The sequence below is a fragment of the Azospirillum griseum genome (assembly GCF_003966125.1).
Lineage (GTDB): Bacteria > Pseudomonadota > Alphaproteobacteria > Azospirillales > Azospirillaceae > Azospirillum > Azospirillum griseum.
The window spans coordinates 1-57,671 of record NZ_RXMA01000014.1 but is presented as its reverse complement, the minus strand read 5'-3'; the positions used below and the strand labels follow the sequence as shown (position 1 = coordinate 57,671).

Genomic DNA, 57,671 nt, shown 5'->3' with positions numbered 1-57,671 from the left:
ACCAGCCTGTCGGGCCGGGGCGTGGGCATGGACGTGGTCAAACGCACCATCGACGCGCTGCGCGGGACCATCGACATCGCCAGCACACCCAACCGGGGCACCGAAATCACCCTTGGCCTGCCCCTGACGCTGGCGATCATCGATGGGTTGCTGGTTCGGGTCGGGCGGGGGCGTTACGTCATCCCGCTGTTCGCGGTGGAGGAGTGCGTCGAACTGCCGCCCATGGCCGACAGCCGCCAGACCGGTCGCAATTTCCTGAACATCCGGGGCGCGTTGGTGCCCTTCATCCGGTTGCGCGAGAGCTTTGCGGTCACGCACCCGCCTGACATTTACCAGAAGGTGGTCATCATCTCCACCGGGGAGCGCCGGGTCGGGTTGGTCGTCGATCAGGTGCTGGGCGATCACCAGACGGTCATCAAATCCATGTCGAAGCTGCACGCCGATGTCGCCAATTTTTCCGGTGCCACCATTCTGGGCGACGGGTCGGTCGCGCTGATCCTGGACATTGGGCAACTGGTCGCCGCCGGTCAGGCGGTTGGGCAAACGGTTGAACCACAACGCGCCGCGTCGTGACGGCAGGGAGACGTTGCATCATGACCGACAGCCTGTCCCAGTCCTTCGAAGCCCTCACCCTCAATCTGGGTGGTGAGCTGTTCGCCATCGACGCCAATTGCGTGCACGAGATCCTGGACCTCATCCCGCAAACCGACGTGCCGGGTGCCCATCCCTTCGTGGACCGGCTCATCAACGTGCGGGGCAAGGTGGTCCCGCTGGCCGATCTGCGGATCAAGTTCGACATGGAGCGCACCCCGCCCACCATCGACACCCGCATCGTCGTCGTTGAAATCACGCTGGACGACGAGCCGACCGTGGTCGGTCTGCTCGCCGACAAGGTGTATGAGGTGACGACCATCGGCGGCGCCTCCATCGAAAAAACGCCCGACATCGGCATGCGCTGGCGTCCCGACTTCATCCGGGGCATCGGCAAGCGCGGTGCCGACTTCATCGTCATCCCCGACATCGTCCGCATCCTTTCGGTCCATTGACCGGCCCACGCGGTTCGCGCAGCGAGGAACCACCATGCGCATCACCATCAAAACCAAGATCATCACCGCGTTCAGCGCCGTGATCCTGCTGTCGGCCATCACCGCCGGTCTGGCGATCCGGGGGCTGGGCGAGTTGGACGACAAGATCGAGGAGCTGGTTAGCCAGTCGGCCCAGCGGGTCAGCCTCGCCCACCAGATCCCCAAACAGGTGTTCCTGATTCAACGCGAGGAAAAGAATTTTCTGCTGGCCAGTGAGGATGCCGACATTGACCGTTTCGACAAGGCGATCCTGACCCGGCGCGATGAAACGAAAACGATCTTCGACCAGTTCCGCAAGGTTGCGGACGGCGAAGGCCAAAAGAAGCTGGCGCAGGTGGAAAGCCAGTTCGCCGACTTCTCGGCCTCGCAGGACAAGGTCCGGGTGATCGGCCGGGTGCGCTCCAACAGCAAGGGGGCGGAACTGGTCAACGGCGCGGCCAACGATGCCTTCATCGCCGCCGATGAGGCGTTGCGCCCGCTGTTGGACCGGGTGGAGCGGGGGAGCGACGTTTCTGCGGTGCAACTGCGCATCGCCCACGCCATCCGCAAGATGACGACCGACTGGGGGCAGGCGCGGGTGATCCTGCGCAACAGCCTGCTGTCGTCCGACGACGCCAGCACCGAAGCGGCCCTGAAGCCGCTCCCCGCCCTGGTGGACAGCATCCGCGCCCAGCAGGAAGCCATTCGTGGCCTGTTGACCAGCGACGACGACATCCGCGCCTACGCCCTGTTCCTGGACAAATACCGCGCCTTTGAGAAGATTCGCGACGAGGTCATCGTCCTGACCCGCAAGAACACCGAGGTCAAGGCGTTGGCGCTGTCCATCGGCGAGGTGCGCGCCGCCGCCACCAAGCTGGCCACCGCGTCGGACGAGATGGTGGCGCAGGCCGAAAAGGGTATGGCCGACGACAAGCTGAAGGCCGATCAGACCTACGCCAACCTGCGCGCCATTCTGATTGCTGCGGTTGTCATCTCGTTGCTGTTGGCGGTCGGATCGGGGGCCTACATCGCCATCTCGGTGGCGCGGGGGCTGGCCAAGGCGGTTGAACTGGCCAACGCGGTGGCGATTGGCGATCTCGACCAGCGGGTCGATGCGTCGAGCGACGACGAAATCCGCGACCTCATCGCCGCCTTGAACAGCATGACCGAAAACCTGCGCAACACCGCCGTCGTCGCCAATGAAATCGCCCGTGGCAACCTGACGGTGGAGGCGCAACGCCTGTCCGACCGTGACGCGCTGGGCATCGCGCTGGAAACGATGCTGGAAAAGCTGCGCACCGTCGTCACCGACGCGTCCAGCGCCGCCGACAACGTCGCGGCGGGCAGCCAGGAACTGTCCGCCAGCTCCGAAGAGCTGTCGCAGGGGGCGACCGAACAGGCGTCTGCCGCCGAAGAGGCGTCGGCGTCGATGGAGGAAATGGCCGCCAACATCAAGCAGAACGCCGAAAACGCGACCCAGACCGAAAAGATCGCCCGCCAATCGGCCAAGGACGCCCAGGCGTCGGGCGAGGCGGTGAGCCGCACCGTGCAGGCGATGCAGACCATCGCCGAAAAGATCAGCATCGTGCAGGAAATCGCCCGCCAAACCGATCTGCTGGCCCTGAACGCCGCCGTCGAGGCCGCCCGCGCCGGGGAGCATGGCAAGGGCTTCGCCGTCGTCGCGTCGGAGGTGCGCAAGCTGGCCGAACGCAGCCAGGGGGCGGCGGCGGAAATCAGCGCGCTGTCCACCGAATCGACCAAGATCGCGCAGGAAGCCGGGCAGATGCTGGCCCGCCTGGTCCCCGACATCCGCAAGACCGCTGAACTGGTCGAGGAGATCAGCGCGGCCTGTCGCGAGCAGGACATCGGGGCCGAACAGATCAACCAGGCCATCCAGCAGCTCGACAAGGTGACGCAGCAGAATTCCAGCGCCTCGGAAGAGATGGCCGCGACGTCGGAAGAGCTGTCCTCCATGGCGGGGCGTTTGCAGGAAACGATCTCCTACTTCTCCGTCGATCAGGTGGACCGTCCGTCGGTGATGGCGGAACCGGTGGCGGCGGCCCCGGTGCGCCGCGCCCAGCCCATGGCCCGCATGACCCCACCGCCGCCGGTCAAACGCCCGGTCGGCTTCGTGAAGGCCAAGGCCGCCCCGGCGGCGGTGCTGCCGACCCGGCCGGCCAAGCTGAACGGCAAGGGCCATGGGCCGAAAATCAACCTGGAAGGCGGCAAGGGGGCCGATGAACTGGACGGTCGTTACACCGAGTTCTGACCCCCTGTCCCCGGCGGTGGACCAGCCACCACCGCCGGGGACGTTCACCGCCGTCCCGTTGCCCTCGTTTCCGGGAATGCCCCATGACCCGCCCCGAATCGTTTCGACCTGAATCGCCCCAACGCGAACTGTCGCGGGAACCGACCCAATACGTCACCATCGGGATCGACCGCGAAATCTTCGCCATCGAGGTTGGGAACGTCCGCGAGATTCTGGATCTGCAACCGATCGCCCGGCTGCCGCACGCCCCGGCCTTTCTGGTCGGCATGATCGACGTGCGCGGTCAGGGCGTTCCCACCATCGACCTGCGGCTGAAGCTGGGGCTGCCACCGGCGACGGCGACGGAGCACACGCGCATCCTGGTGCTGGATGTGCCGATCGACGGCACGCCGCTGACCATCGGCGTCATCGCCGACCGCGTGATCGAGGTGACGGCCCTGTCCGATCAGGCGTTGGAAGCGCCGCCGCGTGTGGGCGGGCGCTGGCGGTCCGACTGCATCCAGGCGATTGGCCGGGCCAACGGCGGATTCGTGATTGTGTTCGACGTCGTGCGCCTGTTTTCCAGTGACGCGGCGGTTCTGCTGACCCACCCCGGAGAGGCCGCATGACCGAGCCGTCCGCGCACCGCGTCATCAACGACAGTCTCAGCGCGCAGGATTTCACTCGTCTGGGGGCGATCATCCAGCAGCATTGCGGCATCCGCATGCCGCCGACCAAGCGCACCATGGTGGAAGGCCGCCTGCGCCGCCGGGTGCGCGCGCTGAAGCTGGACAGCATGCATGAGTATTGCCGCTATGTGCTGGACGGCGGGGCGCTGGACAGCGAGCTGGTCAACCTGATCGACGCCGTCACCACCAACAAAACCGACTTCTTCCGGGAAATCGAGCATTTCCGCTTTCTGTCCGAAGGCGGTCTCGACCATTTGGTCGGTCTGCCGCACCATCCCGGTCGCGACCGCCCGCTGAAATGCTGGAGTGCCGCCTGCTCGACCGGGGCGGAACCCTACACCCTGTCGATGCTGCTGCACGAGCACGCCCGCCGCCAGCCGCCCTTCCGTTTCGACATCATCGCCACCGACATCTGCACCGAGGTGCTGGCCACCGCGAAGCTGGGCATCTACCCCGCCGACATGGCGGGCATGATTCCGCGCGACTACGCGATGCGCTACGTCCGCCGCTCGCACGACCGGGAAAACCCGACCATCCGCCTCATCCCGCAAATCCGCCAGTCGGTGCGCTTCGGTCATCTGAACCTGATGGATTCCGCCTATCCGGTCGCCACCGACATGGATGTGATCTTCTTCCGCAACATCCTGATTTATTTTGACAAGCCGACGCAGAAGGCGGTTCTGCACCGGCTCTGTCACCATCTGCGTCCGGGTGGCTACCTGTTCGTCGGTCACAGCGAGACCATCGCGAACATGGACCTGCCGCTGACACAGGTTGCCTCGGCCATCTTCGTGCGGAGCTGACACATGGACCGGACACAGGCATCGGGAAAAATCCGCGTTCTCATCATCGACGATTCGGCGACGGTGCGGCAAACCCTGTCGTCCATCCTGTCCTCCGACCCCGAGATCGAGGTGATGGGCAGCGCCGCCGACCCCTACGCCGCTGTGCGCCGCATCGCCGACGAGGCCCCGGACGTCATCACCCTGGACGTGGAAATGCCGCGCATGGACGGCATCACCTTCCTGCGCAAGCTGATGAGCCAGCACCCGATCCCGGTGGTGATGTGCTCCTCCCTGGTGGAGGCCGGATCGGACACGTTGATGCAGGCGTTGGAGGCCGGGGCGGTGGACATCATCGTCAAGCCGCGCATCGACACCCGCCAGGCCCTGTTGGAAGCCCAGACGCTGATCTGCGACACGGTGAAGGCCGCCGCCCGCGCACGCCCCAACCGCCGCGCCACCGCCACCGCACCGTCCCGCACCCTGAATCCCGAACCCAAGCTCAGCGCCGACGTGATGATGCCGGCCCCGCACGGGCAGGCGATGGCCAAAACCACGGAAAAGGTGATCTGCATCGGCGCGTCCACCGGCGGAACCGAGGCTTTGCGCGCGGTCCTCGAATCCCTGCCCGCCGATGGACCCGGCATCGTCATCGTCCAACACATGCCCGAAAGCTTCACGGCGGCGTTCGCCCGGCGGTTGGACAGCCTGTGCGAGGTGGCGGTGCGGGAGGCCAAGGATGGCGACAGCGTGCTGCGCGGCCAGGTGCTGATCGCGCCGGGCAACCGCCACACCCTGCTGCAACGCAGCGGCGCGCGCTATTTCGTGACCGTCAAGGACGGGCCGCTGGTCTCGCGTCACCGGCCATCGGTGGATGTCCTGTTCCGCTCCGCCGCCCACTGCGCCGGGGCCAACGCGGTCGGCATCATCATGACCGGCATGGGCGACGACGGCGCGAACGGTCTGCTGGAGATGCGCAACGCCGGGGCCTTCACCATCGCCCAGGACGAGGACAGTTGCGTCGTGTTCGGCATGCCCAAGGAAGCGATCCAGCGCGGGGCCGCCGAAAAGATCGTCAGCCTGTCCGCCATCGCGCGGGAAATCGTCTGGCGCGGCAGCCGCGCCCACACCGCGTAACCCGGCGGAGGATCAGGATTATGGACGGAACGCCATGGCCCACGGGCAGGGGGGTGGTCGCAATCCCATCCGACACCGTCGCGACCTTGCGCGCGCTGTCGGACACGCTGGCGCGCGTCGCCGCCCCGATTGAAGGGGCGTTCGCGGCGGTCGGCGGTGATCTGGGCGACGCGCTCGCGGTGGTTGATGGCGTCGGTGGGGATTTCCAAACCCTGTCCGCCGCGCTCGACAACCCCGATGGGGTCAGCGCGGTGATGACGCTGACGCAAGCGCGCCAGGACACCATGGCACTGGCCACCAGCGCGCACGCCATGCTCGATCTTCTGGCCGCCCTGGATCAAGGCAGCGCGGTGTTGGGGCAGCGGCTTGCCACCTTGTCGACCGTCATCGGCGAAGTCACCGCCCTGGCCATCAACGCCAAGGTTCAGGCCGCCCAGATCCGGGCAGCCAACGTCGATTTCAGCGTGTTCAGCACCGAGATTGACCGCTTGCATGGTTTGGCCAACAGCACGACCCAGCAGGCCAGCGAACGGTTGACCGCGCTGCGCGCCGCCATCACCACGGCGCACCAGACCGCCACCCGGTTCCAGGTGGACAATGCCCGGGCGCTGGACGCCATTGGCGCCGAGTTGAACGCCAGCCTGAAGGACCTGTCCACCCGGCGGACGGCGGCGCGCGACGCGACGCGCGCCTTCGCCGCCCGTGTCGCCGACATCCGGGCGCGCACCGCCCAGTGCATCGTCAGCCTGCAGACGGGTGACATGACCCGCCAACGCCTGGAGCACATTCGCCACGCGCTGGATCTGCTGGGCGCGATGCTGTCGCCTGGAGCCGGGGCAGGGCCGGGGCTGGACTGGTTGGCGGCGCTTGACGACGAGCGCAAGGCCACGCTCCTGTCCGCCGTCTGCGATCTTCAGGCCCGGCAATTCACCCGCACCCGTTTGGACTTCTCCAGCCAGATTCAGGGGTTGCAAGGCCATCTCCAGGCGCTGGCCCGCGAAACGGACGCCATCGCCAACGACGCCCGCCGCTTGTTTCACGCCGAGGGTGGCAGCGACCGATCCTTTGTTGGTGCGGTCGCCGCCGATGTCGACCGGGCCATCGCCCTGCTCGCCAACTATCGCCTGGCGGATGCGCGCATCCGTGAGCAGGTCGTTGTGGTGTCCGATGGCTTCGCCGCCATGGCGCGCAACGTGTCCGCCATCTCATCAATTGACGCCGACATGCGGATCATGGCGTTGAACACCACCTTCAAATGCGCCCGGCTGGGTGACGCGGGCAAGGCGTTGGGGGTGGTGGCGCAGGAGTTGCGCGCGTGCAGCCGCCGCACCGAAGAGGCTTCGCGCGCCATCGCCGACGCGATCGGTGAGGCGACGACGCGCGCCGCCACGCTCAACAGCCAGTCCGCGCGCGATCATCAGACCGCCGCCGCCCTGACCACCGGCATGACGGTGTCCATGGCCGCCCTGAAGGGGTTGGAGCAGGAGCAGGACCGGGCGCTGTCCGGTTTGACCGCCCGCTGCGTTCGCGCTGCGGCCTTGCTGCAAAGCGGTGTGAACCGCCTGACGCTCGACTCGCGGTTGGAGGCGTCGGCGGCGGAGATCACGGACGCCTTGGGACGGATCGTTGCCCTTGTTCCCGACCACGCCGCAACGGACCGTGTGCAGGACGATGTCTTGCGTTTGCTGGCTGGCAAATACACCATGGCCAGCGAACGCATTGTCCATGACCTCTTCGCCACCAGCGACTCTGTTGCGGGCGGCCCGTCTTTGGAGGATGCCGGTGGTGGAGAGGTGGATTTCTTCTGACCGCACCGCCGTGGCGGTTCAGGGGGCGCGTGGTCCGTGCCTAACAAAATGATCCAGAACGGCGCAGGATGTTTCTTACCGGTCCGTAACAGAGATCAGAGGCGGGTGACAAGCCGCATCGGGTTTCACAGAAGGATCGGGTTGGGACCATGGATGGACACGCGATCAATCGAACAAAACCCCTGCGTCATTTGGCCACCGATCAGAACATCATCGGGCAACCCGCCGTTTTAGGCCGTCCAAGCGCAGATTTTATTCGACCATCGTCCAAATTGGATACGCCGGTTGACCAAAGAACCGCGATGACACGCGCGCTGTCAAGCGTGGTGGAGGGCGGACGGGCGTTGCTCGACCGTGGGCGGGTGGAGGCGGCAGAGGCCAACAGCCGCGCGGCCATGACGCTGGCTCCGGCGGCGGTGGAATCCCTTGGTCTGCTCGCGGCGGTCCGCATGGGGCAGAACCGCGCGATGGAGGCGGTGCGCTGGTTCCAACGGGCGGCGCGCGTGGCCCCGCGTGACGCCGCACCGCAACTCGGGCTGGGGCGGGCGCTGGAATCCCTGCGGCATGCCGACGCCGCGCTGCGCTGTTACCGGATGGCGGTGCGGTTGCGTCCAGAGGATGCGGGCGGCTGGATCACGCTGGCCAACGCCCTGCGCCGCTGGAATCGCGTTGCGGACGCCGCCGCCGCCTATGGCGAGGCGCTGCGCCTGAACGACCGGAATCCAACGGTCTGGGCCAGCCTTGCCGCCGCTTTGCAGGCGTTGGGCCGGGGTGACGACGCACGGCTGGCCTTCGCCCACGCCGTTGTGTTGCGCCCGGATGATGTGGACACGCGCGCCAATCTTGGCGTTCTTCATCTCAGCCTGGGCGCGCACGCCGCCGCGCAATCGGCCTTTGCCGTGGCGCTGGCGCTCGATCCCACCCATGCACCATCGTTGGTCAACATGGGGCTGTCCGACATGGCGCAGAAGCGCTGTGGTCAGGCCGCGCGCCAGCAGCGGCGCGCGCTGCTCTGCGACCCGGAACGGACCGAAGCCTGGAACAATCTGGGCAACGCGCTGAACGCTCTGGGGCGTGGGACCGATGCCGATGCCGCGTGGCGCGCCGCGCTTGCGCTCAATCCCCGGATGGTCGATGCGCTGACCAACCGCAGCGCCGCCTTGTCCACACGGGATCGCTTTGACGAGGCGTTGCGCGGCCTTGACCGTGCCCTGCGGTTGACGCCGACCCATCCCGGACTGCACGCGGCGCAGGGCCACGCGTTGGCGTCGGCGCAACGCCCAGCGGCGGCGATCAGCGCCTGCCGTCGGGCGCTGGCGCTGGTCCCGGCCATGGCGGATCCGCTCTGCACGCTGGGATTGATGGAACACGCTTTGGGAAACCGGCACGCCGACCGCTGGTTCACCCGCGCGGCGACCGCCACCCCGGATCACGCGCTGGCGCGCTTCAACCGTGGCCTTCTGGCGCTGGAGCGGGGGGAGCTGACCAACGGCTGGGCCGATTACGCCTATCGCTTCAAGGCTGGGCGGGCGCGGCCCGACCGTCGCTTCACCATTCCCGAATGGAACGGGGAGCCGCTGGCGGGCAAGCGCCTGTTTGTCTGGCGGGAACAGGGGGTGGGGGACGAGTTTCTGTTCGCCTCCTGCTACCCGGACCTGATCCGGCTGGCCGGTCGTGTGGTGATCGAATGCGACCGGCGGCTGGTCCCTCTCTTCGCCCGTTCCTTCCCCCGCGCCACCGTGCGCGCCGAACAGCCGGTGGAGGATCGCGGCGATCTGGAAACGGTCGATTGCGACTACCATGTGCCCGCCGGGTCGGTGCCCCGGCTGCTGCGGCAGACGCTGGGTGATTTTCCGCCCCGCAGCCGCTGGCTGGAGGCTGACGTCGAACGCATGGCCGATTGGCAGGACCGTTTGGAGGGGACCACCAACACCCTGCGGGTGGGGGTGAGCTGGCGCAGCGCGGTGATGACCGCTGACCGGTGCGGGGCCTATCTGCCGCTGGAATCGCTGGGCGCGCTGTTTGCGGTTCCCGGTGTCACCCTGGTCAATCTGCAATACGACGAGTGCCGGGAAGAATTGCGCGCCGCCAGCGCCCGGTTCAACCGTCCGATCCTGGGCTGGAACGGCCTGGATCTGCGCAACGATTTCGAGGAAACGGCGGCCCTGCTGTCATCGTTGGATCTGGTGATCGCGCCGGCCAATTCGGTGGGCGAACTCGCGGGCGCGCTGGGGGTGCCGGTCTGGCGCTTCTGCCGATCAGACTGGACCCGCTTGGGAACCGCCGGGCGTCCTTGGTACCCGTCCATGCGCGTGTACCACCCGATGCCGGGGGCCGATCTGGCCGACGCGGTGGCGCGGATGGCGGCGGATCTGCGGCGGTTGGTCGAGCTTGCGGGTGTTGGCCACGGCTCTGCGGGGTGCAGACACGCCAAAACACCGGACGCAACGCACGCGGTCCGGCTGCAATAGCGGATCTGAACCGGCGGTGATCACATCAGGCGGTTGGCCGCCGGATCGCCGTCCTCGTCGAATCCCCGGTCGCTGGCGGGCAGGCGGAACGCCGCCGCAAAAATTCGGTCGGCCAACCCCGGCGGCGGGCGATCCTCCGGCAGGCCGGGCGTCAACGCCAGCTCCATCGCCACCATCTCGTCCAGCATCGCCTGCGCCGCAACGGACCGCCGCAACAGGGCGCGTGCGTCCCGTGCCGTCTCCGGCGGCCAGACAGCGAGGTCGCCGCCGAAGCGATCCAGATGGTCGCGGAACTCCTCATCCGTCATCGAAGGCTTCCCTTGCCGCCTGAGCGCTGGCGCGCAGCAACAGCCGAAGCTGCTGCCGGGCGCGTTTCAGCAACGACTCTACCGCACCCACGCTGATCTGCATAATGGTTGCGATGTCCGCGTTGCTGAGATTCTCGTAATAAAACAGTGTCACCGCCGCGCGCTGCTGCGGAGTCAGCTTTGTCTGCGCGTCGAGCAGGCGGGCGGCGACTCGCTGGCGGTGGATGGCGTGGACCGCATCCGGCCGGGCGTCCGCCGGTTCCTCGACGCTGTCGATGTCCTGGCTGACCGGGCGGCGCTTGTGGTCGATGCAGCGGTTGACCACGACGCGATAGAGCCAGGTGGTGAATTTCGCTCCGCCATCGTCGGCCCATTGCGACCGCCGTTGCCAGACCTGAAGGAACACATCCTGGACGACGTCCTCCGCCTCCGCCTCGTTTCCGGTCAGGCGGCGGGCCAGCGCGTAGGCGCGTTTGAGGTGCCGGTGGACCAGACGGCGGTAGGCCGTCTGGTTGCCAGCCCGGATCAGCGCCATCAGCGCCTCGTCCGGCTCCTCGTCCAGGGGAATGCTGACGCCCGAGGTTGCCGGGCCGCGATCGAGCGCGCGGCTCATGGCCCGGGGGCGCTCGTCAAGCCGTGAGTCCGCCATGAACATGATCCATCGTTCTCCCGACGACGGACGCAGGCGACCCTTTGGCCGATGCACCGACGGTGTTGGATGACCCGCCGCGTTCTGCGGCGATGGTCTGCCAGGTCTTCAGCATGAAGGACGTCTGGCGGATGAGTGAATCGCACGCAGCCACCGGATTTTTCCGGCTGGCCGCCGCACCGGCCTGAACGATCAGGCGCTGGTAATAGGCCCGCAACGTTCTGGCAACGTCCTGATTTTTATCGAAAACCAGAATGGAATCAAGCCCGGAAAAGATCAAAATCGCGCGCTGGATCGCCGCATGATGCTGGTCGAACCGGCGCTGGGCGGCGGCGTCGCGCGCGGTGTGCAGATGGGTCATCGCCCGTTCGTACAGGCGGACCACGGCGACCAGCGGCGGGACCGCGCTGTTGGCGACGGCGTAAGCGGAAACCGCTTTGGACAGGGAGGGGTTGCGCATGGCACCGTTTCCTTGTGATCCAGAGATGAGCAGAGGCTCCGACCGCGTCAGCTGTCGCTGTCGTCGTCGGAATAGGTGAGTTGTTTGAGGAGGAGGGCGGCTTGCTCCGCCGCCGCCTCCAGCCGGGCGTAATAGGCCGTCAGGGTGGTGCGGTAGGTTTCGGCGTTGGTGCGGATGGTGTCCGACCGGCTTTGCAGGGTGGTGTCCTGCGTTTCCAGATCGTCGATGGCGGTGGTCAGGTCGCTGTCATACTCGTCGGCGGCGTCGGAAATCGCGCCATAGAGCCGATCGGCCAGTCCTTGGGAAAAATCGATGTCCACGCTGCCGCTGGTCCCGGAATAGACCAGGACGATGCCCTCATAGGCCGTGCCCTCGTTGCCGACGATGCGGTTGCCCTTCACCGTGAACAGGCTGCTGTCCCCGTCCACCGAGGCGGAGTTGAGCGTTCCGTCGGATGCCACATCGATGTCCAGGGTGAAGGACAGCGAGGATTGCGACGCGTCATAGCGCAACAAAGACATCTGGCTGGAGGAGGAGGTCATGTTCAGACCCAGCAATTGCTGGACGCTGTCGATGTCGCTGGACAGCACGCTGTTCAGCGTGTCCTCGTCCAGTTCCAGATTGTTGGAGCTGTCGAAGGTGATGCCCAGGGTGGCCAGCGACAGCACGTCGCCGTCGTCGGTGGTGATGGTGGTGTTGATCATGCTGCTGACCGATTGGGTGATCTGGCGCAGCAGGCTGTCGGCGAACAGGGTGGCGTCGTCGCTTTTGGTGCCGCTGGAGGTCGTCGCCTGCTGTTGGGTGACGAACTCGCGGTAGGCGTTGTAGGCGTCGACGAAATCGGTGATCGCCGATTTGATCGAGGACAGATCGGTCGACACCTCCATCGACACGGCGGTGTCAGGGCTGGCGGTGTAGAGATTCAGCGTCACGCCTTCGATGGCGTCCTCGATGGTGTTGGAACTGCGGGTGATGGTGACGCCGTCGATGTCGACGATGGCGTTCTGCACCGCGACCAGCTCGTTTTTCACGGCACCGTCATCGTCGGTCAGGCCCAGCCCGCTCAACACCCCGTCACCCCCGTCGGTCAAGGTGATCGCGTTGCCCGTGTTGGTCGCGGTCAGGATGAGCTGATAGCTTGAATCGCCAACCTGGACGATGCTGGCGGTCACGCCGCTGGTCGATTTCTGTTCGTTGATGGCGTCGCGCAGGTCGGTCAGGCTGTCGTCGGAATCCATGGAGATCGTGACCGCCGTGCCGTCGGCCGCCTGCAGCGTGAAGCTGCCGCTTTGGCCCAGCGCGTCGGTCTTGCTCGACACGGCGTCGGCCCCGATCTTGTGCTTGGTGGCAAGCTGCTGGACGGTGACGGAGTAGGTCCCGGTGTCCGTGCCATCCTCCACCGTCGCGCTGAACACATCGTCGTCGCCGATGTAGGCGGCGCGCTGACCGAACAGGTTGGACGACGCGCCGGTCGAAGTGCTGCGGTTGCGCAGACCGTCGATGGAGCTGTTCACCGTCTGCAACAGCTCCTGAAGATCGCTGTAGGCCGTGACCTTGGCCTCGTTGGTGGTGATCTTGCTGTCGATGCGGTCGGCCTTGACCAAGCGGGCCTGCACCTTGGCCTCGATCAACGCGGAATAATCGATGCCGGTCCCCGAACTGGTCGAGGACAACGCCGAATAGCCGGTGGAGGCGGCGGTGGTGGAACTGGTGGAGGACACGGTGGTCATGGCGACGAGCCTCCCTGTCCGCCGGTGCGTGCGCGCGGGCGGCGGGTGATGGGGAAGGGCGGTGCGGAGCAAAAGGACCGTCGGCGGGCGGCCTGGCGGGGTGAGGAAGAGCCATGACGGCCCCCCGCCGACGGTGGGCGAACCCTGTTACCGGAGCAGCGAGAGAAGCTGTTCGGGCATCGAGTTCGCCTGTGACAGGACGGCGATGGCCGCCTGGGTCAGCACCTTGGTGGAGGCAAGCTGCGATTGCTCCTCCGCCACGTCCACATCCATGATCGCGGATTGCGCGGCTTCGGTGTTTTCGATGGTGGTGTCGATCATGTCGCTGCGGAATTCAAAGCGCGAAATCAGCGCGCCGACGTCCGCGCGGGCGTCCGACAGGGTGGTGACGGCGGTGTCAAGCGCGGTCAGGGCGGCGGCGGCGGTGGCCGAGGTGGTCACATCCAGCGTTCCAATGCCCAGACCGGTGGTGGTCACGGTGGCGATCGACACGGAGATTTTGTCGGTTGACGTTGTGCCAACGCGGAAATCCACGCCCGCCGCCCAGTTGCCGGTGCCATCCAACAGGGATTCGTCGTTGAAGCGCGTGCCCGAGGCGATGCCGTCGATTTCGTCGGAGAGCTGTTGGAATTCGGCGTCGAGATAGGCGCGTTCGGTGTCCGTCACCGACCCGGACAGCCCTTGCGTGGCCAGCGACCGCATGCGCTGGACGATGTCGGAGATGCTGGACATGCCACCGTCGGCGGTTTGCAGGATCGAGGACCCGTGCGAGGCGTTGGTCGCCGCCTGATTGAGAACGGTGATGTCCGATTGCAGAGAGGTGCCGACGGCCAGGCCCGCCGCGTCGTCCGACGCCTTGGTGATGCGCGAACCGCTGGCGATCTTCGACACCGAATTGGCCTGGCTTTCGGAATTGATGTTCAGATAGCGCAGGGCCGAGTTGGAAGCCGTGTTGGTCGTGATGACGGGCATGATTGGATCTCCTGATCTCACCGGGCCGTTTCAGCGACCCTCATTCGGTCTCACGCGGATCAACGGGAAAGCTGGCGCGGTATTTTGGGGGGAGGCTGAAAATTTTTTGGGCCGATGTTTTGGGCGCAGGGTCACAGATATTGCGACAGGCTGGTGTCCTCCAGGATCTTCATCAGGCTCATGGTTGCCTCCAACGACGCCTGAAGCTGCGACAGCCGCACCGTGCTTTCGGCCAGATCGACGCTGCGGATGTCGTCCACATGGGTTTGCAGCACCAGCTGCTCGTCCACATGGCGGTCGAGCGTGCGTTCCAGCGACGCGCTGGTCGCTCCCAGCTTGGCCTGCACGATCGACAAGCCATCGGTGGCGTCGGAGGCGAGTTGCGTGGCCTCGTCCAGCACATCGGTGTCGACCGGGCTGGTGGACATGTTGGCGATCAGGTTGAAGGCCCGCAGCGCCTGTTCAAAGGCGGGATCGTCGGCGGTGACGCCATAGGACAGGATCAGATCATCCGCCGCCTGGTAATGCGCGATGGTGGAATCGCCTTGGTAGTAACTGGTGTCGGCGCTGGACGGGACGGTGGTGATGGCGGCGTAGCTGGCGCTGTCGATGTCCACCGCCGGTTGATCGGTGCGCCCCCCGGCGAACAGGTAACGCCCCTCCTGCTGGGTGTTGAGCAGACCGGCGAACTCTTTCATCAACTCGCCCGCCTCGGCCACCACGCCCTCCACCCCGGCGGCGTTGTCGCCCTGCAAACCGGTGATGAGCGCGCTGAGGCGCGAGGTCAGATCGGCCATGCCGCCGACGCTGTCGTACATCGACTGGATGCGGCCGTTCACGACCTCCCCCTGGTCGATGTAGGATTCCAACCGCTTGTAGTGGCTTTCCAGATTGACCAACCGCCCGCTGCCGGACGCGATCCCCTTGTAATCGGTGGAGTTCAGGCCGGTGGACGACCGGATCTGTTCGGTGGCCACCTTCGATTCCGCCCGCATCATGTATTGGACGAGCGTGTTCTGTTGGCTGCTGGTCGCGACCCGTTCCATCGCGCTCTCTCCCCTCACTGGACCATGTTGAGCGCCGTGTCGAACATCTCCTGCAACGCCTTCATCACCGCCGCAGCGGCCTCATAGGCGGATTGCAGGGAGGAGATCGCCGCTGTCTCCTCATCGACGTTGACACCGCTCTGCGACGAGAAGCTCGTCTCCAGGCCGCTGGTGTAACTGTTCTGGCTGTCGTAGGCGGTCGACGCGCTGTCGGCGAGCGTCGCCGCGTTCTGGATGATGGCACCGGCGTAACCGGCGAAACTGGTGCTGCGCGCAGCCAGCCCGCCGGCCGCGTCAAAGGATTGGCTGGCGGCAAAGGCCGCTTTCAAGGCGCTGGCGACCGATCCTTCGCCGCTGCTGACCAGCGTGTCGCCGGTGGTCAACCCGCTGTCGGCGGACAGGACGCCGGTGGCCAGCAGGCTGCTGTCGGCGCTGATGGCGGACGCCACGCGGATGTCCGACGCGCCGGTTCCGGTCAGCAGATCGTTCAGGCCGTAATCGTCGGCGAAGCTGCCGGTGTCGCCGTCGTTGGCGTCGCCGCCCAGGCCGATGCCGTTGTCCGCGCTGTTGGCCTGGATGACCAGCTTGCCGTCGGAGGAGATGGACGCGCTGGCGTTGCTCATCGTGTTGATGGCGTCCACCACATCCTGGAGCGTGCTCATCGTCGACAGGTCGATGTCCAGCATTTCGACCGCCGCGCCGTCGCTGTCGGTGACGGCGACGCGCAGCGTGCCGCTGGTGGTCTGCAACGCGTCGGTTCCCGCCACCGTTTCGGTTCCGGTCAGGGTCTGTGGGGCGGGCAGGGCGGTTCCGGTGTTCTGGATGGCGTTCAACTGGTCGATCAGGCCGGTGGCCAGTTCGTCCAGGCTTGCCTGCTGGGCGGGCAGATCGGTGTCGCGCAACCGCACCAGCGCGCCCAGCGTGCCCCCGGCGCTGGAGGAGGTGATGTCCACCCCGTCCAGCGTGATGCCCTGGAAGCCGCTGGTCCCGCTGGCGCTGTAGACCGTGTTGGCGCTGACCGACGCCGCCGGGGTGTAGGACAGGCTGTGCACGCTGGAATCCAGCAGCGACTTGCCCGACGTGGTCGAAATCCGCATCAGCCCGTTGCTGTCCACCTGATAGGTGACGCCGATGTCGGTCGCCAGATCCTTCAGGGCGCTGTTGCGCTGGTCTTCCAGATCGGCGGTGTTCTGCCCCAGCGCCTTACCCTTGACGATGCGTTCGTTCAGATCGTCCAGCGTGGTCAGGGTGTCGTTGATGCGGTCCACCGTGTCGGCGATCTCATCATCGGCCTGGGCGCGCAACGACTGCACCGACGCGGAGGTGCTGCGCAGCGTTTCGGCGGCGTCGGACAGCGATTGGACAAAGGCGGCCTTGGCGCTGTCGCTTTCCGGTGAGGTGGACAGCGTGGCGGCGGCGTCGGCCACGGCGTCGATCATCGACCCGATGTCCGTGCCGGTGCTGTCCTCGTCCTCCGTCACCGTGCCGAAGGCCGATTGCAACTGGTCGAGGTAGCTGTTGCGGGTGTCGGCGGCACCCAGATCGGATTGCGCCGCCACGATGGTTTTCAGCAGAAAGCGGTTCACCGTGCTGGTTGCCGCCGTCACATCCACGCTGGACACGCCGACGGCGGTGTCGCGGGTGACGGTCGACGCGGTCTTGCGGGTGTAGCCGTCGGTGTCGGCGTTGGCGACGTTCGACGACGCCACCGCCATGCCCACCTCCGACGTCCGCAACGCCGAGAGCGCGACCGATCCAGCAACGCGAAGCGACATGGCGGACCTCCTCAAACAGATCGGCTGGTGCGGGCCGGGTCAGACGGTGACGCCCAGCGTGTGGCCGCTGTTGCGGGTCTTGAGCTGCACGCCATAGCGCAGGCTGGCCCCATAGACTCCGGCGGGCGTCGTGGCGGCGGCGCGCAGGGCGGCCCCGATGGCCTCCTGCCGGGCGCGGTGGACGCGGATGCGCGTCTCCATCGCCCGGATGTGGGCGGCCAGGTCCGGCAGGATGCGTTGCGCGGTGTCGCGCGCGGCCTGACGGACCGCCGGGGAGACACGCTTGCTGCGGGCTTGCGCCAAGGCGTCGGCCAACCGCCCGTTCCAGGCGCGCAACAGCGATTGCATGTCGCCAGCGGCCAGCACGGCGTCGCGCGGGCGGCCTTCCAGAACGGCGCGTTCGGCGCGGCCCGCCGCGTCGTCCAGTTCGGCCGCGAAGCGGTCCAGCACCTCCACCGCGTCCACCCGCAGCACCATGGTTGTGGCTTCGGGGATGGCCGAGGTCTGGGTTGGTGCGTGCGGGGTCAGGCGCAGCGTCGGCGCGGCAGGGGCCGCAGGCGCTTTGGCTTTGGCCGGAGCGGCTTTCGGGACCGGGGACTTCAGCGTGTGCTTGAGCGCCATGGCGTGGCCTCCGTTGGGAGCGTGTTCTGTGGGGTTCCACGGCGGTTGGCGAAAAAGCTGGCGCGTTTTCTGCGATGAAAAAGCGCTTTTCAGAGGGTGCGTGGACAGGGACGCGGCTCAGCGCACCCGGCCGTGCATCCCGGCGCGGCCATAGGCGGTGACGGCGCTGTTGGCTGCCCGCCCCCGGCGGATGCTGTCGGCCAGCGTGCGGCGCACACCGTCCAACCGTTCGATCAGGCCGATCAACTCGTCGGTCAACGCCAGGCGCTCCGTCGGGCTGCTGCGGCGGGCCAGCAGGGCGTGGGCCTGCGCCATCAGGCGGCGGTGCTCCAGCAACAACGCGTCCGCCGCCCGGACGGTCGAAACCACGGACGGCGGCAGATCGGGGGTGGAACCAGCGCCCGGCTTGCGGGGGGAGCGGTGGCGCATGGTGTCACCGCTTCATCGCGATCAACGTGTCGAGCATGTCCTGAGCGGTCGTCACCACCTTAGAAGCGGCGGTGTAGGCCTGCTGCGCCGTGATCATCCGGCTGAACTCGTCGGTCAGTTCGACCGTGGAGCTTTCCAGGGACCCGGCCTCGATCTCGCCCGCCTTGCCGTCACCGGCGTTGCGCAGTTGGTAATTCCCGGATTCGTAGGTCTGGGTGAAGGTGGACCCGCTTTCGCTGTCCAGCCCGTCGGCGTTGGCGAAGGTGGCGATGGGAATTTGAAAGATGGCGCGGGTTTCGCCGTTGTCGAAGGTGGCGCGGACGATGCCGCTGGTGTCGATGGTCGTCCCGGTCAGCGTGCCGGGTTCATAGCCGTTCTGGGTGGAGGTCCAATCGCCGATGCTGGGATCGTCATCGCCGGACGCGTACTGCGTCAGCCCATCGGTCCCGTCGGCGGTGCCCAGGTCCAGTGTGACGCTGCTGTCGCTGGCCCCGGTGGTCCAACCGCTGACGGAAAAGGTGATGGCGGACGGGTCCACCGAAGTCATGGTCCCGCTGCCGTCGTCCTGGGTGGCGCTGGCCAGCGACCCATCGCTGTTGAAGGTGATGGAAATGGGGAAGCCGGCGATGGTCCCGGTGGTGCTCGTGCTGTCGGATGATTTGGTCGGGTCCGAGGCGTCCAGGCTCCAGGTGTTGTCCGCCGTTTTCGTCCAGGTCATCGTCACCGAATGGCTGTTGCCCAGCGCGTCGAACATTTCGACGTCGCTGGTGAAGCTGTCGCCGGTGTCCGCGTCGGACGGCAGATTGGCTTCCAGCCCCATGGTGGAGGTCGCCTTGGGCGTGCCCTTGATGCTGGTCAGGTTGATCGCCTCCAGGCTGTCGGTGGAGGTCTTGTTGGTGGCGGCGATGGTCCCGTCGTCGCTCAGTTTCCAGCCATACAGGTAATAGCCCTCGCTGTTTTGCAGATAGCCGGACTGGTCGGTGGAAAAGGAGCCGTTGCGGGTGAACAGCACGGAACCGTCGGCGGAGTCATCCGACACCACGAAGAACCCATCGCCGTTCACCGCCAGATTGGTGGTGGTGGAGGAGGTTTGGATTTCCCCCTGTTTGCTGACGTTGCGGGTGTTGGTGGCCATCACACCGCCGACCTGCTCGTCCACCGTGGTGGTCTTGTTGATGTAGGAGGTGAACTCCGTCACCGTCCCTTTGAATCCGGTGGTGCTGGAATTGGCGATGTTGCTGGAGATGGAGGCGAGCGCCTTGCTCTGGGCCATCAGGCCGGAGGTGGCGCTGTACATCGCGCTGGTGATGCTCATGATCGCACCTGTGAATGCGGGGAAGGGGGGACGACCGGATGGCGCGGAGCGGAGATCAGGACACGCTCAACACGTCGTCGGCGGACAGGCTGACGCCGCCGACGCTCAACACCGTGCTGCCGGAGCTGTTGTCCACCGACGTCACGGTTCCTTTGAAACGGGTGCTGGTGCTGATGGTCTTGCCGTTGGCATCGACCGCGCTGACCGTCAGGCTGTAGGTGCCGCTGTCATAGCTCTGGCCGTCGGTTCCCATCCCGTCCCACGTCACTTCGTGGGTTCCGGCGGAGGTTGAGGAACTGACCTCGTTGTAGACGACGTCGCCGTCGCTGTCGGTGATGGTCAGCGTGACCTTGGATGCGGCGGACCCCAGATCATACTCCCAGGTCGCTTCGCCATCCTGGAGCGGTGTGGTGGACCCTTCGGCCTCCACCGTGCGACCGTAATAGCTGACCGCGCTGCTGTCGGATCCCAGGGCCGACACCGCCTCGGTCAACTCGTCCAGCTTGTCGCCGATGGACATCTGCTGTTCCAGCGAGGCGAGCTGCACGAGTTGTGTGGTGTAGGTGCTGGCATCGACCGGGTTGGTCGGGTCCTGAACCTCCAATTGCTTCATCAGCAGGGTCAGGAAGGATTGGTAATTGTCCGCCAGCGACGCGGACGAGCTTTTCGTGGACGAACTGCTGCTTGTCGTTGTCGAGGATGTCGTGCTGACGGAATCAACCAGCATCGCCGTCTCCACCCAATCGCAACCCGTTCGCGCGCCCGGCAGAGCGGACGTGCGGTCAGCGGATCGCTGCCGTTTCGGGAAGGGCGGCGCTGCGACGGGCCGCCCCATGTGATGTCTCGTGTGTCTTCACGGGACGGCCCGGAAAAGCTGGCGCGTTTTTTTGGGGGGAGAGCGTCTTTTTTTGTGGAGACCGCGTCGCAGGCCGGACGGACCCGGACGTTGCCGCTTGGATGGGCGCAAAAAAGAGCGACCCCGCCGATGGTGTGGGCGGGGTCGCTGTCCGGCGATCACAGGCAAACGGGCATCAGCGTCAATGAACGGCGGACGCGGCGGTTGCGGTGGTGGTCGGTTGGGGCAGGGCCACCGCTTGTTTGATCCACAGGGCCGCCGCCGCCAGAAATCCGGGGATGGCCAGCGCGATGAAGATCGATTCGAAGGACATCTGGCGGCTGGCCAGTTCGGCCACCAGGAACGACCCGGCGATGCCGCCAAAGCGCCCCAACCCCATCATCCAGGCGATGCCGGTGGCCCGCGCCTGCGTCGGGTAGTAAGCGGCGGCCAGCGATCCCAGCGACGATTGCGCCGTGTTCATCATGACGCCGACCACCAGCACCGTGACCGTCAGCGCCGCCACATGGCCGGAAAACTGACCGATGGCGACAAAGGCCACACCGGACAGGGCGAAGAAGACGGCGACGATCCGGTTGCCGTTGAAGCGGTCCATCAGCACGCCGGAGAACAGCGATCCGATCCCGCCCAGCGGAAACAGCGCCGACACCAGCGCCGCCGTGGCCGGGTTCAGACCGGCGTCGCGGAACAGGACCGGCATCCAGTTGATCATCGCGTAGAAAATGACCAGGCCCATGAAATAGGCGGTCCACAGCATCACCGTGCCGACGATCAACGACCGCGACAGCACCAGCCGGATCGCGCCCTGCCCGGCGACCGCCGATTCCGGCACGACAAAGCGGGTGGCGTCCGCTGCGGCGGCACCGATCGGCAGCAGCAGCTTGCGGATGCTGTCCACCGGCTTGCCATGCGCCACGGCAAAGCGGGCCGATTCCGGCAGCGCCAGCAGCAGAACCAGGGTCAACACCATCGGGACCACACCACCAACGACCAGCACGCTGCGCCAGCCAAAGGTCGGAATGATCCAGGCCGCCAGAAAGCCGCCCAGTGCGGCCCCCAGCGGAAAGCCGCAGAACACCAGATTGGTGATGAGGGAACGGCGGCGGGTGGGGGAATATTCGCTGACCAGCGTCAACGCTGTGGGCATGGCCGCACCCAGCGCCAGACCGGTCACAAAGCGCCACGCCACCAGCGTGTCCAGATCCCTGGAGAAGGACGAGGCGAGGCAGGCGGCCCCCATCACCAGCACCGACCCGATCAGGACCGGCCGCCGCCCGATCCGGTCGCTCACCGGTCCCGCCGACAGCGACCCGATCACCAACCCGAACAGGGCTGCGCTCAACACCGGGGCCAGCGCCGGGCGCTGGATGCCCCATTCGCCCAACAGGGACGGTGCGATGTAGCCGATGGCGGCGGTGTCAAAGCCGTCCAGCAGAACAACGCAGAAGCACAGAAGGATGACGGCGATCTGGCGGGAGGACAAAGGGTTGTCGTTTAAGAAGGCTTGAACATCGACGCTGCGTTCCACGGTCATGGGCTTCCTCTCCGTGCGGGTGCTGGGCCGCGTTGCGTTGTGGGTTTTTGATCGCCATCCGATGGGCGAGCCGCCCAACTCACGAATATTGTTCAGCTTTTTGCGCCGCTTGCTGACAGGCATGGAATGGACAGCAGAGGGTCGGCGTGTGAAGGGGTGCCAAAATGGCATCCCGCTAATATGTTATTATTCATAACAGTTATAGAGAGTCAACCGCTTCTTTCCGGATTGTCCGTTGCCAGGCTGATGTTGACGCGCGCAGGGACGCGCACCAGACCCATCCCGGGCCTGGCGCGCCTCGGCCTCACTGGCAATCGAAGCTTTCAGCCGTCTCCGGGTCGCCGCCGACGTAACGGGGAACCTTGGGCCACACGCAGAGCGGGCGGGTGCGGGTTTTGCTCCAGTCCGCCGGAAGCTCGTCGTTCTTCTCGCTCACCGTGGCGATGATCCGATCCGGGGCCTTGCCCCGCTCGGCCCAGTCAACGATGGCGGCCAGGGCGTCGAAAGTGTCCGTTGCCGGGCCGCCCCGGCAATGGCTCATGCCGGGGACCGCGAAGAAGCGGGCGAAGGCCGCTGCGTCGCCGTTGGTGTTGGCGTTCAAGGCTTCGTACCAGCGGGCGGTGTCGTTGATCGAAAACACCGCGTCGCTTTGACCATGCACGACGATCATCTTGCCGCCTGCGGCTTTCAAGCCGGCAAGTGTGGGGTTGGCCGCATCGGGGGGAGTCATGAACTCCATCGCCGATTCGGTGTAGTCGATGCGGCGGCCATCGATGGTGGCGCTGCCCTTGGCGTGGATTTTGGGGGCGTCCCGGTCAAAATCGAAATTGGCCAGGAAATCCACCAAGGCGGTTGGTGTTCCGGCCACCGGGGTTGGCGGTGTGGTGAAGATGTGGGACAGCGACGCCGCCCCCATCACCGCGATCACCGGATAGCCGTCCCACGCCGGAATGCCTTCCACCTTCCAGCCCCGCCAGTTCTTCGCCCCCATGCCACCGTCGAACGACCAGTCGGAATAGAGCGCCTCGCCCTTGCGGTTCACGGGACCGGCGAAGGCCCGTTTCAGCGCCGTCACCTGGGTGGGGGACAGGCACTGGTCGGTCTTGTCACCGGCGCATTGCAGCGACGACAGATCAAACGTCTTCTGGCAGGCCCGCACATCCGAGACCAAGCCATCGGCCAGACCGTCGAGCCGGTCGCACGCCTTCAGCACCCCGTTGGCCACCAGAGTCATGTCGGCAGCGGAAAAGGATTTGCGGATGTCCGGGTTGATGGTGCGGAAGCTTTGCACATCCCAGGCGTGTTGCACCGCCGCCTTGGGCAGGTTGAAGCCGGGGGCGATGGCGACATAGCCGTCATACTGTTCGGGCGTGCGCGAGGCCGTCACCATGGCGTGGCGACCGCCGTTCGAACAGCCGAACATGTAGGAGCGTTGCGGGCCAGCGCCGTAGAATTTGGCGATCACCGCCTTGCCCACCGCCGCCATCGTCGTGTCGCTGGCGTAGCCATAGTCACGGCGCGCCTGTGGGTCCAGGCCGAACGCCGACCCGGCGGTCAGCCCCTTGTCGGCGTTGGTCGGGTCCTTGTCGGTGTGTCCGCCGTCGCTGCTCAGCACCGCAAAACCACGGGCCACCGCCGGGTTGTAGCCGGTGGCTTGCAGATTGCGGGCGTCGCCCAGCGCCGGGACCACCACCCCTTCGTTGCCGCCGTTGACCTGATGCAGGAACCGCCCGTTCCAGTCCGTCGGCAACCTCATTTCAAATCGGATGGCGTAGGGCTTCCCATCGGCCCCGACCCGCTGGTTGGCCTTGCCGCGCACCACGCAATGGGGCGGCAGCGGCGGCAGGGATTTGTCCTCCGTCGCCGCCGAGGAGGAGTCGATGACGACGTTCGGCAAGCCGATCATCGCGGTGGTTACGGCGTCGCAGGCCGGGGGCGCTGCGGCGTGTGACGCCACCGCGCCGGACACCGACAGAACGGTGGCGAGCGCGGGTCCTGCAAGCGGGTGTTTCATGGCGGTTTCCTCAAGCCAAAAGCGTCAGAAATTCACCGCGACGTGCGAGAGCACCACATTCCCGCGATCGTTGGGCGATCCCGACGCCGCCGTCACCGTCCGATCCGACCGGGCGATGTAGTGGGTGTACCGCAGACCCACGGCCAAACCGGGAGCCACACGGTAGAGCGTTCCGGCTTCATAGGCGCTGACCTTGCGGTTGCCCGGCAGGGTCGAACTGCCCGGATCGGTTCCTTCCATGTAGCTCAAGGCGAAACGGTAGGGTCCAAGGTCGTATGTGGCACCGACATCCCAGGCGCTGAAGCGGGCGGTGTAGGCGTAGCGGAGGTTTTGCCCCGACTTGCCATGGTCGATGTAGTCAGCGCCGACCTTCAGGCCGCCGTAATTGATCTGCGCCCCGATGTGCCATTCGCGCAGGTCGGAAAAACGATCGGTGCTGTCGGTGGTCTGGCTGGCCTTGCCATAGGCGTAGGCAGCGCCCAACCGCACCGTGACATCGTTGAAGGTTTCGACATAGTTGGCCCCGACCTCCGCCACGTCCTGGAACGATCCGGTGAATTGCGCGGCCGGGGTGGAAGCCCGTTTGACCCGGTTCACGTCGGTGTTGTAACTGTCGGTGCGCGGGGTGTAGCTGCCGCCGACCTGAAATCCAGCCACGCGCGGGGACTTGTACAGAAGCTTGTCGGTCAGCCCCATGCCTTCCAGCGCGGGCCAGAAAAGAGCGATTGTCATGGTGGAGCCGATGCCCCCCACCACATCGGCACCGGAGTAGCGCCCGTTCGCCGCCGTTCGAATGGCCGGGACAAAACCGGTCCATTGGGAAAAGGACGTGTCGGGAAGATACTCGGGCGGGCGGCTGGCGTTGGCCCCCAGGCCGTTGACTTCGTCGTCAAAGCCCGGCTGCGCTCCCAGCCGCAACTCCCCCATGGAGCCGTTGAGGAACAGATAGGAACGATCATTGTCCACCACGCCGCCCGCAACCGTGCGGATGCGCAGACGGGCACCGTATTCCAGGCCATTGTCAGCCACCCCACGGGGCATGACGTTCAAGCGGTACCGATTGCGCGCTTCGGTTGAACGAAGATCAGTGTCGTTCTTTTGTGACACAAAGCCGTGCTCGTACCAGATGTTGCCGGAGAGGATGACGTCAAATTTCTTTTGTGCGTGTGCGGCGCTGGTGAACGCAAGCAGGCAGCTTGCCGTCAACGCGGACAGGGCGTGCATGGATCGTCTCATACGGTCTCTCCCGGTGATCAGGATGACGCCGGACTCACACCCCAACGACCGCAAGGCGGCACGCACCGGATGCCCGATTCCGTGTGGTCCAGACAGGGGACACCCCATGTGGCGTGATCCCTCATCGCCGCACAGGGCGATTCCCACGTCGCAGCCCCCCGGCTGCCGGTGCGGGACGTTGACCACTGAAAACACGGACACCCTGGCGGGTTTGTGGGTCTCGGGCCTCCCCTGGGTTCTGGTTGTTGCCGCACCACCCCGGTGAGTGTCCGAAGCGGTGCAGGAGAAGCAGTATCCCGCTGATTGTTTGCCCTATAGACGATTTCGGCCAAACCAATCGTGCCCCGTGGCCGGAATCTTCCAAAATCATTGCGGCTCGCTCACAGCGCGCCCACCTCCATCATGCGGGTTTGCCCAACCTGTTGAATCCGATAGGCGGAGGGCGTCACCCCCATGGTCTGCCGGAACACGCGCGTCATGTGGCTTTGATCGGCGAAACCGGCGGCGACCGCGATTTCAGCCAGACACAGCCGGTTGGAGGCGATCATCCCGCAAGCCCGTTCGATGCGGCGGGACAGCACGAACTGATGCGGGCTTTGCCCGGTGGTGGCGTTCAGCGCGCGGCGGAAATGGCGCAGGCTGAGACCGACCAGGCGGGCCATGTCGTCCAGCGACAACGATCCGTCAAGCGTCTCGTCAACATAGGCGATCAACCGGGTCAGATCGCGCGGGGCCAATGGCCCCGAGGCCCGGATGTCGGATTGCCCGTGTGTCGCCACCGCATCCAGCCAGGTCAGCAGGGTGGCGATCAACGACTCTCCCGTCACATCCCCCGCCGGTGATCCCTGCGCAAGATCATGCGCGAGGGCGGCCATCAGGCTGTTGATCATCGGCAGGAGGGTGATTGTTCCACGAAACCGGTCAAAGCACCCGGACCGCAAGGGTTGGTCGATGATGGTTTCGACGCGCTGGGTTTCCACGAACAAAAACTGATTGCGGGTTCCGGTGCGTGTTTCGCATCGCTGTTCGTCACCGGGCAGGTTGACCCGGCACCCGGCCTCCCGCGTGGTCCATGCGGCGTTCTTCTTGAGCGGCCTGTGCTGCCCGGGCTGGCGATAGAGCTGCAGGCAGAAGCGTGTGTGACCATGGTCGGTCACATTGTGGGGGGTGCCCTGAACCTCGGCGAAAAAGCTCTCCCGCCATCCGCTGCCTTTGCTGGTCAGGAGGAAGGTCGGCGCGTTCTTCTGGGTATAGAGGCTTTCCGGACCCTGTCCTGGAGCAATCATGATCCCCCCACTGTGGTCATTCACCGCGCGCAGCCCCACACGCCAAGCGCCACTTGAACGCCCGCAATACATTCCATTTTTATAACTGATATACAACATAACAAAAAATGCAACCTCCGTCCACACCTTGCCACCGCCGAATCGGTGCGCGGCGGTGGGCTGAACAAGAGGCTGGACGCGCAGTTGCAAAGCAACGCGGACGACAAGCCAGCGTGTTCCCGCATCGCGTCCCTGTCCCTGGCCGCTGTCAAAGTCTGGATATCAACCCTTGCCAGCAGGTCCAAATCTGGAATCTTCCTGGACATCCGCCTCTTTCTTCGGGAGAACTGGCAAGATCATGACGCGCGGATGCATCCAGACGTGAGTTCAGAACCGTAGTTGGGAAATCGACCTGCGCAAACAGGACCGTGTTGAACGCCAACGATTGGAGAGACCATGAGACGCGATTTGCCCTTTCTGTTCCTGGCGCTGATCTATCTGCTGTGTGGCGAGGTGATGGGGATGGTGATGGGGTCCAGCGGGGATTTCACGCTGGCACCGGCGCACGCCCACCTCAACCTTCTCGGATGGGTGTCCTGCGCGCTGTTTGGCATTGTGCACCGGCTGTTTCCGGCGATGGAACGTCACCGGCTGGCGGGGCCGCAATTCTGGATGGCCGCGATTTTCGGGGCGCTTTTCCCCGGCGGGATCGCCGTTTCCATTCTTTGGGGCGATCCCCGTTTGGCGATTGCCGCATCCATCGGCTGGTTCGTGGCGACGCTGCTTTTCCTGATCATGCTGGCGAGCGTTGCCCGGTCCCAGCGAAACGCTGAAAGCAACGGATAGCGGCCCGGCTCGTTGGGAGCCGCCCCGTTCGCATCAAGCGCCGCGCCCGATGGCGTCGGTTCGAACATCAGGCGGGGGTGGCTTCGATGGAGGGTGGGGAGGCGGGGGATTCCGCCGGTTGTGCCGTGGCGTCCAGCCTTCGCAGCGTCGGAACCGTGCTGTTGCACAGCTTCGCAACCAGAGCCACCAGCCGTTTGGGAATCAGCGGCTTGACCAGATAGCCGTTGGCACCAGCCTTCAGCGCGGCCATGACGAGCTTCTCGTCGGCGTGCGCGGTCAGCATGATGATCGGCACACGGTTCACCCGAGGCGTGGCGTTGGCGCGCACCGATTTGACGAACTGGATGCCGTTCATCCCCTCCATCACGATGTCGCAGATCACCAGATCGAAGAGGTCGGCGTGCAGCTTGCGCAAGGCGTCCTCGCCGCTGGCGGCGTGGGTGACGTGCGCGATGCCGAACGACACCAGGATCTTGTTCAGAAGATCGCGGGTGAAGTCGTTGTCTTCGGTGATGAGCACAGACAACCCGCGATGGTCGCGGATCAGGTAATCTTCGGTCGCCATGGCGGACTCTGCGCGGGTTTGGACGGTCTGGCCTTCCTGATTATGGCAGAATTGTTAAGAATCCGGACCGTTTTCCTTGGTCTGTGGGTAGGGGTTTTCTCTGAAGGCCTGATGGTCGGCGTCAACTCGCCCCGCTGCCCAGCACCGCCGCCGGGCGGCGCAGCACCGGGTCGAACGGGTTCAATTGGCGGCACACCCCGGCGGCTTCGCGCTTGAGAATGTCCACCACCACCGGCAACCGTTCCTCGTTCAGCCGTTCGGTGATGGTCCCGACGCTGAGCGCGGCCACCGCGTGGCCTTCGCGGTCCAGCACCGGAACCGCCACGCCCGACATGCCGGGCAAAAGGCCGGTGGAGCGGCTGGCGTAACCCAGATCGCGGACCCGCGCGATTTCCGTGCGCAAATACACCTCGTCCAGAATCCCCACCCCCTGCATCCGGGGCAGGTTGAAACGGATCACCTCCTCCCGCTCCTCGTCGGGGAGAAAGGCCAGGATGGCAAGGCTGCCCTGGCCCACGCCCAACGTCACCCGGCCGCCGATGTCGCCGGTGAAGGAGCGGATCGGAAACGGCCCCTCGCTGCGGTCCAGGCACACGGCGTCAAAGCCGCTGCGCACCAGCAGGAAAATCGTGTCGCGCAGCGTCGCCGACAGGCGGAGCATGATCGGGCGGCAGATGTCGCGCAGATTGTTGGGGTTGCCCGCCCGCGCGGCCATGGTGAACAGGTCGATGCCCAGCCGGTAGCGCTTGGTGGATTTGTCGGCCTCGACCATCCCTTCCTCCACCAGCGTTTTCAGGATGCGGTGGACGGTGGGCGGGGTCAGGTTCAGATCGCGGGCGATGTCGGTCAGCCGCGCCCCGGACTCGTTGCTGTCGGCCAGCATCCGCAGGATGGCGATGCCGCGCTGCAAACTGGATTTCGCGCCCGCGTCGTCGGTGGTCATCGCTGGTTCCCATCAAAAGCGTTCATGGCCAAAGCGCCCCATTTATTCCGTATATCGGAAACTTTCTCAAATAGTTTTCTCTATGCGGAAAAGTCCGTTGACGCCGAACGGTCACACACGGAACCATCAGCCTCAACAGGTGAGGCCCAACGGACCAAGAGGGAGAAGCCCCGGTGTCGTTCCTCGAATTGCAAGACATCACCAAAAGCTACGGCACGCTGAACGCCGTCAGCGACGTTACCTTGTCGGTCGAGAAGGGCGAGTTTGTCTCTCTGCTGGGGCCGTCGGGCTGCGGCAAGACGACGACGCTTCAGATGATCGCCGGATTCGTGGAACCAACCTCCGGGACCATCCGGCTGGATGGGCGCGACATCACGCACGCAAAGGCCAACTCGCGCGGCCTGGGCATCGTGTTCCAGAGCTACGCGCTGTTCCCGCACATGACGGTGTTCGACAACGTCTGTTTCGGGTTGGAGATGCAGCGCGTGCCCAAGGGCGAGCGCCGACCCCGTGTGGAGGAGGCGCTGGAACTGGTGCATCTGGCGGCCTACGCCGGGCGGTATCCGCGCGAATTGTCGGGCGGCCAGCGCCAGCGCGTGGCGCTCGCCCGCGCCATCGTCATCCGCCCGCCGGTGCTGCTGCTCGACGAGCCGCTGTCCAATCTGGACGCCAAGCTGCGCGAGGCCATGCAGTTCGAGCTGCGCGACATCCAGCGCAAGGTCGGGACCACCACGGTGATGGTGACGCACGATCAGGCCGAAGCCTTTTCCATCAGCGACCGCGTGGTGGTGATGGAAAGCGGCCGCATCACCCAGATCGATCAGCCCTACCGCATCTACGAACACCCGGAGACGGAGTTCATCTCCCGCTTCGTCGGCAAGACCAACCTGTTGCCCGGCACGGTGCAGGCGGTCAACGACCGCGCCGCCACGGTGTCGCTGGGCGGGGTTCCGGTGGAGATCGACGCCGGGGCGCTGGTGCGCGGCGACACGGTGACGCTGTGCATCCGCCCGGAAAAGCTGCGCCTGACCGGAAGCGGTCTTGGCCGTTTGCCCGGACGGGTGGCGGAACGCTACTTCCTGGGCAGCCAATGGCTCTACCACATCGACGGGCCGCTGGGCACGTTGATGGCGGTGACGCCGAACGACGGCTCCGCGCCGCTGGACACCGGTGAGCCGGTGGGGCTGGATTGGACTCCGTCGGTTGTCCGTGTCCATCGCGGCCGTCTGGCCGAGGCCCCCGATCCGACGCTGGAGGCGCATTGATGAGCGCCGCCCCCGCCCGGCTGCCGACGCCGCTGATCCTGTCGGCCCCCGCCGCGCTGCTGTTCGGCGCGCTGATCCTGACGCCGCTGGTGCTGACGGCGCTGCTGTCCTTCAACGAGTTCGAGCACGCGACCGGGCGCACCCATGGCTTTACCGTCGCGCATTACGCGTCGGTGTTGAGCGACAGCTACTATTTGGAAATTTTCCTGCGAACCTTCCGCGTGGCGGCGCTGGCCACCGCCATCTGCGTGGTGATCGGCGTGCCGGAGGCCTACATCCTCAGCCGGATGCGCAACCCGTGGCGGTCGGTGTTCCTGCTGGTGGTGCTGGCCCCGCTGCTGGTGTCGGTGGTGGTCCGCGCCTTTGGCTGGAGCATGCTGCTGGGGCCGGAAGGCCCGGTGAACGCGGCGCTGATGGCGCTGGGCTTTGGCCGGATGCGCCTGCTCTACAGCGAGGGCACGGTCATCGTCGCCCTGGTCCACGTCATGCTGCCCTTCATGGTCATCCCGGTCTGGACCTCCTTGCAAAAGCTCGATCCGGCGGTGGAGCAGGCGGCGTTGTCCTTTGGTGCCTCGCGCGCCACGGCGATCGTCCGGGTGGTCGCCCCGCAGATCCTGCCGGGCATCCTGTCGGGCAGCCTGATCGTCTTCGGTCTCAGCGCCAGCGCCTTCGCCATCCCCGGCCTGTTGGGCGGGCGGCGGCTGAAGATGGTCGCGACCATCGTCTACGACCAGTATCTCAGCGATCTCAATTGGCCGATGGGGGCGGCGGTCGCCGTGCTGCTGCTGGCGGCCAATCTCATCGTCATGCTGACCTATCACCGCGTGGTGGAAGGTCATTACCGCCGCCGACTGGGGTGAGGCCATCATGACCCGCAACGGACCCATCGCCCTGATCTTCCACAGCCTGGTCGTGCTGTTCATGCTGGCCCCGTTGGCGATCGTCTGTCTGGTCGCCTTCACCCCGGAAAACACCCTGTCGCTGCCCACGCGCGGCCTGTCGCTGCGCTGGTTCGAGGCGGTGTTCCGCCACCCCGATTTCGTCCAATCCTTTTGGAACAGCCTGTGGCTGGCCTTGCTGTCGGCGACGCTGGCGGTGGTGCTGGCGGTTCCGGCGGCCTTGGCGATCACCCGCTGGGAGTTTCGCGGGCGCGGTTTCCTCAACGCGCTGTTCCTGTCGCCGCTCATCATCCCGCATCTGGTGTTGGGCGTGGCGATGCTGCGGCTGTTCGCGCTGGTCGGGGCGACGGGCAGCTTTGGGTGGCTGGTGGCCGCGCACATCGTCATCGTCACCCCCTATGTCATGCGCCTGCTGATCGCCGCCATCACCGGCTTCGACCGCAGCGTCGAGCAGGCGGCCTATTCGCTGGGGGCGAGCGAGGCGACGGTGTTCCGCCGCGTCACATTGCCGATGATCCTGCCCGGCGTGACCGGCGGCTGGCTCATCGCCTTCATCAACAGCTTCGACGAGCTGACCATGTCCATCTTCATCACCTCGCCGTCCACGGTGACGCTGCCGGTGCGGATGTACATGTACGCCACCGAATCCATCGACCCGATGATGGCGGCGGTGTCGGCGATCATCGTCGGCATCACGGCGGTCGCGGTTCTGCTGCTCGACCGCGTGTATGGCCTGGACCGGATCCTGGTCGGCCAGCACTGACACCCCCAGTCGCAAGAAGGGCACCATCATGGCTTTGTTGCAGCGCGTGGCCGAGCAGGGCCGCCGTGTGGTCCGCTTCACGCTCGACGGCCGCCCGGTCGAGGCGTTGGAGGGCGACACCATCCTGACCGCCATGCTGACCAACGGCGATCACCTGCGCCGGTCGGAGTTCGCCGACAGCCCGCGCGCCGGTTTCTGCCTGATGGGGGCCTGTCAGGATTGCTGGGTGCGGACGGAGGAGGGCGATCGGCTGCGCGCCTGCGGCACCTTCATCGCCGAGGGCATGCGGCTGGTCAGCGCCAGCGAATGGACCGCTGCGGGCGGGGAGGGGCAGCCGTGACCCGCGCCCTGTCGCCCGTCATCGTCGGGGCCGGCCCGGCGGGCATCCGCGCGGCGGAGGCGCTGGTCGCCGCCGGTCTGCGCCCGGTGCTGATCGACGAGGCCGCGCGCGGCGGCGGCCAGATCTACCGCCAACCGCCCGATGGTGGCTTCACCCGCCCGAAAACCGCGCTCTACGGGACGGAGGCGGCCAAGGCCGACGCCGTTCATCGCGCCCTGGACCGGATCCGCGACCGCGTCGATTACCGCCCGCGCACGCTGGTGTGGAACTGCGAGCGCGGCGCGCTCGACCTGCTGTGCGACGGGGTGACGGACACGATTCCTTATGGCCCGCTCATTCTGGCGACCGGTGCCACCGACCGGGTTCTGCCCTTTCCCGGTTGGACGCTGCCCGGCGTCTTCACCCTGGGCGGGTCGCAGGTGGCCTTGAAGTTCCAGGGCTGCGCCATCGGGCGGCGGGTTGCCTTTCTCGGCACCGGGCCGCTGCTCTATCTGGTCGCCTGCCAGTATCTCAAGGCCGGGGTCGAGGTGGCGGGCGTGTTCGACACCACGCCGCAGACGGTCCAGGCCCGCGCCCTGCCGGGGATGCTGCGCGATCCGGCGACGTTGGCCAAGGGGCTGGCGCTGGTCGGTTGGCTGCGGCTGCACGGTGTGCCGGTCCATCACGGAATCCGTCCCATCGCGGTGGAGGGGGAGGGCAGGGTGCGCGCCCTGCGCGTCCGCCACGGCGCGGGTGAGATTGCGGTGGAGTGTGACGCCGTGGCCTTCGGCCTTGGCTTGCGCTCTGAAACCCAACTGGCCGATCTGGCGGGTTGCGCCTTCCGCTTTGATCCGATGGATCGGGCGTGGTTGCCGGTGCGGGATACGGCGGGGCGGACCTCCGTTCCCGGCCTTTATATCGCGGGCGACGGCGGCGGCATCGCTGGGGCCGACGCGGCGGAGCTGGCGGGGGAGCGCGCCGCACGCGCCGCGTTGGAGGACGCCGGTCTGCCGGTCGATGCCGCACGGGTGGCGTGGCTGGATCGCCGTCTGGCGCGCGTCGCCGCCTTCCGCCGGGCGCTCAACGCCGCCTTCCCCTTTCCGCAGGATTGGGCCGCGACCATCCCCGACGATCTGATGCTGTGCCGGTGCGAGGGCGTCAGCGCCGGAACCCTGCGCGGGGTCGGCCAACGCGGCGAGGCGCGCGAGATCAACCGCGCCAAGGCCCTGACCCGCGTCGGCATGGGACGCTGCCAGGGCCGCGTTTGCGGGGCCGCCGCCGCCGAATTGCTGGCGGGTGCGTTGGGCGTTGGTCCCGACGCGGTCGGGCGTCTGCGGGCGCAACCGCCGATCAAGCCCTTGCCCATCACCGCCACCCCGGTCCAGGAGGCCACGCCGTGACGGAGCACATCCATTGCGACGTCGCCATCGTTGGCGGCGGCATCGTCGGCGGGTCCGCCGCCCTGTTTCTGCGCGAGATGGGCTTTTCCGTCACGCTGCTGGAGCGCGATTGGTGCGGGGCGAAGGCCAGCGGCGTCAATTTCGGTGGGGTGCGGCGTCAGGGCCGCCCGCTGGAGCAACTGCCGCTGTCGCAGCGCGCGCACGCGATCTGGGGCCGGTTGCCGGAATTGCTGGGAACCGACGCCGAATACATCCGCTCCGGCCATCTCAAGCTGGCGCGCAGCGAGGCCGATCTGGACTCGCTGATCGCCTACAAGGAGCGCAGCGCCGGGTTCGGTCTGGATTTGGAGATCATCGCCGGGGACGCCTTCCGCCGCCGCTTTCCGGCCCTGGGCGACCGCGCCGTCGGCGGCTCCCTGTGTCCCGAGGATGGGCACGCGAACCCGCGTCTGGTCTCCCCCGCCTTCGCCCGTGCCGCCGCCGCGCGCGGGGCCATCGTGCGCGAGCAGACTCCGGTGGACCGGGTGTCACGCGACGGCGACCGCTTCGTGCTGGTCAGCGGCGACGCGCTGGAGGTGCGGGCGCGTGTGCTGCTGAACACGGCGGGCGCGTGGTCGCACCGCATCGCCACCGCGTTCGACGAACCGGTCCCGCTGGAATCCCTGCACCCCAACATGGCCGTCACCGAACCGCTGCCGCGTTTTCTGGACGTCAACATCGGGGTCGAGGGCGGCGGGGTCTATGGGCGGCAGGTGCCGCGCGGCAACATGGTGGTGGGTGGTGGGCGCGGTTTCGCGCTCGACCCCGACCGCGCCCGGCCGCAGCGCGACGCCGTGCTGACGCTGATGCGCGACGCGGCGGAGCTGTTTCCCCAGATCGCCAAGGCCCACGTCATCCGCTGCTGGACCGGGGTGGAGGGCTACACACCCGACCGCAACCCGATCATCGGCCCCAGCCGCACCACCCCCAACCTGTTCCACGCCTTCGGCTTTTCCGGTGCCGGGTTCCAGATCGGCCCGGCGGTGGGGGAGGCGCTGGCCGAACTGGTCCGCGACGGCCGCAGCACGGCCCCGCTGGACGCCTTCCGCATCGATCGTTTCCCGCCCACCCCGTAACGTTTCGCCATCCAACCAGGAGGACCGTCATGCCCACCCCGCGTTCGCTGCCCCGCACCGGCCTTGCCGTCGCCGCCATCGCTCTGGCCGCCGGTCTGGCCGTCACGTCGCCCGCCGCCGCGCAGACCAAGACGGTCTACATCGGCATGAACGGCGGCACGATGGAGAAGACCTACACCGAGAACGTCTTCCCGGCCTTTGAAAAGGCCACAGGCATCAAGGTCGTGGTGGTTCCGGGGACCTCGTCGGACATCCTGGCCAAGCTTCAGGCGCAAAAGGACAACCCGCAAATGCACGTCGTCTTCCTCGACGACGGGTTGATGTACCGGGCCATCGGCATGGGGCTGTGCCAGAAGACCGAGCCGTCGCCGGTGCTGGACGAGGTTTATCCGTCCTCCCGCATGAAGGGCGACATGGCGGTCGGCGTCAACATGGGCATGACCGGGCTGGCCTACAACAAGAAGATGTTCGACGAAAAGGGTTGGGCCGCCCCGACCTCCTGGATGGATTTGGCCGATCCCAAATACAAGGGAAAGATCGTCGTTCAGTCGGCGGCCAGCAGCACCTTCGGCCTGCACGCCTTCCTGATGTACAACCGCATCCAGGGCGGGACGGAATCCAACGTCGAACCGGGCTTCACCACCTGGCGCAAGACCATCGGCCCGAACGTGCTGGAATACATCCCCAGCTCCGCCAAGATCGCCGAAATGGTGCAGACCGGCGAAGCGGCCATCTTCCCGCTGACCCCGACCGGCGTCGGCAGCCTGAAGGAAAAGGGCATCCCGGTCGAATACGCCCAGCCCAAGGAAGGCTCGGTCGTGCTGATGGTCGGGCAATGCGTGGTCAACAAGAACCCGGACAACGCCGCCGCGCAAAAGCTCGCCGCCTATCTGCTGGGCCAGGAGGCGCAGCTCGCCGCCCTGAAGTTCGGCGCGCAGATCCCGTCCAACACCAAGGTTTCCGCCCCGGCGGAGGTCGCCGACGCCATGGCCAAGTTCCAGGGCTACATGAAGACCGCCAACACGGTGGATTGGGACGTCATCAACGAGAAGCGCCCGGATTGGAACCAGCGCTGGAACAAGGAAATCGAACGCTGATCTTGCGCCGACCGATGGGGGTGTCGATGGACGACGCCCCCGTCGGTTGGCACAAACGCGGCCCTGTGGGTGGCAACCGTGTGACTGGCGGGCATCACGCGGCAGCGGGTGTCCGGCCTGTCAGGGCGACGCGCCCGGTCCCGGCGTGGCGCCGGGCGGGCATTTGCCCAGGATGATCATGCCCAGCACCTCGTCCTTGGTCACGTCGGACACGCGGGCGCTGCCGACGAGCTTGCCGTTCTTCATCACATGGACACGGTCGGCCAGATCGAACACGTCGTGGATGTCGTGGGAAATCAGGAAGATGCCGATGCCTTCCTTTTTCAACTGCAACACCAGATCGCCCACCTGCTTGGTTTCCGCCGGTCCCAGCGCGGCGGTGGGTTCGTCCATGATGAGGACGCGGGCGTTGAAGTGGATGGCGCGCGCGATCGCCACCGATTGGCGTTGGCCACCCGACAGCGCCTTCACCGGTTCCTTGAAGCGGCGGAAATGCGGATTCAGACGGCCCATGACGGCGCGGGCCTCCGCCTCCATCGCGTGGTCGTCCAGCGTGCCCCAGCGGGTCAGCCGCTCGCGGCCCAGGAAGATGTTCGCGGCGGCGTCCACATTGTCGGCCAGCGCCAGCGTCTGATAGATGGTTTCGATGCCATAGCGCTTGGCGTCGCGCGGGCTGGCGATGTGGGCCAACTCGCCGTTGATGCGGATCTCGCCCTGATCGGCGGGGTAGGCCCCCGACAGGATTTTGATGAGCGTCGATTTGCCGGCCCCGTTGTGGCCGAGCAGCCCGACCACCTCGCCGGGGTGCAGATCGACCGACACGCCGTCGACCGCCTTGATGCCGCCAAAGGCGATGGACACGTCGCGCATCTCGACCAGCGGGATGCCACGGCCACCGGTGTGTTGGCTTGCGGTGCTGTTCATGTCAGGCCCCCTCACTTCACGCCGCGACGATAGATCGTGTCGATGTAGACGGCGGCGACCAGCACGATGCCGACGACGATGTTCTGCATCGGCGTGTCCACCCCCAGCAAGACCATGCCCGATTGCAGCGACTGCATCACCAGCGCCCCCAGCATCGCACCGTGGATGGTCCCGACGCCGCCCGCCAGCGAGGTGCCGCCGATGATGGCGGCGGCGATGACGTACAGCTCGTCCAAGGTGCCGTTGGCGTTGGTGGCGGCGTTCAGGCGGGCGGTGGCGATGCAGGCCGACAGGCCGCACAGCGCCCCCATCAGGCCGAACACCGACACCATCACCCAGCGGGTGTTGATGCCCGACAGCTCCGCCGCTTCCGGATTGCCGCCGATGGCGAAGACGTAGCGGCCAAAGCGGGTGCGGCTGGACAGGAACGTCACCAGCGCACCGACCGCCAGCGCGATCAGGACCGGGATGGCGAAGCCGTGGGCGATCAGCGGCAGGTCGCCGTCGGTCGCCAGCCCTTGCGCCTCCATCATCCGCCGCACGATGGGAGCGGGCAGGGGATAGGCGTTGACGACCAGCACCGCGCCCAGAATGACGGCGGTCAGCAGGGCGATGACCACGCCCTCCGCCCACAGCGGGCGGACCGGAAAGCCGTAGTGCGCGCGCCGCCGACGGCTGGCCAACAGCACGGCGATGGCCAGCAGGGCGGCGGCGATGCCCACCATCCAGCTTGGGCCTGCCCCGATGGCCCCTTCGAAGCCACCGCCCAGCCGTTTGAACAGGCTGTCCATCGGCGCGACGGTCTGGCCGGTCGTGACCCACCAGGCCCCGCCACGCCAGACCAGCAGGCCGCCCAGCGACACGATGAAGGACGACACGCCGAGAAAGGCGATGAGGACGCCCTGGAACGCCCCGATGGCCCCGCCGACGGCGATGCCGACCAGCACCGCGACCACCCAGGTCAGCGGGTGGTCGAAACCCCAGAGGTCGGGCAGAAACTGGGTCTGGACCACGCCGATGATCATGCCGGTGAAGCCCAGGATGGAGCCGACCGACAGGTCGATGTTGCGGGTGACGATCACCAGCACCATGCCGGTCGCCATGACGGCGATGGACGCCGCCTGCACCGACAGGTTCCACAGATTGCGGGGGGTGAGGAAAGCGCCGCCGGTCAGGATGTCGAAGCCGATCCAGATCACGGCCAGCGCCCCGATCATGCCGATCAGGCGGAGATCCAGCTCCAAGGCTCGCAGGGCGTTGCGCATGCTTGGTCCATTGTTCGTGTCAAATCACAGACGGGAAACCCCGCCGCGCGCGTCAGCGGCGCGCGGCGGGGTCGGGAGAGGCTGTGGATCAGTCGCAGACCTTGACGGACCCCTTCTTCACACCCTGGCAAACCACGTCCTTCGTCACCCAACCGGCGTCGATGACGAGGTTCAGGTTGTCCTTGGTGATCGGAATCGGCGTCAGGAACAGCGAGGTCATCTTCTGCTTCTTCGGACCGCCGTCGAAGGTGGTGGCCCCGGCGACCGCCTTCATGGCCTTGCCGCCCGCCAGATCGATGGCGATTTCCGCCGCGCGGCGGCCCAGCTCACGGGCGTCCTTCCACACCGACACGGTTTGCGTGCCCTGCGCGATGCGGTTCAGCGCGGCCTTGTCGCCGTCCTGGCCCGAGACGGGCACGGTTCCGGCCAGACCCTGGGCGCTCAACGCCGCCACGGCACCGCCCGCCGTGCCGTCGTTGGAGGCGACCACGGCGTCCACCTTGTTGTTCGCCTTGGTCAGGATCTGTTCCATGTTCTTCTGGGCGTTGGCGGGCAGCCACTTGTCGGTGTAGGCCTCGCCCACGCTCTTCACGTCGCCGCGCGACATGGCGTCCTTCAGCACCTCCATCTGACCGGCGAAGAGGAAATCGGCGTTCGGATCGGTCGAGGATCCCTTGATGAAGGCGTAGTTGCCCTTGGGCTTGGCCGCCAGAACGGCGCGGGCCTGCATCCGGCCCACTTCCTTGTTGTCGAAGGTGATGTAGAAGGCCGACGGGATTTCGATCAGGCGGTCATAGCCGACGACCGGAATGCCTTCCGCCGCCGCCTTTTCCACCGCCGGGCGGATGGCGTCGGAATCCTGCGCCAGAATGATCAGCGCCTTGGCCCCGCGCGCGATCAGCGCCTCGATGTCCGAAAGCTGCTTGGCGGGGGAGGATTGGGCGTCCGCCGAGACATAGGTGCCACCGGCCTTTTCGATCACCGCCTTGATGGCGGCCTCGTCGGTCTTCCACCGCTCTTCCTGGAAGTTGGACCAGGACACGCCGATGGTCGGCCCGGCGGCCAGCGCCACACCGGCGGTCATGGTGGCGGACATCGTCAGGAACAGACCGGCGAGCGTGGACGCGATGCGCTGTTTCATCGTTGTTTTTCCTCCCAGATCGGCGATCCGCTTGGGCGCGGTGGCCGTGGTGTTGCGGCGGTCGGCGGGGTGCCGACCGCTCGGGTGACAGACGGGGATCAGGCGTAACGGCTGACGATGTTCTCCAACCGCTCCTGACCGCCCGACGTGGGTTGCGGCCCGGCCCCGCGTTCCAGCGCGCGGTCGGCCAGGGTGGCGAGGCTGACGTCGCCCGCCAGGATGGCGCGGGCCTCGGCGCTGTCCCAACCGGCGTAGCGGCTGGCCAGCGGGGCTTCGATGGCGCGGTCCTCCAGCATGGCGGCGGCGTTCAGCAGGGCGCGGGCGCAGGCGTCCATTCCACCGGCATGGCCGTGCAGCAGATCGACCGGATCAATGGACTGGCGGCGGATCTTGGCGTCGAAATTCAGGCCGCCGGTTCCCAGACCGCCGTTCTTCAGAATTTCGTGGAAGACCAGGGTCATTTCGCCGATGTCGTTGGGGAACTGGTCGGTGTCCCAACCCAGCAGCCCATCGCCGCGATTCATGTCGAGCGAGCCGAACACCCCCAGCGCGTAGGCGAGCGCGACCTCGTGCTGGAAGCTGTGCCCGGCGAGGATGGCGTGGTTCTGCTCGATGTTCACCTTCACGTCGGCCAGCAGGTCGTAACGCTCCAGGAAGCCATAGACGGTGGCGACGTCGAAATCATACTGGTGCTTGGTGGGTTCGCGCGGCTTCGGTTCGATCAGCAGCGGGCCTTTGAAGCCGATCTTGTGCTTGTGCTCGGCCACCAGCGACAGGAAGCGGCCAAGCTGGTCCAACTCGCGCTTCAGATCGGTGTTCAGCAGGGTTTCATACCCCTCGCGGCCACCCCACAGCACATAATTGGCTCCACCCAGCGCGTGGGTGGCCTCCAGCGCGGCGCGGACCTGACCGGCGGCGTAGACGAACACCTCCGGGTCCGGGTTGGTCGCCGCACCGGCCATGTAGCGGCGGTGGGAAAACAGGTTGGCCGTGCCCCACAGCAGACGGGTTCCGGTGTCCGCCATCTTCTGTTGGAACAGGTCGGTGATGACCTTCAGATTGTCCACGCTTTCGGCCAGGGTCGCCCCTTCGGGCGCAGCGTCCAGATCGTGGAAGGTGAAGAAGGGGATGTCGAGCAGCCGGAACATCTCGAACGCGGCGTCGGCCTTGGCGTGGGCGGCGGCCATGGCGTCGGGCATGTGCATCCAGGGCCGCAGGAAGGTTTCCCCGCCGAACGGGTCGCCGCCCGGCCAACAGAAGCTGTGCCAATAGCAGGCGGCAAAGCGCAGATGGTCTTCCATCCGTTTGCCCAGCACGACGCGGTTCTTGTCGTACCAGCGGTAGGCCAGCGGATCCCGGCTGTCGGGACCCTGGTAGGTGATGGGCGACGCATCGCCGAAGAACGGGGCGGACATTACGAAGCGTACTCCTTGGCAAGCGGGTAGAGCCGACGCCAGCGCGCCCAGGCCGTGGCGTAGGCGGCGGCGCGGGCCGGATCGGGGGTGAAGGATTCCAGACGGCGGGGTTTGCGGCAGACGGTGGACGGGGCTTCGCCGGTGGCGGCCAGCCGCCCGAGATGGGCGGCCCCCAGGGCGGCCCCGACCTCGCCGTCTTCGATGCGGTGGACGGTGATTCCCAGAATATCGGCACCGATCCGCGCCCACAGGCGGGAGCGCGAGCCGCCCCCGGCCAGATCGATGGAGGCCGGGACGGTCCCGGTGGCGTTCAACGCGGCCAGATTGTCGCGCGCGGCAAAGGCCACGCCCTCCAGCACGGCTTGGGTCATGGCGTTGCGGTCGGTTTCCGCCCCCAGCCCGGCGAACAGGCCGCGCACGGTCGGGTCGTTGTGCGGCGTGCGCTCCCCCGACAGATAGGGCAGGAAGGCGACCGGCGAGGGGCCGGACACGCTGTCGCCCAGCGGGGCCAGCAACGCCGCCTCCGACGCGCCCAGAACCGAGGAGGCCCAGGCTAGCGAGGCCGCCGCCGACAGCATGACGCCCATCTGGTGCCACACGCCGGGCAGGGCGTGGCAAAAGGCATGGACCGCTGAGGCTGGATTGGGCAGATAGCGGTCGGTGGTGGCCCAGACCACACCGGAGGTTCCCAGGCTGAGGAAGGCGTCGCCCGGATCGGTGGCGGCCAGACCGACCGCACTCGCCGCGCAATCCCCCGCACCACCGGCGATCACCGGGGCGGTCTTCATGCCCCAGCGCTTGGCCAGATCGGCGGACAGCCGCGCGACCGCGTCGGACCCCTCGGCCAGATCGGGCATGTGGTCGCGGGTCAGGCGGCCAGCGGCCAGCAGATCGTCCGACCAGCGGCGGTTGGCGATGTCCAGCCACAGGGTGCCGGACGCGTCGGACATGTCCTCCACCATCGCGCCGGACAGACGCCAGCGGACATAGGCCTTGGGCAGCAGCACCTTGGCCACCGTCGCGAAGATCTCCGGCTCATGCTCGGCCACCCACAGCAGTTTCGGCGCGGTGAAGCCGGGCATGGCGATGTTGCCGCTGACGGCGCGGAAATCGGGCAGCGCGCGTTCCAGCGTGGTGCATTGGGCGAAGGACCGCCCGTCGTTCCACAGGATCGCCGGGCGCAGCACCGCGCCGTTGCGGTCGAGCAGGGTGGCCCCATGCATCTGGCCGGACAAGCCGACGCCGACCACATCGGCGACCGCGTCGGGCCAACCGGCGGCCAACTCGTCCACCGCCGCGATCGCCCCCGTCACCCATTGTTCGGGATCCTGTTCGGACCACAGCGGGTGCGGGCGCGACACCGTGCAGGGGCGCGACGCGGTGGCGACGACGGCCCCGTCGGCGTTCACCAGAACCGCCTTGACGCTGGATGTGCCGATGTCGATGCCGAGAAACATAACGGAGAACGCCTTTCGTGACGGATGGGCCAGGTGAACCGTGAGGGGTTAGGGCAGGTTGTCGCGCAGGATGACCTCGACGCGGATGTGCTCCTGTCCGGGGACGATGGGGCGGCCCGACACCAGCGCGCGCAGCACCCGCGCCATCGACCGGGCCTCGTGCCCCGGATCCTGGGCGACCAGGGCGGCGAAGGTGCCGTCGAGCAGCAGGCGGCGGCTGTCGGGCGTCAGCTCGTGCCCAACGCACAGGATGCGGCGGGCGGCTCCGGCGTCGGCCAGCGCCACGCCGATGCCCGCCGCCCCTTCGCCGGTGTTGTAGAGCGCGACCAGATCGGGGGTGTCGGTCAGCAGGCGGGTGACGAGCGCGCGGTTTTGCTGGGGATCGTCGCGCCCCTCCACCGGCGGCAGCAGGGTCACGGCCGGGTATTCCTCCGCCATCACCTGACCGAAGCCGAACAGGCGTTCGGCGTGGTCGCGCAGCGCGGCGGACCCGGTGACGATGCCGACGCGGCCCGTCCGTCCGCCCAGGAAGCGCCCGATCAGCGACCCCGCCGTGCGCCCGGCGGCGATGTTGTCGATGCCGACGTAATGGGCGCGGCGCGACGACGGCACGTCCGACACCAGCGTCACCACCGCCGTGCCGCCAGCGACCAGATCGTCGATGGCCGCGCGGACGCGCGGGTGGTCGAGCGCCACCACCGCGACCCCCTCGTACCGCCCGGCCAGCGACGCCAGTTCGGTGGCGAGCGTGTCGGCGTCGAACACGTTGGTTTCCAGGATGTCCGCTGTGATGCGGCGGGCGCGGAACCAGGGGGCCTGCGCGCGGATGTGGTCGGCGATGTCCTTCATGAAGCGGTTGTCGCCGCCGGGCAGCAGCACGGCGAACCGGCTGGGGCGGCTGCGCGCCAGCTCCGCCGCCGCCGCCAGGGGCTGGAAGTTCAGCCGTTCGATGGCGCTGTTGACCTTGCGCGCGGTCTTGTCGCTGACCCCCGGCCGCCCGTTGATGACGCGATCCACGGTGGCGAGGCTGACCCCCGCCGCCGCCGCGACGTCCTTCAAGGTGACATTCGATTGGGGATCGAGACTGTTCATGGCGCGGATCATTCCTCAGAAATTTGATGTGCGCAACTCAAAAATTGATGCATGATTATATCATTGAAAAACAACGATTTTCATTTCGTATGACCAATGGATTGAGCGCTTCTATGACGTGCGGCCATCACGCCATCTCTCAGACTCCGGGGGCTTGACCACCGTCAAGGCGGTGCCGGTTGCGCCGCGTCACCCTGTCGCTCTCTGCGATTCGAAGGCGACCGCGATGACCCGCTTGCCCACCCTGTTCCGCGACGGTTTCCGTGTGTTTTTCCTGTTCGCCGGTTTGGCCGCCTGCGGTTTTCTCGCGGCGTGGCTGGGCGTGCTGTGGACGGGTGACTGGCCGGATGGGCCGGTCGGGGCCAGTTCCTGGCACGCGCACGAGATGCTGTTCGGCATGATCGCCGCCGCCATCGCCGGGTTTCTGCTGACCGCCGTTCCCAACTGGACCGGGGTGCGCGCGGTGTCCGGTTGGCCGTTGGTTGGGTTGGGCGGGTTGTGGCTGGCGGCGCGGGTTGCCCTATTCCCGTGGACCGGCGCGCCGCTGATGCTGGCGACGGCGTTGGATGTGGCGTTCTTTCCGGCCCTGGGCTGGATGCTGGCCGGGCCGCTGCTGCGGGCGGGCAAGGCGCGCAACAGCGCCTTTTTGCTGCTTTTGGGCCTGCTCGCCGCCGCCAACCTGCTGATTCACCTGGAATGGCTGGGGCTGGTCGAGGACGGCGCGGACCGTGGTCTGGCGCTGGGGTTGGGCGTGGTGACGATGATGGTCACGGTGATCGGCGGGCGCATCCTGCCCGCCTTCACCCGCAACGCGTTGGGGCGGGCGGGCGGCGACATCCGGTCCCGCCCGTGGGTGGAGCGGGCGACGCTGGCGGTCACGGCGCTGTCGGTGCCGTTGGGGATGATCGAGGCCGGCGGCGCGCTGTTCGGGGGGGTGGCCCTGGCGGCGGCGGCGCTGCACGCCCTGCGGTTGGTCGGCTGGCGCGGCTGGCGGGCATGGCGGTCGCCGATCCTGTGGGTGCTGCATCTCGGCTACGCGTGGCTGCCGCTGGCCTTTCTGCTGAAGGCGCTGCACGCGTTGGCCGGTATCCCGGCGGCGGCGGGAACCCACGCCCTGACCGCCGGGGCCTGCGCCACCCTGATCCTGGCGGTGATGAGCCGGGCGTCGCTGGGGCACAGCGGGCGGCCGATTGTGGCGGCCCCGCTGACGGTTGCGGCCTATGCCCTGCTGACGCTGGCGGCGGCGTTGCGCGTGGCCGCGCCGTTGCTGCCGGTCGATGGGGTGTGGCCCAGCCTGCAAGGGGCCGGGCTGGTCTGGGTCGCCGCCTTCGCTTTGTATCTGTGGGTGTACACCCCGATCCTGCTGTCGCCCCGCGCGTCGGCTTGACCGGCGCGGGGCGTCACCCGGCTGTCATCCGGCCGGGCGCACCGCCGCTTTCATCGCCACCAGCGAGCGGTCGAACAGATCCGTCAGCCGGTCGCTGTTGTCCAGCACGGCGGCGGCGGGCGCGTGCTCCAGATCCTTGGCCAGCGTGCCCAGCGCCAAGGCCCCGAGATTCAGCGACATGCCTTTCAGGGTGTGGGCGCTGCGGTTGTGCGGTTCCCCGGCGCTGGCCTGGGCGATCAGCGCGTCGATGGTGATGCGACCGTTTTCGGCAAAACCGGACAGGGAGCTGTCCCAATCCTCCGCCTCCAGCACCTCCATCAGGATGCCGATCTGCTCATGGTCCAGCAGGTCGGCGTCGGGGGTGGTGGCGGTGGGGGGCATGGTCGGCTCTTCTGCGGCGGTCGGGGCGGTGTCGATAAGGGGTGCTCCGAGGGGGACGATGTCGGTTGCATCCGCCGTCACGCCGTCGGGCGTGGTGGTTTCGGCGTCCGCTTCAGCGGCCTTGTTGTCCCCGTTCAGCACCATGCCCATCTCAGCAAACAGGGCGGCGGGGCGCAAGGGCTTGGTGACGAATCCGTTCATGCCCGCCGACAGGCATTCCGGGCGGGAACTGCCCGACGCGTGGGCGGTCAGCGCGATGATCGGCACCCGGCCGCGCGGGCCGGGCAGGTCGCGGATGCGGCGGGTGGCGGTCAGGCCATCCATCCCCGGCATCTGCACGTCCATCAGAATGATGTCGTAATCCTCCTCGCGCGCCATCCGCACGGCGTCCAGGCCGTTGGCGGCCAACGCCACGCTGTGGCGGGACCGTTCGAGGATCCCGCGCACGATGTCGCGGTTGACGTCGATGTCGTCCACCGCCAGCACGCGCAGCGGCGGCAGGGCGGCGGTGCGGGCCGCTGCGGCCACGCCGACCTCCACCGCCCGCAGGGCCGACGGGTCGCCCATCCGCGCGACGATGGAAAAGCGGAAGACGCTGCCCCGGCCCGGCGCGGTTTCCACCCCGATGGTTCCACCCATCATCACGCACAGATCCCGGCAGATCGCCAGACCCAGCCCGGTCCCGCCATAGCGCCGGGTGATCGAGCTGTCGGCCTGGGTGAAGCGGTCGAACAGGGCGGGCACCGAATCGGGGGCGATGCCGATGCCGCTGTCCTCCACCTCGAACTCCAGCAGGAAGCGCCCGCCGTCGCGCTCCTCGCCCCGGCGGGCGCGCACGGCGACATAGCCCTCCTCGGTGAATTTGACCGCGTTGCCGATCAGGTTGAACAGGATTTGCCGCAGCCGGGCCGGATCGGTGACGATGACATCGGGGACCGACGGCATCATCCGCGCGGTCAGGGTCAGACCCTTTTCGTTGGCGCGCGGGCGCAGCACGTCCAGCACGCTGTCCACCAGCTGGACCGGGGCGCAATCGGCCTCCTCCAACTCGATCCGGCGGGCCTCCAGCTTGGACAGGTCCAGAATGTCGTCCAGCAGGCGCAGCAGGCTTTCCGCCGACCGGCGGGCGACGTCGGCCAGCCGCTTGTCCTCGGCGTTCAGATCGCCGTCGCCCAGCAGGGTGAGGTTGCCCAGCACCCCGTTCATCGGCGTGCGCAGCTCGTGGCTGACGGTGGCCAGGAATTCCGTCTTTGACCGGCTGGCGGCCTCGGCCTTTTCCTTGGCCTGGACGAGCTGCTGGGCGGCCAGACGGTTGTCGGTGACGTCGATGCACAGCCACAGCTTGCCGATGGTCATCCCGGCCCCGCTGCGCACCGGCACATTGTGCCAGCTGACGATGCGCCCGTCAGTCAGCGTCATCTCGCGCCGCTCGTCGGAGTCGATGGCGGTCAGATCCGCCGCGTCGGTGTCGCGCGGGCCGTTCCCGGCGTTGGCCAGCACATCGGCCAGCGCGGTGCCGACCGGGGTCCCACCCACCGCGAACAGCACGGCAAAGGCCGGGTTGGCGTAGGCGATCCGCCCGTCGCGCCCGACGAACAGCACGCCGAAATCCATCGCCGACAGCAGGGCGGACAGGCGGGCGCGCTCCTGTTCCACGTCGCGGGCGAGCGCCTCCTGCTCGTCCAGCGCGACGGTCAGTTGATCGACGCGTTCGCCGATGGCGCGGGACATGGTGTTGAAGGCCGCCCCCAGCCGTCCGATGTCGTCGTCGCCCTCCGGCAGGGCGGGCGGGGCGTAATCGCCCGCCGCCACCCGTTCGCTGGCGCGCGTCAGGGCGGTCAGGTGGCGGGTCATCCACAGGCCCAGCAAGGCCAGCAGCCCCGCCGACAGCAGGATTTCCGACAGGGCGATGGCGATGCCCTGGGTCAGCAGATCCTTGCGCGCGGCGACGATGTGCTGAAGATCCAGGCCGAATTGGATGCTGCCCAATTTCTGCCCGGCCAACGACACCGGGGCCGCCACGTCGAAACGGACGATTCCCGCCTTCGGTTCCAGCGTCAGGCTGGTTTCCGGCGACGGCAACAGCCGGTCGCGATTCCAGCCGCTGATGGCGACCAGCCGCCCGGTGCTGTCCTTCACCGCCAGATACTCGACCCCGCCGACCGAACGGCTTTCGTCCAACACGGCCTGGAGCGTGGCGTAGTCGCGCTGGGCCAGCGGGGCGACCAATGCGGCGTTCAGAATCGGCGTGACCTGATTGGCGTGCAGCTGCGCCTGTTCGCTGAGGCTGCCATAGAGCAGGCGGACGCTGTTGGTGACGAGCAGCGTCAGCATCACCGTTTCCACCGCCATGGCGGCGGCCAGCATGCGCCCCCGCAGAGTCTTCCAGGGGGCCAGGCGCGACAGGATCATGGTTTGGCCTTAAGGACGCGACGCACTTCCTCGGCCAACGGCTCCATCGTGGCCAGTTCGGCGTCGGAAATCTCACGATAGCCGCCCAGCGCGTTGGTGTCGAAGTAGGTTTTTCCCTCAGCGGTCGCACCGAAGGCGAGCAGCGCGTCATGGATGCGCGGCAACAGCGCGGCTTTGCGCGCGTTCAGCAGATAGACGCGCCCGGCCATCGCCGGGCTTTCGACGAGGGTGGTCAGCTTGGCCTGAACCTCCGGGGCCAGCTTGTGCCGGTTGGCGAGCGACATGAATCCGGCGGACGCGTCGCCCGACAGGACAATCTGCGCCACGCTGTCGGCGGCGCTGACGTAGCGGATCTGCACATCGGTGATCTTGTTGGTGTCCTTCAACCACTGCTGCCCCCACAGCGTGACCAGCGAGGACGGGTTGAGGCCCAGCACCGTGGTCCCGCGCAGCGACTCGGCGTTGGTGTAGGGGCTGCCCGCCGCCGTCACCACCACGGCGCGGAAATCGGCCTTGTAGGTCAGAACCGGGCGGTAGCCCGCATCGCTTTTCAGCAATTGGGCCTGATGGCCGGTGGTGATCGCCAGATCGTAATCCTGTTCCAGCGCCCGTTGGGCGAAGACGGTGAAATCCGGCGCGGTGATGATTTCCACCGGTTGGCCGACGGCGGCCTCCAACGCGCGGCGCACCGGCTGGTACTGTTCGATGATGACGCGTGCGCTGGTGTGCGGGGCGATGCCGATGCGGAAGGGGGCGGCGTCCTGGGCGCGGCCCGGGATCGCCCACAGGCTGCACAGGATGGCCAGCGCACCGGCCAGAAACGTGGCAACGGGAAGACGGGGACGCTTGGACATCGGCAAGACGCTTTCCGGCAGGGTGGCGACCGCCCCGCGCGAAGGATTGGCAACCCCGCAGCGCAAAGCGGCAATTTTGTATCACGGAATTCCCTGAAACGGTAGAGCCATGCCCGTGTGAAAAACTGTGGGCCAATCCCGACAAATGCGGTCAAGTGTTCGGTCCGTAAATTTCCTCATCTTTGTTCGAAATGTGAAGTATAAGGATTCTCTGTTGCGCCATCATACTTTTGTCTTGGCGTTGAAGCGCGCGTTTGTCTGCGTGCGTTCCAACGCTGTTGGCGCTTGTTTGGATGGGGCGCACTCTGATCGCAACGTCGAAGGCAAGATAGGGAAAACCCCTGCCTCCGGGGGGAGGCAGGGGTTTTCCCGTCATGATGTTGCAGCGCGGGGTGTTACAGGGTGGACAGTTCCACCGCCCGCGCCGTGCGGGTGGCCGCGTGGTGGTCCTTGGCCAACACGGTGTAGACGGCGGGCAGGACGAACAGGGTGAACAGCGTCCCGATCAGCATGCCCGCCACGATCACCAGACCGATGGAAAAGCGGCTGGCGGCACCCGCCCCGGCGGCGGTCAGCAGCGGGACCAGACCCACCACCATCGCCGCCGTGGTCATCAGGATCGGGCGCAGACGGACGCGGGCCGCGTGTTCGATCGCGGTGCGGCGGTCCACCCCCTCGTTGATCTGCATCTCGCGGGCGAACTCCACCAGCAAGATGCCGTGCTTGCTGATGAGACCGATCAGCGTGACCAAGCCCACCTGGGTGTAGATGTTCATCGTCGCCACGCCGAAGAACAGCGGCAACAGCGCGCCGCAGATCGACATCGGCACCGAAATCAGGATCACCAGCGGGTCGCGCAGCGATTCAAACTGCGCGGCCAGCACCAGGAAGATGACGATCAAGGCAAAGGCGAAGGTCACGACCAGCTGATTGCCTTCGGTCACATACTGGCGCGATTCCGACAGATAGGCGTGGTTGAACCCGGCGGGCAGATGGGTGCGCGCCTGCTCCTCCAGGAAATCCACCGCCTGGCCCATGGTGACGCCCGGCATCGGCACGGCGGAGAAGGTGGCCGAGGGCAACTGGTTGTACTTGTTCAGCGCGTTCGGTTCGGTCGCCGTTTCGATCCGCACCACGGTGGACAGCGGGATCTGCGCCCCCGATCCGGTGGTGACGTAGAATTTGGTCAGATCCTCCGGCGTCAGGCGCTGGGCGCGCGGCACCTGGGGGATCACCTCGTAAGACCGGCCGTTCAGGTTGAAGCGGTTGACGTAGTTGCCGCCGACCATCACCGCCAGCGTGTCGGCCACCGACTTCATCGACAGGCCGAGATCCGCCGCCTTGGCGCGGTCGATCTTCAGCCGGATCACCGGGCTGTCATATTGCAGATCGCTGTCGGTGACGATGAACATGCCGCTTTTGTTGGCGGCGTCCTTGATGCGCTCCATCGCGTCATAGATGGTGCGGTAATCGCCGGAGCTGGAAATCACCATCTGCACCGGCAGGCCGCCGGTGGAGCCGGGTAGGGCCGGGGGCGACACCAGGAAGACGTTCAGGCCGGTGATCTTGTTCAACTCCGCCTGGGCCAGCGGTTGCAGCTCCTTGGCGCTGCGGGTGCGCTCGTCCCACGGCTTCAGGATCATGCCGGCGAAGCCCTGGTTGAGCGTTGGCATGCCGGTCAGGATGAAGCGGGTGTCGGTCTCGGGGAAGGATTTGAAGGTGTCGTCCAGCCCCTTGCCAAAGCTGGTGATGTAATCGAGGTTCGAATATTGCGGGGCCTTGGAGATGCCGAACAGGATGCCCTGATCCTCTTCCGGGGCCAACTCGCTCATGGTGTTGGCGAACAGATAGCCCACGCTCATCAGAACGCCGACGGCGAACAGCAGGGTGGCCGCGCGGTAGTTCAACATGCCGTCCAGCCGACGGATGTACCAGTCCGACAGCCGGTTGAAGCAGCGGTCGAGGAAGGCGGCGAAGCGGCCCTGGTGGCTGTGGTCGCGCAGGATGATGGAGCACATCATCGGCGACAGGGTGAGCGCGACCACGCCCGACACGACGACCGACGCGGCGAGTGTGAAGGCGAATTCGCGGAACAGCGCGCCGGTCAACCCGCCCAGGAAGCCGATGGGGGCGTAGACGGCGGCCAGCGTGATGGTCATCGAAATGACCGGGCCGATGATCTCCCGCGCGCCGATGATGGCGGCGGCGACCGGCGATTTGCCCTCTTCCACATGGCGATGGACGTTTTCCACCACGACGATGGCGTCGTCCACCACCAGCCCGATGGCCAGCACCATCGCCAGCAGGGTCAGCAGATTGATCGAGAAGCCCAGCGCCAGCATGAAGGTGCAGGCCCCGATGATCGACAGCGGGATCGTCACCACCGGGATCAGCACGGAGCGGAAGGAGCCGAGGAACAGATAGATGACGGCGATGACGATGACGACCGCTTCGATCAGCGTCTTCACCACCTCGTCGATCGAGGATTGGATGAAGCGCGTGCTGTCATACACGATGTCCATCGACATGTTGGGCGGCAGGTTGCGCCGCAGCTCCGGGACCATCTTGCGGATGTCGGCGACGATGTTCAGCGGGTTGCCGGTCGGCGTGGCGTCGACACCGATGAAGATGGCCTCCTGGCCGTTCATGGCGACGCTGGCGTTGAAGCTCTGCGCCCCCAACTCCACCGTGCCGATGTCGCGCAGGCGGACCAGCGCGCCGTCCTTGGCCTTCACCACCATGTCGCGGAACTGCTCCACGTCGGTCAGGCCGGTGTTGGCGGTGACGTTGGTGATGACGAACATGCCCTTGGTCTGGCCGGGGGCGGACTGGTAATTGTTGGCGGCGATGGCCGCCGACACGTCCGCCGCCGCGATGCCGCGCGCCGCCATCCGCACCGGGTCGAGCCACAGCCGCATGGCAAAGGTCTGGCCGCCGAGAATCTGGGCGCGGGCCACCCCGTCCACCGTCGCCAGATTGGGTTGGACGACGCGGGTCAGGTAATCGGAAATCGCCGCGCCCGACAGTTCGGTGCTGGAGAAGCCCATGTAAAGGATCGAGGTGGTCTCGCCGGTCGATTTCAGGATGACCGGGTCGTTCGCCTCTTTGGGAAGCTGATACTTGACCTGATTGACCTTGGCCATGACGTCGGTCATCGCGACGTTGGGGTCGAAGTTCAACCGGATGTTGGCGGTGACGACGCTCTGCCCCTGGGTGGAGGAGGAGGTCAGGTAATTGATGCCCTCCGCCGAGGACACCGCCTGTTCGATCGGCGTGGCGATGAAGCCCTGCATCAGATCGGGCGACGCGCCGGGGTAGCTGGTGGTGATGGTGATGACGGTGTTCTGAAGCTGGGGGTATTGCCGGATCGGCATTTCCAGCAGGGCGCGCAACCCGATCAGCAGGATCAGCAGGCTGACCACCACCGACAGGATCGGGCGACGGATGAACAGATCAGTGAAACTCATGACGCCGCCCTCAATTCTGCGGCAGGGTGGCGGGGGGGACCAGCGTCGGGCTGTCCGACACCGACACCGCCGCCCCGTTCGCCAGCTTGAGCTGACCCGACACGACCACGCGGTCGCCCGGCTTCAACCCTTCGCGGATTTCCACCCGGTTCTGCGTGCGGTCGCCGACCTTCACCGGGCTGCGCTGAACCACCAGTTGATCCTTGCCGTCGGGCGTCTTCTGGTTCACCGCGACGAACACGGAATCGCCGTAGACGGTGTAGTCGATGGCGGTTTCCGGCACGGTCAGGGTGTTGGGCTGCGGCGGCAGCACGACGCGCACGTTGGCGAACATGCCGGGACGCAGCGCCCGGTCGCGGTTGTCGAGCGTGGCCTGAACCTTCACCGCGCGGGTGTCGGCGCTGACCTGCGGTTCGATGGTGGTGATGGTCGCGTCGAAATCACGGCCGGGGAACGGATCGGCGTTGACCAGCAGCTTCTGGCCGATGGACAGCCGGGGGAACGCCTGTTCCGGCAGGGTGAAGTTGACGTAGAGCTGGGCCAGATCGGTCAGGGTGACGATGGTCGCCCCCGCCGTGACGTAGTCGCCGACGTTGATCTGACGAATGCCAAGCTGGCCGTCGAACGGCGCGCGGATCAGCTTTTGCGCGATCAGCGCCTGGGTGCGCTTCATGTTCGCGTTGATCTCGTCCAACTGCGCCTGATACTGGTCGACGTTGCTTTGCGGCGTGGCCTGGCTGCGCCGCAGGTCGCGGTAACGGTCCAGATTGAGTTCGGCCAAACGGGCCTGGGCGCGCTGGGCCAACTGGTCGGCCTGTTCGGTGGCGTCGTTCAACTGCACCAGCGGGTCGCCCGCCTTGACGGTGGCCCCGGATTCGAACGGGATCTGCAGGACGCGCCCGGCAACCTCCGGGGCGACGGTCACTTGGCGGGACGCGACCAGCGTGCCGATGGCGGTCAGGTATTTCGGCACCGTCTGCATGGTCGCTTCGGCCAGCGCCACCGGGGTGGGCGGCGGTTTGTTGTTGGCGAAGAAATCGGCGATGGCCTTGGCGCGGAAGGCGTTGAAGCCATACAGCCCGGCCCCGAGCAGGCCCAGAATGATGAGGGTGATGATCAGCCGCACCGCCAGCGCGCCGCGCCGCACGGGCGGGCGTTCGCCGGGGCCGCCCGCCGCATGGCCGACAGAGGCCGCCGGATGGCCGAACGACGTCTCGGTTTTGGGGGAATTGTCCAGGGTCACGGTCAGTTGCTCCGAATCGGATCGGTGTGGACCTGCGCGGCGTCGGGCGAGCGCAAGGGATCAAAAGGCGCAAAAGGAAAGCGTGCGTGTGCTTCCTGCGCGGCGATCGCCTCGTCGCGCATCCCAAGCCCACGCAGGATGAACCAGATGGCTTGCCGCGCCAAGTCCGCGCGGTCGCCGTTGTAGGGAACCAGCGAGCGCCCGCTCAGACAGGTGGCGCCAAAGCCCATGCACAGGTGATCGGCCAGCCACAGGGCGTTGTCGGCCAGGATCGGCCCCGGAACCAGATCGCCCGCAGCGGCGGCGGCCCGGATGGCGGCGGCAAAAGTGGGCAAAAAGCGCTCCCGCAACCCGTCATACACCAGCCGCATGAACTCCCCATCTTCCAGAAGACTCAGCAACGTCAGGCGATGACGCGCCCGTTCCTCGCCATCATCGGGCAGATCGATGACGAAATGACGAACCAGCGCCTGGATCATCTGCGCCAGAGTGGCGGTGGAGGCGGGCAGGGCGACGAGCCGGGCGTATTCGGGATCGTCGTCGATGCAAGACAGGAAGATCGCTTCGTACAGCGAGGCTTTGGAGGGGAAATGCTTGAAGATCAGCGCCTCCGACACGCCGGCGGCCTGCGCGATCTCCTTGGTGGTGGTTGCGGCGAAACCCTTGCCCGCGAACAGCGGCAGCGCGCTGTCGAGGATGGCTTTGCGCCGGGCGGCGGCGTTGAGGCGGGGAGCCATGGGCGTCACGCGGGGTGTCAGAGGAGGTGTCACGGGGGAAATCCATCAATAGTGAGCACTCACTCACTTACCGATGACACCGTTACGCCGACACGCGCCCGCTGTCCAGCGGAATTTTGCGAGCCGGTCGCAGGTGTGACCGCGCCAGCGCATTCTTCGGCATTCTTTGAAGCTGTTGGAAACCCACTCCCGGTTTCCCCCGCGCCGCAAATGCCCGTAGTCTGGTGACACTCCGGGCTGACAAGGGGGCGTGCGCGATGGAACCCATTCTGTGGGAGTGGATCAACACGGTGGCGCGGTGGCTGCACGTCATCACCGCCGTGGCCTGGATCGGATCGTCCTTTTACTTCATCCACCTCGATGCCTCGCTGAAGCGGCGTGAGGGGGCACCGCCGGGCACGGCGGGCGACGCCTGGCAAATCCACGGCGGCGGTTTTTACCACATGACCAAATACATGGTGGTCCCGCCCCACATGCCCGATGACCTCACATGGTTCAAATGGGAATCCTACGCCACCTGGATGAGCGGCTTTTTCCTGATGGTGGTGCTGTATTACCGGGGGGCCGATCTGTTCCTGATCGATCAGGATGTGATGGCGCTCGCCCCCTGGCAGGCGGTGGGCCTCAGCGCCGGGCTGCTGCTGCTGGGGTGGAAGGCGTATGACAGCCTGTGCAAATCGCCGCTGGGCCGCAACGACGTGGCGCTGGCACTGACCGGCTTCGTCCTGCTGGTGGCGACCGCCTGGGCGATGACCCGGATCTACAGCGGGCGCGGGGCGATGCTGCAAATGGGCGCGCTGATGGGGACGATGATGGCGGCCAACGTCTTCATGCTCATCATCCCCAACCAGCGCAAGACGGTCGCCGCCCTGATGCGCGGCGAGGCGGCGGACCCGGCGCTGGGCAAACAGGCCAAGCAGCGCTCTCTGCACAACAATTACCTGACGCTGCCGGTCATCTTCCTGATGATCTCCAACCATTACCCGCTCGTCACCTCCACCCGCTACAATTGGGTGATCGTGGCGTTGGTGCTGGTGGTTGGGGCGGCGATCCGCCATTTCTTCAACAGCCAGCACGCGGGCAAGCCATCGCCCTGGTGGACCTGGGGTGTCGCCGTCGCCGGGATGCTGGCCGCCGTGTGGTTGAGCGGCTTCGGCCCGGCGGACCGGACCCGGCTGGGCGCGCTTCCCACCCCCGTCACCGTCGCGCAGGTCGAGGAGATCGTGCAAACCCGGTGCAGCATGTGCCACGCCGAAACCCCGGTGTGGGACGGCATCGCCAGCGCCCCGCGCGGCGTGGCGCTGGACAGCCCGGCCGCCATCCGTCGCCACGCCGAGCAGATCCGGGTTCAGGCCGGGTTGAGCCGCGCCATGCCCCCCGCCAACATCACCGGTATGACCCCCGACGAACGCGCCGTGCTGGCGGCGTGGTCGGGCGACACCGCCCGCTGACCGACCTTGCGCCTTGGGAATCCCCGCTGTGACCGCTGCCGTGACCAACGCCGCTTCGCCCGCCACCCCGCCCCGCATCACCGCCGTGCGCGGGCGTCTGCTCAGCTTCCGGCGCGCGCCGGTCGAGCCGGGCGACACCAGCAGCTATGACCACATTCCCGATGGTCTGCTGCTGATCGCTGATGGCCGGATCGCGGCGGTGGGGGCCTACGCCGACCTCAAGGACCGCGTCCCGGCGGGGGTGACGGTCGCCCATCATCCCGATGGCCTGATCCTGCCGGGCTTCATCGACACCCACATTCATTTTCCGCAAACGCAGGTCATCGCCTCCTACGGCGCGCAACTGCTCGATTGGCTGGAAACCTACACCTTCATCGAGGAGCAGAAATACGCCGATCCCGACCACGCCGCCGCCGGGGCCGCGTTCTTCCTGGATGAGCTGCTGCGCAACGGCACGACGACGGCGGTGGCCTATGGCTCCGTCCACCCGCAATCGGTCGAGGCGCTGTTCACCGAGGCCGAACGGCGCGGCGCGGGGTTGATCGCCGGAAAGGTGATGATGGACCGCCACGCCCCCGCCGCCCTGACCGACACGGCGGAGCGGGGCTATGCCGACAGCAAGGCGTTGATTGACCGTTGGCACCGGCACGGACGGCAGCGCTACGCGGTGACGCCGCGCTTTGCCATCACCTCCACCGAGGCGCAGTTGGCGGCGGCGGGAACGCTGCTGCGCGAGCATCCCGGCGTCCACATGCAGACGCATCTGTCGGAAAACCACGACGAGATCGCCACGGTCCGCCGCCTGTTCCCGACCGCGCGCGATTACACCGACGTCTACGACCGTTTCGGGCTGCTGGGGCCGACCTCGCTGTTCGGCCACTGCATCCACCTGTCCGAAGCCGAAATGACCCGCTTGTCCGAAAGCGGATCGGTGGCGGTCTTCTGCCCGACCTCCAACCTGTTCATCGGCAGCGGCCTGTTCGACCGCGCGGCCCTGTCCAACCCCGCCCGCCCGGTGCGCCACGCGCTCGCCACCGACGTCGGCGGGGGAACCAGCTATTCGATGCTGCGCACGGCGGGGGAGGCTTACAAGGTGTTGCAACTGCGCGGCCAGAATCTGCCCGCGCTCGCCGCCTTCGATCTGATGACGCGCGGCAACGCGGAGGCGCTGGGCATGGCCGACGAGATCGGCGTGTTGGAGCCGGGGCGCTGGGCCGATCTGGTTGTGCTCGAGTCGCGGGCCACCCCGGCTATGCGACATCGCATGATGACCATCGACGGGGATCTGGAGGAGGAGCTGTTCGTCCTGATGACCCTGGGCGACGACCGCGCCGTCACCCACACCTATCTGCGCGGCGAACCCGCCCACCGCCGGGATGCGGAGGGGTGAGACGGTGCCGATTGGTCAAAGCGGTTGACCAATGCCCCCGCAACCTGTAGGAGTTTGCCCGTCATTGGGGAGTAGCCACCCTCCGGTTTCAGGAGGGGTTCGCGTCAACAGACTTGGACGGGTCGGCTTTGGCCGCATCCGCCATGGCGCGCGCAGCGATCCGACCCGGATCGGCCCGGCGAGACCAGTGGTTCAGACCGCTCCGCAAGGCCAGCCGGAGTCCGTCTGAATCCACTGCGATTCGACTGGCCGGGGATTGCGTTGTGATCGGTACCTCTCTGGCGCTTGCCTTCAGCCTGTCCATGGATTCCTTCGCCGCCGCGCTGGGGCGCGGGGCCTGTCTGCGCCGTCCCGGCCTGCCCGAAGCGGTCAAGGTCGGGGTGGCCTTTGGCCTGTGCCAATTCGCCATGCCGCTGATCGGCTGGTCGGTCGGCATCGCCTTTGCCTCGCTGGTCGAGGCGGTCGATCACTGGATCGCCTTTGGTTTGCTGCTGCTGGTGGGTGGGGCGATGATCCGCAACGCCTTTGGCGGCGAGGAGGAGGAGGGCGAGGCCGATTGCGGCCCGTCGGGCCGCAGCGGGCGCGCCGAATGGCTGGCCCTGTTGACCACGGCGGTCGCCACCAGCATCGACGCGGCGGCGGTCGGGGCCGGGTTGGCGTTGGTGGACGTGGACATGGTCACGACCTCGCTGCTGATCGGCGTCGTCACCTTCGCCGTGGCCTTTGGCGGTGTGCTGATCGGCCGGGCGGCGGGCAACCGCATGGGTCGTTGGGCCGAACTGGCGGGCGGCATCACCCTGATCGGCCTGGGGACCAAGATCCTGATCGAACACACACTTGGTTGATCGGTATGGGTGGATCGGCGCAAAAAAAGGCCGGGCGTGAAACGCCCGGCCCGCAAGGCTAACCTCTCCCCAGGAGAATCGCGAGAGGTCGGAGGACAACACCAGAATGAGACGGCTGGCCCGGCGAACCGGCCCAACCCCATGAAGCGTTCACGCGAGTCCAGAATGACCGTCAAACGCGTGAACGGCGGTGCGGGTACGGCGCACCGCAGCCACGGTCGGCCCCCGTCTCGAAGAGGCCGACCGGGATTCAAACCGCCGTTCGCTTAGAAAGCGAGGTCGGTGCGGGCGAGGAAGACGTTGCCCTTGTCGTTGCTGCCAGCGACGTCGGAGCGGATCTTGAAGTGGTCGAATTCCGGACCGACCGACAGGCCGGGGGCGACGACGTAACGGGCACCGATGGTGTACAGCTCGGTCTTGAGCTTGCCGGTGGTGGTCAGGCTGCCCGCGTCCTGCGCGTTCAGATAGCCCAGGCCGACGGTGAACGGGCCGGTGGTGTATTGCGCGCCCAGCGTCCAGACATTCTGGGCTTCGCGGCTGCGGGCCGTGGCCAGGCTGGATTGCTTGACGTAGCCGCTCTTGCCCGACC

49 protein-coding genes and 1 riboswitch (1 of these 50 running past the window's edge) are annotated in these 57,671 nt (G+C 66.8%); of the genes, 20 read left to right on the top strand and 29 right to left on the bottom strand.

Going from position 1 to position 57,671, the window contains the following annotated elements:
• The 8 genes from EJ903_RS15315 to EJ903_RS15280 form a co-directional block, all read left to right on the top strand.
• Positions 1-573: the 3' portion of a chemotaxis protein CheA gene (locus EJ903_RS15315; RefSeq protein WP_126616953.1), read on the top strand. The gene continues 1,473 nt to the left of window position 1, outside the view; only the last 573 of its 2,046 coding nucleotides appear in the window; its start codon lies beyond the left edge, outside the window; the stop codon is at positions 571-573.
• 20 nt (positions 574-593) lie between these two features.
• Positions 594-1,046, top strand: a complete 453-nt coding sequence (locus EJ903_RS15310) for a chemotaxis protein CheW (protein WP_126616951.1) — start codon at positions 594-596, stop codon at positions 1,044-1,046.
• Between the two features lie 34 nt (positions 1,047-1,080).
• Entirely contained in the window at positions 1,081-3,333 is a 2,253-nt protein-coding gene (locus EJ903_RS15305; protein WP_126616949.1) for a HAMP domain-containing methyl-accepting chemotaxis protein, read from the top strand.
• A gap of 83 nt (positions 3,334-3,416) precedes the next feature.
• A complete protein-coding gene (locus EJ903_RS15300; RefSeq protein WP_126616947.1) occupies positions 3,417-3,941 on the top strand; it encodes a chemotaxis protein CheW in 525 nt (174 codons plus the stop codon).
• Positions 3,938-4,804 carry a CheR family methyltransferase gene (locus EJ903_RS15295; RefSeq protein WP_126616945.1) on the top strand — a complete coding sequence of 289 codons (867 nt, stop codon included), beginning with the start codon at positions 3,938-3,940 and terminating at the stop codon, positions 4,802-4,804. Before EJ903_RS15300 ends, EJ903_RS15295 begins: the two co-directional genes overlap by 4 nt.
• A 3-nt stretch (positions 4,805-4,807) precedes the next feature.
• Entirely contained in the window at positions 4,808-5,920 is a 1,113-nt protein-coding gene (locus EJ903_RS15290; protein WP_126616943.1) for a protein-glutamate methylesterase/protein-glutamine glutaminase, read from the top strand.
• A 53-nt stretch (positions 5,921-5,973) separates the two neighbouring features.
• A complete protein-coding gene (locus tag EJ903_RS15285) occupies positions 5,974-7,728 on the top strand; it encodes a methyl-accepting chemotaxis protein (RefSeq protein WP_126616941.1) in 1,755 nt (584 codons plus the stop codon).
• A gap of 302 nt (positions 7,729-8,030) precedes the next feature.
• Positions 8,031-10,199 carry a tetratricopeptide repeat protein gene (locus EJ903_RS15280; protein WP_246015608.1) on the top strand — a complete coding sequence of 723 codons (2,169 nt, stop codon included), beginning with the start codon at positions 8,031-8,033 and terminating at the stop codon, positions 10,197-10,199.
• A gap of 20 nt (positions 10,200-10,219) precedes the next feature.
• Here the strand turns inward: EJ903_RS15280 and EJ903_RS15275 are convergent, their stop codons facing one another.
• The 15 genes from EJ903_RS15275 to EJ903_RS15205 form a co-directional block, all read right to left on the bottom strand.
• Positions 10,220-10,507: a hypothetical protein gene (locus EJ903_RS15275; RefSeq protein ID WP_126616937.1), complete on the bottom strand. Its 288-nt coding sequence runs from the start codon at positions 10,505-10,507 to the stop codon at positions 10,220-10,222.
• Entirely contained in the window at positions 10,497-11,120 is a 624-nt protein-coding gene (locus tag EJ903_RS15270; RefSeq protein WP_246015607.1) for a sigma-70 family RNA polymerase sigma factor, read from the bottom strand. The genes EJ903_RS15275 and EJ903_RS15270 overlap by 11 nt, the downstream gene beginning before the upstream one ends.
• Positions 11,121-11,136: 16 nt before the next feature.
• Positions 11,137-11,616 (bottom strand): flagellar export chaperone FliS, encoded by a 480-nt coding sequence (locus EJ903_RS15265; protein ID WP_126616935.1) that lies wholly within the window; start codon positions 11,614-11,616, stop codon positions 11,137-11,139.
• 47 nt (positions 11,617-11,663) lie between these two features.
• Complete coding sequence (gene fliD, locus EJ903_RS15260) at positions 11,664-13,346, bottom strand: flagellar filament capping protein FliD (RefSeq protein ID WP_126616933.1); 1,683 nt, start codon at positions 13,344-13,346, stop codon at positions 11,664-11,666.
• Between the two features lie 147 nt (positions 13,347-13,493).
• A complete protein-coding gene (locus EJ903_RS15255; protein WP_126616931.1) occupies positions 13,494-14,318 on the bottom strand; it encodes a flagellin in 825 nt (274 codons plus the stop codon).
• A 131-nt stretch (positions 14,319-14,449) separates the two neighbouring features.
• Complete coding sequence (locus EJ903_RS15250; RefSeq protein WP_126616929.1) at positions 14,450-15,364, bottom strand: flagellin; 915 nt, start codon at positions 15,362-15,364, stop codon at positions 14,450-14,452.
• Positions 15,365-15,378: 14 nt separating this feature from the next.
• A complete protein-coding gene (flgK, locus tag EJ903_RS15245) occupies positions 15,379-17,139 on the bottom strand; it encodes a flagellar hook-associated protein FlgK (RefSeq protein ID WP_126616927.1) in 1,761 nt (586 codons plus the stop codon).
• Positions 17,140-17,178: 39 nt separating this feature from the next.
• On the bottom strand, positions 17,179-17,760 hold the full coding sequence (locus EJ903_RS15240) for a hypothetical protein (RefSeq protein WP_126616925.1): 582 nt from the start codon (positions 17,758-17,760) through the stop codon (positions 17,179-17,181).
• A 117-nt stretch (positions 17,761-17,877) separates the two neighbouring features.
• Positions 17,878-18,189, bottom strand: coding sequence for a hypothetical protein (locus tag EJ903_RS15235; protein ID WP_246015605.1), 312 nt, complete (start codon positions 18,187-18,189; stop codon positions 17,878-17,880).
• A 4-nt stretch (positions 18,190-18,193) separates the two neighbouring features.
• Entirely contained in the window at positions 18,194-19,504 is a 1,311-nt protein-coding gene (gene flgE, locus EJ903_RS15230) for a flagellar hook protein FlgE (RefSeq protein WP_126616923.1), read from the bottom strand.
• A 55-nt stretch (positions 19,505-19,559) separates the two neighbouring features.
• Entirely contained in the window at positions 19,560-20,231 is a 672-nt protein-coding gene (locus EJ903_RS15225; RefSeq protein WP_174237307.1) for a flagellar hook assembly protein FlgD, read from the bottom strand.
• Positions 20,232-20,541: 310 nt separating this feature from the next.
• Complete coding sequence (locus EJ903_RS15220; protein ID WP_126616921.1) at positions 20,542-21,894, bottom strand: MFS transporter; 1,353 nt, start codon at positions 21,892-21,894, stop codon at positions 20,542-20,544.
• Between the two features lie 304 nt (positions 21,895-22,198).
• Complete coding sequence (locus EJ903_RS15215) at positions 22,199-23,908, bottom strand: tannase/feruloyl esterase family alpha/beta hydrolase (protein WP_210211454.1); 1,710 nt, start codon at positions 23,906-23,908, stop codon at positions 22,199-22,201.
• Positions 23,909-23,932: 24 nt separating this feature from the next.
• Complete coding sequence (locus EJ903_RS15210; protein ID WP_158627942.1) at positions 23,933-25,132, bottom strand: porin; 1,200 nt, start codon at positions 25,130-25,132, stop codon at positions 23,933-23,935.
• Between the two features lie 392 nt (positions 25,133-25,524).
• Positions 25,525-26,430: a helix-turn-helix domain-containing protein gene (locus tag EJ903_RS15205; protein ID WP_158627941.1), complete on the bottom strand. Its 906-nt coding sequence runs from the start codon at positions 26,428-26,430 to the stop codon at positions 25,525-25,527.
• 435 nt (positions 26,431-26,865) lie between these two features.
• Here EJ903_RS15205 and EJ903_RS15200 point away from each other — a divergent pair, with 435 nt between their 5' ends.
• On the top strand, positions 26,866-27,255 hold the full coding sequence (locus EJ903_RS15200) for a hypothetical protein (RefSeq protein ID WP_126616915.1): 390 nt from the start codon (positions 26,866-26,868) through the stop codon (positions 27,253-27,255).
• 67 nt (positions 27,256-27,322) lie between these two features.
• Here the strand turns inward: EJ903_RS15200 and EJ903_RS15195 are convergent, their stop codons facing one another.
• A complete protein-coding gene (locus tag EJ903_RS15195; protein ID WP_126616913.1) occupies positions 27,323-27,820 on the bottom strand; it encodes a response regulator in 498 nt (165 codons plus the stop codon).
• Positions 27,821-27,941: 121 nt separating this feature from the next.
• Complete coding sequence (locus EJ903_RS15190) at positions 27,942-28,763, bottom strand: IclR family transcriptional regulator (RefSeq protein WP_126616911.1); 822 nt, start codon at positions 28,761-28,763, stop codon at positions 27,942-27,944.
• 173 nt (positions 28,764-28,936) lie between these two features.
• On the opposite strand from EJ903_RS15190, the gene EJ903_RS15185 reads away from it, so the two are divergent.
• The 7 genes from EJ903_RS15185 to EJ903_RS15155 are packed head-to-tail and all read left to right on the top strand — an operon-like array spanning position 28,937 to position 35,621.
• Positions 28,937-30,028 carry an ABC transporter ATP-binding protein gene (locus tag EJ903_RS15185; protein WP_126616909.1) on the top strand — a complete coding sequence of 364 codons (1,092 nt, stop codon included), beginning with the start codon at positions 28,937-28,939 and terminating at the stop codon, positions 30,026-30,028.
• Positions 30,028-30,888 carry an ABC transporter permease gene (locus EJ903_RS15180; protein ID WP_126616907.1) on the top strand — a complete coding sequence of 287 codons (861 nt, stop codon included), beginning with the start codon at positions 30,028-30,030 and terminating at the stop codon, positions 30,886-30,888. Before EJ903_RS15185 ends, EJ903_RS15180 begins: the two co-directional genes overlap by 1 nt.
• A 7-nt stretch (positions 30,889-30,895) precedes the next feature.
• Positions 30,896-31,690 (top strand): ABC transporter permease, encoded by a 795-nt coding sequence (locus tag EJ903_RS15175; protein ID WP_126616905.1) that lies wholly within the window; start codon positions 30,896-30,898, stop codon positions 31,688-31,690.
• Between the two features lie 28 nt (positions 31,691-31,718).
• Entirely contained in the window at positions 31,719-32,030 is a 312-nt protein-coding gene (locus tag EJ903_RS15170) for a (2Fe-2S)-binding protein (protein ID WP_126616903.1), read from the top strand.
• On the top strand, positions 32,027-33,409 hold the full coding sequence (locus EJ903_RS15165; protein WP_342772174.1) for an FAD/NAD(P)-dependent oxidoreductase: 1,383 nt from the start codon (positions 32,027-32,029) through the stop codon (positions 33,407-33,409). Before EJ903_RS15170 ends, EJ903_RS15165 begins: the two co-directional genes overlap by 4 nt.
• The gene (locus tag EJ903_RS15160) at positions 33,406-34,524 is read left to right on the top strand and encodes an NAD(P)/FAD-dependent oxidoreductase (protein WP_126616899.1); all 1,119 of its coding nucleotides are present in this window, start codon (positions 33,406-33,408) and stop codon (positions 34,522-34,524) included. Before EJ903_RS15165 ends, EJ903_RS15160 begins: the two co-directional genes overlap by 4 nt.
• A gap of 29 nt (positions 34,525-34,553) precedes the next feature.
• On the top strand, positions 34,554-35,621 hold the full coding sequence (locus EJ903_RS15155; RefSeq protein WP_126616897.1) for an ABC transporter substrate-binding protein: 1,068 nt from the start codon (positions 34,554-34,556) through the stop codon (positions 35,619-35,621).
• Between the two features lie 120 nt (positions 35,622-35,741).
• Here the strand turns inward: EJ903_RS15155 and EJ903_RS15150 are convergent, their stop codons facing one another.
• The 6 genes from EJ903_RS15150 to EJ903_RS15125 form a co-directional block, all read right to left on the bottom strand.
• Positions 35,742-36,545, bottom strand: coding sequence for an ATP-binding cassette domain-containing protein (locus EJ903_RS15150; RefSeq protein WP_126616895.1), 804 nt, complete (start codon positions 36,543-36,545; stop codon positions 35,742-35,744).
• A gap of 11 nt (positions 36,546-36,556) precedes the next feature.
• Positions 36,557-37,810 (bottom strand): sugar ABC transporter permease, encoded by a 1,254-nt coding sequence (locus EJ903_RS15145; protein ID WP_126616893.1) that lies wholly within the window; start codon positions 37,808-37,810, stop codon positions 36,557-36,559.
• An 88-nt stretch (positions 37,811-37,898) separates the two neighbouring features.
• Entirely contained in the window at positions 37,899-38,951 is a 1,053-nt protein-coding gene (gene xylF, locus EJ903_RS15140; protein ID WP_126616891.1) for a D-xylose ABC transporter substrate-binding protein, read from the bottom strand.
• 98 nt (positions 38,952-39,049) lie between these two features.
• Positions 39,050-40,366 carry a xylose isomerase gene (gene xylA / locus EJ903_RS15135; RefSeq protein ID WP_126616889.1) on the bottom strand — a complete coding sequence of 439 codons (1,317 nt, stop codon included), beginning with the start codon at positions 40,364-40,366 and terminating at the stop codon, positions 39,050-39,052.
• Entirely contained in the window at positions 40,366-41,823 is a 1,458-nt protein-coding gene (gene xylB / locus EJ903_RS15130) for a xylulokinase (RefSeq protein WP_126616887.1), read from the bottom strand. Before xylB ends, xylA begins: the two co-directional genes overlap by 1 nt.
• Positions 41,824-41,871: 48 nt before the next feature.
• Entirely contained in the window at positions 41,872-42,915 is a 1,044-nt protein-coding gene (locus EJ903_RS15125) for a LacI family DNA-binding transcriptional regulator (protein WP_126616885.1), read from the bottom strand.
• A gap of 226 nt (positions 42,916-43,141) precedes the next feature.
• Between EJ903_RS15125 and EJ903_RS15120 the strand changes: the two genes are divergently transcribed.
• Positions 43,142-44,302 (top strand): NnrS family protein, encoded by a 1,161-nt coding sequence (locus tag EJ903_RS15120; protein ID WP_126616883.1) that lies wholly within the window; start codon positions 43,142-43,144, stop codon positions 44,300-44,302.
• A gap of 24 nt (positions 44,303-44,326) precedes the next feature.
• Here EJ903_RS15120 and EJ903_RS15115 read toward each other — a convergent pair whose 3' ends face one another.
• From EJ903_RS15115 to EJ903_RS15095, 5 genes are all read right to left on the bottom strand, one after another.
• Positions 44,327-47,095 (bottom strand): response regulator, encoded by a 2,769-nt coding sequence (locus tag EJ903_RS15115; protein WP_126616881.1) that lies wholly within the window; start codon positions 47,093-47,095, stop codon positions 44,327-44,329.
• Positions 47,092-47,949, bottom strand: a complete 858-nt coding sequence (locus EJ903_RS15110; RefSeq protein WP_126616879.1) for a phosphate/phosphite/phosphonate ABC transporter substrate-binding protein — start codon at positions 47,947-47,949, stop codon at positions 47,092-47,094. The genes EJ903_RS15115 and EJ903_RS15110 overlap by 4 nt, the downstream gene beginning before the upstream one ends.
• A gap of 395 nt (positions 47,950-48,344) precedes the next feature.
• A complete protein-coding gene (locus EJ903_RS15105; protein ID WP_126616877.1) occupies positions 48,345-51,416 on the bottom strand; it encodes a MexW/MexI family multidrug efflux RND transporter permease subunit in 3,072 nt (1,023 codons plus the stop codon).
• Positions 51,417-51,426: 10 nt separating this feature from the next.
• Positions 51,427-52,659 carry an efflux RND transporter periplasmic adaptor subunit gene (locus tag EJ903_RS15100; RefSeq protein ID WP_246015603.1) on the bottom strand — a complete coding sequence of 411 codons (1,233 nt, stop codon included), beginning with the start codon at positions 52,657-52,659 and terminating at the stop codon, positions 51,427-51,429.
• A 2-nt stretch (positions 52,660-52,661) separates the two neighbouring features.
• The gene (locus tag EJ903_RS15095; RefSeq protein ID WP_246015601.1) at positions 52,662-53,429 is read right to left on the bottom strand and encodes a TetR/AcrR family transcriptional regulator; all 768 of its coding nucleotides are present in this window, start codon (positions 53,427-53,429) and stop codon (positions 52,662-52,664) included.
• Positions 53,430-53,653: 224 nt separating this feature from the next.
• Here EJ903_RS15095 and EJ903_RS15090 point away from each other — a divergent pair, with 224 nt between their 5' ends.
• The 3 genes from EJ903_RS15090 (at position 53,654) to EJ903_RS15080 (ending at position 57,082) form a co-directional block, all read left to right on the top strand.
• Positions 53,654-54,847 carry a urate hydroxylase PuuD gene (locus tag EJ903_RS15090; RefSeq protein ID WP_126616875.1) on the top strand — a complete coding sequence of 398 codons (1,194 nt, stop codon included), beginning with the start codon at positions 53,654-53,656 and terminating at the stop codon, positions 54,845-54,847.
• A 28-nt stretch (positions 54,848-54,875) separates the two neighbouring features.
• Positions 54,876-56,237, top strand: coding sequence for a guanine deaminase (gene guaD, locus EJ903_RS15085; protein ID WP_246015599.1), 1,362 nt, complete (start codon positions 54,876-54,878; stop codon positions 56,235-56,237).
• A gap of 54 nt (positions 56,238-56,291) precedes the next feature.
• Positions 56,292-56,440: riboswitch (yybP-ykoY riboswitch) on the top strand.
• 99 nt (positions 56,441-56,539) lie between these two features.
• Entirely contained in the window at positions 56,540-57,082 is a 543-nt protein-coding gene (locus EJ903_RS15080; protein WP_126617086.1) for a manganese efflux pump MntP, read from the top strand.
• Between the two features lie 266 nt (positions 57,083-57,348).
• Here the strand turns inward: EJ903_RS15080 and EJ903_RS15075 are convergent.
• The coding region (locus tag EJ903_RS15075; RefSeq protein WP_126616873.1) for a porin at positions 57,349-57,671 on the bottom strand (323 nt) is incomplete at its 5' end.

Coding starts and splice junctions, on each gene's coding strand:
- EJ903_RS15310 (WP_126616951.1), top strand. CDS start 594: ATGACCGACAGCCTGTCCCAGTCCTTCGAAGCCCTCACCCTCAATCTG.
- EJ903_RS15305 (WP_126616949.1), top strand. CDS start 1,081: ATGCGCATCACCATCAAAACCAAGATCATCACCGCGTTCAGCGCCGTG.
- EJ903_RS15300 (WP_126616947.1), top strand. CDS start 3,417: ATGACCCGCCCCGAATCGTTTCGACCTGAATCGCCCCAACGCGAACTG.
- EJ903_RS15295 (WP_126616945.1), top strand. CDS start 3,938: ATGACCGAGCCGTCCGCGCACCGCGTCATCAACGACAGTCTCAGCGCG.
- EJ903_RS15290 (WP_126616943.1), top strand. CDS start 4,808: ATGGACCGGACACAGGCATCGGGAAAAATCCGCGTTCTCATCATCGAC.
- EJ903_RS15280 (WP_246015608.1), top strand. CDS start 8,031: ATGACACGCGCGCTGTCAAGCGTGGTGGAGGGCGGACGGGCGTTGCTC.
- EJ903_RS15275 (WP_126616937.1), bottom strand. CDS start 10,507: ATGACGGATGAGGAGTTCCGCGACCATCTGGATCGCTTCGGCGGCGAC.
- EJ903_RS15270 (WP_246015607.1), bottom strand. CDS start 11,120: ATGAGCCGCGCGCTCGATCGCGGCCCGGCAACCTCGGGCGTCAGCATT.
- EJ903_RS15265 (WP_126616935.1), bottom strand. CDS start 11,616: ATGCGCAACCCCTCCCTGTCCAAAGCGGTTTCCGCTTACGCCGTCGCC.
- fliD (WP_126616933.1), bottom strand. CDS start 13,346: ATGACCACCGTGTCCTCCACCAGTTCCACCACCGCCGCCTCCACCGGC.
- EJ903_RS15255 (WP_126616931.1), bottom strand. CDS start 14,318: ATGCCCGTCATCACGACCAACACGGCTTCCAACTCGGCCCTGCGCTAT.
- EJ903_RS15250 (WP_126616929.1), bottom strand. CDS start 15,364: ATGGAACGGGTCGCGACCAGCAGCCAACAGAACACGCTCGTCCAATAC.
- flgK (WP_126616927.1), bottom strand. CDS start 17,139: ATGTCGCTTCGCGTTGCTGGATCGGTCGCGCTCTCGGCGTTGCGGACG.
- EJ903_RS15240 (WP_126616925.1), bottom strand. CDS start 17,760: ATGGCGCTCAAGCACACGCTGAAGTCCCCGGTCCCGAAAGCCGCTCCG.
- EJ903_RS15235 (WP_246015605.1), bottom strand. CDS start 18,189: ATGCGCCACCGCTCCCCCCGCAAGCCGGGCGCTGGTTCCACCCCCGAT.
- flgE (WP_126616923.1), bottom strand. CDS start 19,504: ATGAGCATCACCAGCGCGATGTACAGCGCCACCTCCGGCCTGATGGCC.
- EJ903_RS15225 (WP_174237307.1), bottom strand. CDS start 20,231: ATGCTGGTTGATTCCGTCAGCACGACATCCTCGACAACGACAAGCAGC.
- EJ903_RS15220 (WP_126616921.1), bottom strand. CDS start 21,894: ATGACCGTGGAACGCAGCGTCGATGTTCAAGCCTTCTTAAACGACAAC.
- EJ903_RS15215 (WP_210211454.1), bottom strand. CDS start 23,908: ATGAAACACCCGCTTGCAGGACCCGCGCTCGCCACCGTTCTGTCGGTG.
- EJ903_RS15210 (WP_158627942.1), bottom strand. CDS start 25,132: ATGCACGCCCTGTCCGCGTTGACGGCAAGCTGCCTGCTTGCGTTCACC.
- EJ903_RS15205 (WP_158627941.1), bottom strand. CDS start 26,430: ATGATTGCTCCAGGACAGGGTCCGGAAAGCCTCTATACCCAGAAGAAC.
- EJ903_RS15200 (WP_126616915.1), top strand. CDS start 26,866: ATGAGACGCGATTTGCCCTTTCTGTTCCTGGCGCTGATCTATCTGCTG.
- EJ903_RS15195 (WP_126616913.1), bottom strand. CDS start 27,820: ATGGCGACCGAAGATTACCTGATCCGCGACCATCGCGGGTTGTCTGTG.
- EJ903_RS15190 (WP_126616911.1), bottom strand. CDS start 28,763: ATGACCACCGACGACGCGGGCGCGAAATCCAGTTTGCAGCGCGGCATC.
- EJ903_RS15180 (WP_126616907.1), top strand. CDS start 30,028: ATGAGCGCCGCCCCCGCCCGGCTGCCGACGCCGCTGATCCTGTCGGCC.
- EJ903_RS15175 (WP_126616905.1), top strand. CDS start 30,896: ATGACCCGCAACGGACCCATCGCCCTGATCTTCCACAGCCTGGTCGTG.
- EJ903_RS15170 (WP_126616903.1), top strand. CDS start 31,719: ATGGCTTTGTTGCAGCGCGTGGCCGAGCAGGGCCGCCGTGTGGTCCGC.
- EJ903_RS15155 (WP_126616897.1), top strand. CDS start 34,554: ATGCCCACCCCGCGTTCGCTGCCCCGCACCGGCCTTGCCGTCGCCGCC.
- EJ903_RS15150 (WP_126616895.1), bottom strand. CDS start 36,545: ATGAACAGCACCGCAAGCCAACACACCGGTGGCCGTGGCATCCCGCTG.
- EJ903_RS15145 (WP_126616893.1), bottom strand. CDS start 37,810: ATGCGCAACGCCCTGCGAGCCTTGGAGCTGGATCTCCGCCTGATCGGC.
- xylF (WP_126616891.1), bottom strand. CDS start 38,951: ATGAAACAGCGCATCGCGTCCACGCTCGCCGGTCTGTTCCTGACGATG.
- xylA (WP_126616889.1), bottom strand. CDS start 40,366: ATGTCCGCCCCGTTCTTCGGCGATGCGTCGCCCATCACCTACCAGGGT.
- xylB (WP_126616887.1), bottom strand. CDS start 41,823: ATGTTTCTCGGCATCGACATCGGCACATCCAGCGTCAAGGCGGTTCTG.
- EJ903_RS15125 (WP_126616885.1), bottom strand. CDS start 42,915: ATGAACAGTCTCGATCCCCAATCGAATGTCACCTTGAAGGACGTCGCG.
- EJ903_RS15120 (WP_126616883.1), top strand. CDS start 43,142: ATGACCCGCTTGCCCACCCTGTTCCGCGACGGTTTCCGTGTGTTTTTC.
- EJ903_RS15115 (WP_126616881.1), bottom strand. CDS start 47,095: ATGATCCTGTCGCGCCTGGCCCCCTGGAAGACTCTGCGGGGGCGCATG.
- EJ903_RS15110 (WP_126616879.1), bottom strand. CDS start 47,949: ATGTCCAAGCGTCCCCGTCTTCCCGTTGCCACGTTTCTGGCCGGTGCG.
- EJ903_RS15105 (WP_126616877.1), bottom strand. CDS start 51,416: ATGAGTTTCACTGATCTGTTCATCCGTCGCCCGATCCTGTCGGTGGTG.
- EJ903_RS15090 (WP_126616875.1), top strand. CDS start 53,654: ATGGAACCCATTCTGTGGGAGTGGATCAACACGGTGGCGCGGTGGCTG.
- EJ903_RS15080 (WP_126617086.1), top strand. CDS start 56,540: ATGGATTCCTTCGCCGCCGCGCTGGGGCGCGGGGCCTGTCTGCGCCGT.